55 protein-coding genes, 2 pseudogenes and 1 riboswitch (2 of these 58 running past the window's edge) are annotated in these 56,179 nt (G+C 59.4%); of the genes and pseudogenes, 33 read left to right on the plus strand and 24 right to left on the minus strand.

Annotated features, from left to right (window positions below; genetic code table 11):
• The 3 genes in view from EPK99_RS02065 to EPK99_RS02075 are tightly spaced (at most 24 nt apart) and all read left to right on the plus strand, a layout consistent with a single transcriptional unit that may run on beyond the window.
• Window positions 1–683, plus strand: the 3' portion of a protein-coding gene (locus EPK99_RS02065) for an amino acid ABC transporter ATP-binding protein (protein ID WP_128440967.1). The gene continues 106 nt to the left of window position 1, outside the view; the window shows 683 of its 789 coding nt (coding positions 107–789); the start codon falls outside the window, past its left edge; the stop codon is at window positions 681–683.
• On the plus strand, window positions 680–2,026 hold the full coding sequence (locus EPK99_RS02070; protein ID WP_128440968.1) for an MmgE/PrpD family protein: 1,347 nt from the start codon (window positions 680–682) through the stop codon (window positions 2,024–2,026). The genes EPK99_RS02065 and EPK99_RS02070 overlap by 4 nt, the downstream gene beginning before the upstream one ends.
• 24 nt (window positions 2,027–2,050) lie before the next feature.
• Window positions 2,051–3,367, plus strand: a complete 1,317-nt coding sequence (locus EPK99_RS02075) for an LLM class flavin-dependent oxidoreductase (protein ID WP_128442118.1) — start codon at window positions 2,051–2,053, stop codon at window positions 3,365–3,367.
• A gap of 2 nt (window positions 3,368–3,369) precedes the next feature.
• Here EPK99_RS02075 and EPK99_RS25200 read toward each other — a convergent pair whose 3' ends face one another.
• Window positions 3,370–3,534, minus strand: a complete 165-nt coding sequence (locus tag EPK99_RS25200) for a hypothetical protein (protein WP_164901671.1) — start codon at window positions 3,532–3,534, stop codon at window positions 3,370–3,372.
• Between the two features lie 363 nt (window positions 3,535–3,897).
• Between EPK99_RS25200 and EPK99_RS02080 the strand changes: the two genes are divergently transcribed.
• From EPK99_RS02080 to EPK99_RS02090, 3 genes are all read left to right on the plus strand, one after another.
• Window positions 3,898–4,107: a cold-shock protein gene (locus EPK99_RS02080; protein WP_128440969.1), complete on the plus strand. Its 210-nt coding sequence runs from the start codon at window positions 3,898–3,900 to the stop codon at window positions 4,105–4,107.
• Between the two features lie 181 nt (window positions 4,108–4,288).
• Window positions 4,289–4,669 (plus strand): DUF6481 family protein, encoded by a 381-nt coding sequence (locus EPK99_RS02085; RefSeq protein WP_128440970.1) that lies wholly within the window; start codon window positions 4,289–4,291, stop codon window positions 4,667–4,669.
• Window positions 4,670–4,742: 73 nt separating this feature from the next.
• Window positions 4,743–5,783 carry a fatty acid desaturase gene (locus EPK99_RS02090; protein WP_128440971.1) on the plus strand — a complete coding sequence of 347 codons (1,041 nt, stop codon included), beginning with the start codon at window positions 4,743–4,745 and terminating at the stop codon, window positions 5,781–5,783.
• Between the two features lie 33 nt (window positions 5,784–5,816).
• Here the strand turns inward: EPK99_RS02090 and EPK99_RS02095 are convergent, their stop codons facing one another.
• From EPK99_RS02095 to EPK99_RS02105, 3 genes are all read right to left on the minus strand, one after another.
• The gene (locus EPK99_RS02095; RefSeq protein WP_128442119.1) at window positions 5,817–6,716 is read right to left on the minus strand and encodes a glyoxalase; all 900 of its coding nucleotides are present in this window, start codon (window positions 6,714–6,716) and stop codon (window positions 5,817–5,819) included.
• Between the two features lie 98 nt (window positions 6,717–6,814).
• Complete coding sequence (locus tag EPK99_RS02100; protein WP_128442120.1) at window positions 6,815–7,078, minus strand: XapX domain-containing protein; 264 nt, start codon at window positions 7,076–7,078, stop codon at window positions 6,815–6,817.
• A 148-nt stretch (window positions 7,079–7,226) separates the two neighbouring features.
• Window positions 7,227–8,807, minus strand: coding sequence for a Na+/H+ antiporter (locus EPK99_RS02105; RefSeq protein WP_128440972.1), 1,581 nt, complete (start codon window positions 8,805–8,807; stop codon window positions 7,227–7,229).
• 223 nt (window positions 8,808–9,030) lie between these two features.
• Here EPK99_RS02105 and poxB point away from each other — a divergent pair, with 223 nt between their 5' ends.
• From poxB to EPK99_RS02130, 5 genes are all read left to right on the plus strand, one after another.
• A complete protein-coding gene (poxB, locus tag EPK99_RS02110; RefSeq protein ID WP_128440973.1) occupies window positions 9,031–10,767 on the plus strand; it encodes a ubiquinone-dependent pyruvate dehydrogenase in 1,737 nt (578 codons plus the stop codon).
• A gap of 587 nt (window positions 10,768–11,354) precedes the next feature.
• The gene (locus EPK99_RS02115) at window positions 11,355–14,870 is read left to right on the plus strand and encodes a chemotaxis protein CheB (RefSeq protein WP_128440974.1); all 3,516 of its coding nucleotides are present in this window, start codon (window positions 11,355–11,357) and stop codon (window positions 14,868–14,870) included.
• Window positions 14,870–15,253, plus strand: a complete 384-nt coding sequence (locus tag EPK99_RS02120; RefSeq protein WP_128440975.1) for a response regulator — start codon at window positions 14,870–14,872, stop codon at window positions 15,251–15,253. The genes EPK99_RS02115 and EPK99_RS02120 overlap by 1 nt, the downstream gene beginning before the upstream one ends.
• Before the next feature lie 29 nt (window positions 15,254–15,282).
• The gene (locus EPK99_RS02125) at window positions 15,283–16,251 is read left to right on the plus strand and encodes a chemotaxis protein CheB (protein ID WP_128440976.1); all 969 of its coding nucleotides are present in this window, start codon (window positions 15,283–15,285) and stop codon (window positions 16,249–16,251) included.
• Window positions 16,252–16,301: 50 nt separating this feature from the next.
• On the plus strand, window positions 16,302–16,673 hold the full coding sequence (locus EPK99_RS02130) for a response regulator (protein ID WP_245455597.1): 372 nt from the start codon (window positions 16,302–16,304) through the stop codon (window positions 16,671–16,673).
• Between the two features lie 307 nt (window positions 16,674–16,980).
• Here EPK99_RS02130 and EPK99_RS02135 read toward each other — a convergent pair whose 3' ends face one another.
• Window positions 16,981–17,709 (minus strand): GntR family transcriptional regulator, encoded by a 729-nt coding sequence (locus tag EPK99_RS02135; RefSeq protein ID WP_128440977.1) that lies wholly within the window; start codon window positions 17,707–17,709, stop codon window positions 16,981–16,983.
• 17 nt (window positions 17,710–17,726) lie between these two features.
• Between EPK99_RS02135 and EPK99_RS02140 the strand changes: the two genes are divergently transcribed.
• From EPK99_RS02140 to EPK99_RS02170, 7 genes are read left to right on the plus strand one after another with little or no spacing between them, the layout of a single operon-like run.
• Window positions 17,727–18,878: an ABC transporter substrate-binding protein gene (locus EPK99_RS02140; protein WP_245455717.1), complete on the plus strand. Its 1,152-nt coding sequence runs from the start codon at window positions 17,727–17,729 to the stop codon at window positions 18,876–18,878.
• Entirely contained in the window at window positions 18,875–20,314 is a 1,440-nt protein-coding gene (gene hydA / locus EPK99_RS02145) for a dihydropyrimidinase (RefSeq protein ID WP_128440979.1), read from the plus strand. Before EPK99_RS02140 ends, hydA begins: the two co-directional genes overlap by 4 nt.
• Entirely contained in the window at window positions 20,305–21,066 is a 762-nt protein-coding gene (locus EPK99_RS02150; RefSeq protein WP_128440980.1) for an SDR family oxidoreductase, read from the plus strand. Before hydA ends, EPK99_RS02150 begins: the two co-directional genes overlap by 10 nt.
• On the plus strand, window positions 21,059–21,838 hold the full coding sequence (locus tag EPK99_RS02155; RefSeq protein ID WP_164901673.1) for a D-glutamate cyclase family protein: 780 nt from the start codon (window positions 21,059–21,061) through the stop codon (window positions 21,836–21,838). Before EPK99_RS02150 ends, EPK99_RS02155 begins: the two co-directional genes overlap by 8 nt.
• Window positions 21,835–22,269, plus strand: a complete 435-nt coding sequence (locus EPK99_RS02160) for a GlcG/HbpS family heme-binding protein (protein WP_128440982.1) — start codon at window positions 21,835–21,837, stop codon at window positions 22,267–22,269. The genes EPK99_RS02155 and EPK99_RS02160 overlap by 4 nt, the downstream gene beginning before the upstream one ends.
• Entirely contained in the window at window positions 22,266–23,105 is an 840-nt protein-coding gene (locus EPK99_RS02165) for an ABC transporter ATP-binding protein (RefSeq protein ID WP_128440983.1), read from the plus strand. The genes EPK99_RS02160 and EPK99_RS02165 overlap by 4 nt, the downstream gene beginning before the upstream one ends.
• Window positions 23,102–23,881, plus strand: coding sequence for an ABC transporter permease (locus EPK99_RS02170; protein ID WP_128440984.1), 780 nt, complete (start codon window positions 23,102–23,104; stop codon window positions 23,879–23,881). Before EPK99_RS02165 ends, EPK99_RS02170 begins: the two co-directional genes overlap by 4 nt.
• 258 nt (window positions 23,882–24,139) lie before the next feature.
• Here the strand turns inward: EPK99_RS02170 and EPK99_RS02175 are convergent, their stop codons facing one another.
• The 3 genes from EPK99_RS02175 to EPK99_RS02185 form a co-directional block, all read right to left on the minus strand.
• Window positions 24,140–24,760, minus strand: a complete 621-nt coding sequence (locus EPK99_RS02175; RefSeq protein WP_128440985.1) for an NADPH-dependent F420 reductase — start codon at window positions 24,758–24,760, stop codon at window positions 24,140–24,142.
• A 105-nt stretch (window positions 24,761–24,865) separates the two neighbouring features.
• The gene (locus tag EPK99_RS02180) at window positions 24,866–25,807 is read right to left on the minus strand and encodes an SDR family oxidoreductase (protein WP_128440986.1); all 942 of its coding nucleotides are present in this window, start codon (window positions 25,805–25,807) and stop codon (window positions 24,866–24,868) included.
• Window positions 25,808–25,858: 51 nt separating this feature from the next.
• Window positions 25,859–26,536: an NADPH-dependent F420 reductase gene (locus EPK99_RS02185; protein ID WP_342633725.1), complete on the minus strand. Its 678-nt coding sequence runs from the start codon at window positions 26,534–26,536 to the stop codon at window positions 25,859–25,861.
• Window positions 26,537–26,635: 99 nt separating this feature from the next.
• Between EPK99_RS02185 and EPK99_RS02190 the strand changes: the two genes are divergently transcribed.
• The gene (locus EPK99_RS02190; RefSeq protein WP_128440988.1) at window positions 26,636–27,187 is read left to right on the plus strand and encodes a TetR/AcrR family transcriptional regulator; all 552 of its coding nucleotides are present in this window, start codon (window positions 26,636–26,638) and stop codon (window positions 27,185–27,187) included.
• An 82-nt stretch (window positions 27,188–27,269) separates the two neighbouring features.
• Here EPK99_RS02190 and EPK99_RS02195 read toward each other — a convergent pair whose 3' ends face one another.
• Window positions 27,270–28,172: a LysR family transcriptional regulator gene (locus EPK99_RS02195; RefSeq protein WP_128440989.1), complete on the minus strand. Its 903-nt coding sequence runs from the start codon at window positions 28,170–28,172 to the stop codon at window positions 27,270–27,272.
• Between the two features lie 130 nt (window positions 28,173–28,302).
• Here EPK99_RS02195 and EPK99_RS02200 point away from each other — a divergent pair, with 130 nt between their 5' ends.
• Window positions 28,303–28,704, plus strand: coding sequence for a YybH family protein (locus EPK99_RS02200; protein ID WP_128440990.1), 402 nt, complete (start codon window positions 28,303–28,305; stop codon window positions 28,702–28,704).
• Between the two features lie 341 nt (window positions 28,705–29,045).
• On the opposite strand, the gene EPK99_RS02205 is transcribed toward EPK99_RS02200, so the two are convergent.
• Window positions 29,046–29,603 (minus strand): carboxymuconolactone decarboxylase family protein, encoded by a 558-nt coding sequence (locus EPK99_RS02205; protein WP_128440991.1) that lies wholly within the window; start codon window positions 29,601–29,603, stop codon window positions 29,046–29,048.
• 80 nt (window positions 29,604–29,683) lie between these two features.
• Entirely contained in the window at window positions 29,684–30,442 is a 759-nt protein-coding gene (locus EPK99_RS02210) for an alpha/beta fold hydrolase (RefSeq protein ID WP_128442122.1), read from the minus strand.
• Window positions 30,443–30,594: 152 nt separating this feature from the next.
• Between EPK99_RS02210 and EPK99_RS02215 the strand changes: the two genes are divergently transcribed.
• Window positions 30,595–31,572, plus strand: a complete 978-nt coding sequence (locus tag EPK99_RS02215) for a LysR family transcriptional regulator (RefSeq protein WP_128440992.1) — start codon at window positions 30,595–30,597, stop codon at window positions 31,570–31,572.
• A 143-nt stretch (window positions 31,573–31,715) separates the two neighbouring features.
• Here the strand turns inward: EPK99_RS02215 and EPK99_RS02220 are convergent, their stop codons facing one another.
• Window positions 31,716–32,096: a nuclear transport factor 2 family protein gene (locus EPK99_RS02220; protein ID WP_128440993.1), complete on the minus strand. Its 381-nt coding sequence runs from the start codon at window positions 32,094–32,096 to the stop codon at window positions 31,716–31,718.
• Between the two features lie 121 nt (window positions 32,097–32,217).
• On the opposite strand from EPK99_RS02220, the pseudogene EPK99_RS02225 reads away from it, so the two are divergent.
• Window positions 32,218–32,667, plus strand: a pseudogene (locus EPK99_RS02225) (MarR family winged helix-turn-helix transcriptional regulator); the annotation flags it as partial.
• A gap of 70 nt (window positions 32,668–32,737) precedes the next feature.
• Here the strand turns inward: EPK99_RS02225 and EPK99_RS02230 are convergent.
• The gene (locus EPK99_RS02230) at window positions 32,738–33,085 is read right to left on the minus strand and encodes a winged helix-turn-helix transcriptional regulator (RefSeq protein WP_128442123.1); all 348 of its coding nucleotides are present in this window, start codon (window positions 33,083–33,085) and stop codon (window positions 32,738–32,740) included.
• Between the two features lie 79 nt (window positions 33,086–33,164).
• Here EPK99_RS02230 and EPK99_RS02235 point away from each other — a divergent pair, with 79 nt between their 5' ends.
• Window positions 33,165–33,974 carry an SDR family NAD(P)-dependent oxidoreductase gene (locus EPK99_RS02235; protein ID WP_128440995.1) on the plus strand — a complete coding sequence of 270 codons (810 nt, stop codon included), beginning with the start codon at window positions 33,165–33,167 and terminating at the stop codon, window positions 33,972–33,974.
• Window positions 33,975–34,014: 40 nt separating this feature from the next.
• Window positions 34,015–34,226: pseudogene (locus tag EPK99_RS25580) on the plus strand (hypothetical protein); the annotation flags it as partial.
• 232 nt (window positions 34,227–34,458) lie between these two features.
• On the opposite strand, the gene ribB reads toward EPK99_RS25580, so the two are convergent.
• The 7 genes from ribB to EPK99_RS02270 all read right to left on the minus strand — a co-directional run bounded on the left by ribB (window position 34,459) and on the right by EPK99_RS02270 (window position 41,453).
• Window positions 34,459–35,094, minus strand: a complete 636-nt coding sequence (ribB, locus tag EPK99_RS02240; RefSeq protein WP_128440996.1) for a 3,4-dihydroxy-2-butanone-4-phosphate synthase — start codon at window positions 35,092–35,094, stop codon at window positions 34,459–34,461.
• Between the two features lie 110 nt (window positions 35,095–35,204).
• Window positions 35,205–35,350: riboswitch (FMN riboswitch) on the minus strand.
• Between the two features lie 187 nt (window positions 35,351–35,537).
• Window positions 35,538–36,320, minus strand: coding sequence for an SDR family oxidoreductase (locus EPK99_RS02245; RefSeq protein ID WP_128440997.1), 783 nt, complete (start codon window positions 36,318–36,320; stop codon window positions 35,538–35,540).
• 61 nt (window positions 36,321–36,381) lie between these two features.
• A complete protein-coding gene (gene tpiA / locus EPK99_RS02250) occupies window positions 36,382–37,119 on the minus strand; it encodes a triose-phosphate isomerase (RefSeq protein WP_128440998.1) in 738 nt (245 codons plus the stop codon).
• A gap of 4 nt (window positions 37,120–37,123) precedes the next feature.
• A complete protein-coding gene (locus EPK99_RS02255) occupies window positions 37,124–37,912 on the minus strand; it encodes an SDR family oxidoreductase (protein WP_128440999.1) in 789 nt (262 codons plus the stop codon).
• A 21-nt stretch (window positions 37,913–37,933) separates the two neighbouring features.
• Complete coding sequence (locus EPK99_RS02260; protein ID WP_128441000.1) at window positions 37,934–39,412, minus strand: sugar ABC transporter ATP-binding protein; 1,479 nt, start codon at window positions 39,410–39,412, stop codon at window positions 37,934–37,936.
• Window positions 39,413–39,440: 28 nt separating this feature from the next.
• A complete protein-coding gene (locus tag EPK99_RS02265; RefSeq protein ID WP_128441001.1) occupies window positions 39,441–40,370 on the minus strand; it encodes a sugar ABC transporter substrate-binding protein in 930 nt (309 codons plus the stop codon).
• Window positions 40,371–40,472: 102 nt separating this feature from the next.
• Entirely contained in the window at window positions 40,473–41,453 is a 981-nt protein-coding gene (locus tag EPK99_RS02270) for an ABC transporter permease (protein WP_128441002.1), read from the minus strand.
• A 205-nt stretch (window positions 41,454–41,658) separates the two neighbouring features.
• Between EPK99_RS02270 and EPK99_RS02275 the strand changes: the two genes are divergently transcribed.
• From EPK99_RS02275 to EPK99_RS02290, 4 genes are read left to right on the plus strand one after another with little or no spacing between them, the layout of a single operon-like run.
• Window positions 41,659–42,471, plus strand: coding sequence for a transketolase (locus EPK99_RS02275; protein ID WP_128441003.1), 813 nt, complete (start codon window positions 41,659–41,661; stop codon window positions 42,469–42,471).
• A complete protein-coding gene (locus EPK99_RS02280) occupies window positions 42,468–43,430 on the plus strand; it encodes a transketolase family protein (protein WP_128441004.1) in 963 nt (320 codons plus the stop codon). Before EPK99_RS02275 ends, EPK99_RS02280 begins: the two co-directional genes overlap by 4 nt.
• A gap of 60 nt (window positions 43,431–43,490) precedes the next feature.
• Window positions 43,491–44,957, plus strand: coding sequence for an FGGY family carbohydrate kinase (locus EPK99_RS02285; RefSeq protein WP_128441005.1), 1,467 nt, complete (start codon window positions 43,491–43,493; stop codon window positions 44,955–44,957).
• 20 nt (window positions 44,958–44,977) lie between these two features.
• Window positions 44,978–45,931 (plus strand): sugar-binding transcriptional regulator, encoded by a 954-nt coding sequence (locus EPK99_RS02290; RefSeq protein WP_128441006.1) that lies wholly within the window; start codon window positions 44,978–44,980, stop codon window positions 45,929–45,931.
• A gap of 158 nt (window positions 45,932–46,089) precedes the next feature.
• Here the strand turns inward: EPK99_RS02290 and EPK99_RS02295 are convergent, their stop codons facing one another.
• Window positions 46,090–47,070 carry a sugar phosphate isomerase/epimerase family protein gene (locus EPK99_RS02295; RefSeq protein WP_128441007.1) on the minus strand — a complete coding sequence of 327 codons (981 nt, stop codon included), beginning with the start codon at window positions 47,068–47,070 and terminating at the stop codon, window positions 46,090–46,092.
• 420 nt (window positions 47,071–47,490) lie between these two features.
• Here EPK99_RS02295 and EPK99_RS02300 point away from each other — a divergent pair, with 420 nt between their 5' ends.
• The 5 genes from EPK99_RS02300 (at window position 47,491) to EPK99_RS02320 (ending at window position 52,642) form a co-directional block, all read left to right on the plus strand.
• Window positions 47,491–48,429, plus strand: a complete 939-nt coding sequence (locus tag EPK99_RS02300) for a D-ribose ABC transporter substrate-binding protein (protein WP_128441008.1) — start codon at window positions 47,491–47,493, stop codon at window positions 48,427–48,429.
• 68 nt (window positions 48,430–48,497) lie between these two features.
• Complete coding sequence (locus EPK99_RS02305; RefSeq protein WP_128441009.1) at window positions 48,498–49,139, plus strand: DUF2291 family protein; 642 nt, start codon at window positions 48,498–48,500, stop codon at window positions 49,137–49,139.
• A complete protein-coding gene (locus EPK99_RS02310) occupies window positions 49,136–50,680 on the plus strand; it encodes a sugar ABC transporter ATP-binding protein (protein ID WP_128441010.1) in 1,545 nt (514 codons plus the stop codon). Before EPK99_RS02305 ends, EPK99_RS02310 begins: the two co-directional genes overlap by 4 nt.
• The gene (locus EPK99_RS02315; protein WP_128441011.1) at window positions 50,677–51,735 is read left to right on the plus strand and encodes an ABC transporter permease; all 1,059 of its coding nucleotides are present in this window, start codon (window positions 50,677–50,679) and stop codon (window positions 51,733–51,735) included. Before EPK99_RS02310 ends, EPK99_RS02315 begins: the two co-directional genes overlap by 4 nt.
• Window positions 51,736–51,829: 94 nt before the next feature.
• The gene (locus tag EPK99_RS02320; RefSeq protein ID WP_205909034.1) at window positions 51,830–52,642 is read left to right on the plus strand and encodes a DeoR/GlpR family DNA-binding transcription regulator; all 813 of its coding nucleotides are present in this window, start codon (window positions 51,830–51,832) and stop codon (window positions 52,640–52,642) included.
• 591 nt (window positions 52,643–53,233) lie between these two features.
• Here the strand turns inward: EPK99_RS02320 and EPK99_RS02325 are convergent.
• The 3 genes from EPK99_RS02325 to EPK99_RS02335 form a co-directional block, all read right to left on the minus strand.
• Window positions 53,234–54,622, minus strand: a complete 1,389-nt coding sequence (locus tag EPK99_RS02325; RefSeq protein WP_128441012.1) for an MATE family efflux transporter — start codon at window positions 54,620–54,622, stop codon at window positions 53,234–53,236.
• A complete protein-coding gene (locus EPK99_RS02330; protein WP_128441013.1) occupies window positions 54,619–55,131 on the minus strand; it encodes a winged helix-turn-helix transcriptional regulator in 513 nt (170 codons plus the stop codon). The genes EPK99_RS02325 and EPK99_RS02330 overlap by 4 nt, the downstream gene beginning before the upstream one ends.
• Window positions 55,132–55,600: 469 nt before the next feature.
• On the minus strand, window positions 55,601–56,179 hold the 3' portion of the coding sequence (locus EPK99_RS02335; protein ID WP_205909035.1) for a cyclase family protein. Its footprint extends 234 nt past the window's final position; 579 of the gene's 813 nt are visible here — the last part of the coding sequence; its start codon lies off the right edge, out of view; the stop codon is at window positions 55,601–55,603.

A 56,179-nucleotide genomic window follows, 5' to 3' on the forward strand; every position in this document is an offset into this window, starting at 1 on the left:
ATGCCGTGTCGATCATCGGGCCGTCCGGCTCGGGGAAATCGACCATTCTGCGCTGCATCAACGCGCTTGTGCAGCCGCAGAGCGGCCGCATCACCGTCGGCGGGACCCGCGTCGATCAATTGAGCAAGGAGAGCGAAAGGATTGCGCTGCGCAAACGTGTCGGCATCGTCTTCCAGCAATACAATCTCTTTCCCCACCTTACCGTACTGGACAATATCGTGCTGGCGCCCACCCGCATCCTCGGCGCCGACCGGCGAGAGGCGGAAAAGCTTGCCCGCGAACTGCTCGACAAGGTGCGGCTTGCGGAAAAGGCGGATGCCTATCCAGGCCAACTGTCCGGTGGCCAGCAACAGCGGGTGGCAATCGCACGTGCGCTCGCCATGAAGCCGGAACTGGTGCTGTTCGATGAGGTGACCTCCGCGCTCGATCCGGAAACGGTGGGCGAAGTGCTCTGGGTGATCCGCGATCTCATCCGCGACGGCATGACCAGCATTCTGGTGACCCACGAAATGCGCTTTGCCGAGGAAATCAGCGATACGGTCGTGTTTACCGAAAACGGCCGCATCATCGACCACGGCTCGCCCGAGCAGATATTCCACACATCCGACAACCCCCGCATCCGCCAGTTCGTCGGCGGCCTTTCCGGCGGGCGCGGCGCAGTGCGCGACGGCGAAGGAATTTGACCATGGCCCCTGCGCCCCTGACCCAAGCCCTAGCGCAAGTGATCATCAGTTCCGATCCGACTGCCGATGCTGCCGCAATGGCTGCCGCCCGGACGGCGATCATCGATTTCCTCGCCTGCACGATTGCGGGCGCCGGTGACCGCACGACCGGCATCCTGGCCAAAGCCGTCGGCGCCGATTTGCCCGGCAACGCGATCCTGGTCGGAACCAGCCGACGCACGGATCCGCTGGTTGCAGCCGTGGTCAACGGCTATGCCGGTCATGTTCTCGATTATGACGACGTCCATTCCAGCGTGCGCGGCCATCCGACGACGGTCATCATTCCGGCCCTGCTGGCGCTTGCCGCCGAACGGGAATTCACGGCAGAGGAAATGGTGGCATCCTATGTCGTCGGCTTGGAGGCCATGGCGCGGCTGGGCCTGTCGATCGGCTCAAAGCACTACGAAAACGGCTTTCACGCAACGGCGACACTTGGGACCGTGGGTGCAGCGGCAGCGATTGCCCATCTGACGCGCTCCTCCGTCGAACGGACGGCCGTCGCGCTCGGGCTTGCGGCAACCCAGTCGTCGGGCCTGCGGCTGCAGTTCGGCTATGACGCAAAACCCTATCACGCGGGCATGGCGTCGAGGTCCGGCCTGCTCTCGGCGCGGCTGGCGGCAGCGGGTTTCGGCGGTGCGCCCGATTTCCTGGACAACCCTGTAGGGTTCCATTCGGCCTATGCTTTTGGCGCGGACAATCTTGCCGCGCTCACGCAGAACTGGGGGGTGCCATGGCAAATCGTGGCACCGGGACTGACGCTGAAAGCCTATCCGTGCTGCACTGCCAGCCATCCGGTCGCCTCGCTCGGCATCGACCTGCATAATGAGGGCCTGCGCGCCGACGCAATCGACAGCATTACCTTCACCTATCCGCCGGGCGCCGATGCAGCATTGGTGGTGAGCAAGCCGACCAATGGCATCGAGGCCCGCTTCAGCCCCGAATATGTGTTCTCCGCGGCCCTGATCGACGGTGCCTTGCGGCTCGACCACTTTGATGACCGACCCGTGCAGCCGCGCATCATGGGGCTTGCCGAGCGGGCGAGCCGCCGCCATGACGGAAGTGCGCCCCGCATGTCGAGCGATCCCACGACCCGGTTCGTCATTCTCGATATCGCACTGCGTGACGGCAGCACCATCACCCGCCGCTTCGATGGCCTGCCGGGTGTCACGGATCCCACGCAGAAATTTCGGGATGCGACCGCCGACAACCCCGCTTTTGCCGAGATCCCCTCGTTCGTCCGCTCCATGAGCAATGCCGCCGATCTGAACCAACTGCTGGCCTTGCTCAACCAGGACACCGTCTGAACCTGAATGACGAAAGACCTTGCCATGACCACCAAGCGACAAATCCATCTCGGCCTGTTTCTGCAGGGCGCCGGTCACCACGTCTCCGGCTGGCGGCATCCGCGTGCCGAGGCCGGCAGCGAGAATTTCGACCTTCTGCGCCGCGTATCTCAGATCGCGGAAGCGGCAAAATTCGATATGGTGTTTCTGGCCGACGGCCTGACCAGTAGCCTCGACGCACATCCTTCCACGATTGCCCGCTTCGAACCCTTGACGCTGCTGGCGGCGTTGGCCGTCGTCACCGATAGAATCGGTCTGGCGGCGACATCGTCGACCACCTATGGCGAACCCTATCACACGGCGCGCGCCTTCTCCTCTATCGATCATCTGAGCCATGGGCGCGCGGCGTGGAACATCGTCACCACCTCCTATGCCCGCACCGCCAACAATTTCTCGAAGTCGCATCCGGACCATGACGAGCGTTATGCCGTCGCGGAAGAATTCGTGGATGTGGTGCGCGGCCTCTGGGACAGCTGGGACGACGACGCCTTCATCAAGGACAAGCAGAGCGGCGTCTACGCCGATCCCGCCAAGCTTCATGTGCTAGATCACAACGGTAAATATTACTCGGTCAAAGGCCCGCTCAACATCCCGCGTTCGCCGCAGGGACATCCGATCCTGATCCAGGCCGGGTCTTCCGGCCCCGGCCAGGACCTCGCGGCGCGCACGGCCGACGTGGTGTTTACCGCCCAGCAAAGCCTTGAGGAGGCGCAGGCTTTTTACAAGAGCCTGAAGGAGCGGGTCGTTCGTGCCGGCCGCCAGCCCGACGACGTTGCGGTCATGCCCGGCTTCCTGCCGGTGATCGGGCGCACGGCCAAAGAGGCGGAGGAAAAGCTGGCCGAGCTTGACCAGTGGACGGACCTCAAGAGCGCCATGCCGCTGCTTGAGGAACGGATAGGCCACAGCCTAGCCGACTACGATCCCGACGGCCCGCTGCCGGACCTGCCGATCTCCGATCAGCTGCGCAGTCGGGCGGAACTGCTGACCGCGCTTGCACGACGCGAGAACCTGACGATCCGCCAGCTGGCGCTGCGCGTTGCAGCCGGTCGCGGTCATCATGTCGTGCTCGGCACCCCGGTCGAAATCGCCGACCGCATGCAGGAATGGTTCGAAGGCCGCGCCGCCGACGGCTTTAACGTCATGCCGCCCTTCTTCCCGGAAGGGCTCGAAGATTTCACCCAGCTCGTCGTGCCGATCCTGCAGGAGCGCGGACTGTTCCGCACCGAGTACGAGGGCACGACACTGCGCGACCATCTCGGACTGGCGCGGCCTCAGCTGCGGTCCGTTCAAAGCAACTGGTGAAGTCAGCGCGTGGGTGCTTCGGATCCGCTGAGATAGAAATATGCCCATACCGCTGCAAGCACTGCAACGAGGGCGAGGAGCGTCAGCAGGCGGCGCAGCCATAGTGGCATGTGCCGTAGCTGCTTCGGCGGCTTGGGACGCTGGAACTTTATGACATTATCGCTCATGCCTTGTCTTAACCGAGCATCGCAGCGGCGCCAATACGGAATTGGCGCGGACGCGGTTTCGCTCTGCGTCTGAAACCTGTCCTTGCTGTCTTTCTGCGGTGCGAGACCTGTTGAAACACGAGTTCTCCCCTCCTCGCGCCAACCTATGCCAATGCTCACATCCATGGCTAAATAGCCTTTGAACCGAACAAGCGGTTGACGCTCCGGCGCTTGCGGTGTATCAAGAACCCATCGATACTTTGTTTGCCGGTCTTTGTTTTTGCTGCGCCTTGTGCCTCTTGACGAACTTTCCCTCTCAAAAGTCGAAAAACCATCGTGCGTCGCCCGGTGGGATATTAATCTTTGCTATGAAAAGGGTTCGTTATGGCCACTGGCACAGTTAAATGGTTCAACGCCACCAAAGGCTTCGGCTTCATTCAGCCTGACGACGGCAGCGCCGACGTTTTCGTTCACATCTCTGCTGTCGAACGCGCCGGCATGAGCTCGATCGTTGAGGGCCAGAAGCTCTCCTTCCAGCTCGAGCAGGACCGCAAGTCGGGCAAGATGTCCGCAGGCCAGCTTCAGGCCGCTTAAGCTTTTAGCCACCCCATGACCACGGATGTACCGGCATGGCGGCAAAAAGATTTCAAAGGCCAGGCATATGTCTGGCCTTTTTCCATTTTGAGCAACTGGCTCCGTCCATGGATGACATGGTAATACGCCAGACACGATCGGCCTCTAAGAGGGGCTACCCACATCGGATAGGGACACTATATTGAGACATCCTAACGACAATAGCTTTGCCGAGCGCCGCAAAACTGCGGATAATGCCAAGCGCGAGCTTTTGACGAAATTTGCATCCGCGCCGAAGGCGACTGATCCTGGAATGCAGGAACGCCTGGCAGCTCGCGAGGCCGTCGCCGCAGCAAGAACCGCCCGCCGCGCAGAGCGCGAAGCCCTCAAGGCGGCTGAAAATGAACGCCTTCTCCGTGAGGCAGCTGAGGCCGCTGCTGCTGCCGAAGCGCAGGATCGGGCCGAGGCAGAGGCACGGCAGGCGGAAATCAACGACCGCGTTTCACGCGTCGTCGCTGATGAAGCTGAACGCAAGGCCGAACGCGATCGCCGTTATGCGGCACGCAAGGCCCGTAGAGCCTGACGGTCATATGTCTGGGAGTGGGGTCTAGCCTGCTTCGGTGCCGCTCATCGCGGCCGGAAAGGGATTGGATTTCATGAACGCCCATGCCCGCGCAATCGAGCCGCCTTTGCATGACGATGCCGGTGCTTGGCTTAAAATCCTGGCCAAATACCGGCAGCCGCGGCCAGCCCGTAGCGTCTTCGAGCTTCTCGTCACCGTGCTGCCCTTGGCCGCTTTCTGGGCGGGGGCGTATATCTCCATCGCATACGGATTCTGGCTAGGATTGATCCTGGTTCTCCCGGCCGCCGCATTCCTGCTCCGGCTGTTCATGATCCAGCACGACTGCGGGCACGGCTCCTTCTTCGCCCGGCGGCAGCTAGACACATGGACGGGGCGTACGCTCGGCGTCCTGACACTTACCCCTTATGATTACTGGCGCCGCGCACATGCGGCCCATCATGCCTCGGCCGGCAATCTCGATGAACGCGGCGTGGGCGACATCACGACACTCACGGTGGCTGAGTATCAAGCCCTCAATTGGTCCGGGCGTCTGGGCTACCGCCTTTACCGGCATCCGTTGGTAATGTTCGGCATCGGCCCGACCTGGCTCTTCCTTTTCAAGCACCGCCTGCCCTTCGGCATGATGACATCAGGCGCGCTGCCTTGGGTGTCCACCATGGCCACCAATCTGGCAATTGCCGTGCTTGCGGCTTTGTTGATCTGGGCTGTCGGCCTCGTTCCTTTCCTGGTCGTTCATCTGCCCGTCGTATTACTGGCCGCCGCCGCCGGCGTCTGGCTTTTCTACGTGCAGCACCAGTTCGAGGAGACGCACTGGTCGAAGACGGACGACTGGCAGTTTCCGGAAGCCGCCCTGCATGGCGCCTCCCATTATGACCTGCCCTTGGTGCTTCGCTGGCTCACCGGCAATATCGGCGTCCATCATGTGCACCACCTGTCGAGCAGAATACCTTACTACAGGCTCCCGGAGGTGCTGCGCGACCACCCGGAACTGGCGGGGATCGGCCGCATAACCCTCCTGCAGAGCTTGCATTGCGTCCGGCTCGTGCTGTGGGACGAGAAAATCGGCAAGCTCGTATCCTTCCGCGATGCCGCAAAGACAGCCACCCGCGGTTAGGACCAATCGACATTCCAGTTCGCGCGTGGCGCTTCAAGGGCGACGAAGGGAATGGATTTCGGCGATATAGCCTCCGGGAAAGCTCACCATGGCAGCGGCGCGTCCGTCCGAATCATAGGGACCCGCTAGGAGCTTCGCGCCGCTCTTTTCAGCACGCGCAAGCGTATCCGTCAGTTGGTCGGTCTCATACCCTGTGACCTCGTGGCCATAAGGGAACGGCAGGTGGCCATCGGTCACCAGCAGAACCATCTTGCCGAAGTTCGAATCGATACGGATGCGCCGGAATGTGTAGTCGGGCCGTCCGATCTCCACTCCCGCCGCATCCTTGTCGTCCGACACGACTTTCCCACCGGAGAACTTCAGGAAGGCTTCCGTGAAAGCTGAAGCGGCATCCGGTGAAAGATAGACACGGTTTTCCGGCACTGTCTTCAGCGGCTCATAATTCGGCTTTGTATTGTGCCAATAGAGCTGCATGTTGACGCCGCCCGGCCACTGAACCACCGCGTCGCGGCCGATCGGATCGGGAAATGGCGCGACCGTGAGGATCGCGCCTGCAGCACGCGCAGCCTCGACGGCCTTGTCGAAATCCGTCACCAGAAATCCGTTTCGCTCCTTCCCGAAAGGAGCGGGAATCGGCGTCTTGAAGCCGAAGAGCGAAACCGTGCCTGCTGGTGTCTGGACAAGCTGCGAACTCGTGCTGCTCGGCGTCGGAGTAACCGTAACAACCACCTGCTTTGTACTTGCTCCGCCGAACGTCTCGGTAAAGCTCTTGACGAACTGGTCGATGTCATCAGGCGCAACATAGACATGCGTCGTATCGTATTGCGGACCCACACTATATGCAGGATCGGCGAAGGCCGGCCGATCCGCCAGGAGCGCCGAGGAAAAAGAGACTGCAAGAACGGCGAAAGCCGATATGCGTTTGTTGGGCATATTGTTGTTCCGTTTTTCAAAAATTGCGGCGACATCGAACTTGGAAGCGCCCGCCACGTGCATGGCGAGGCTTGCGGGCATGAACATCCGCTCAGGCCTCAGTCCTTCCTTGATGAATCCGGGCTGTGCTTGGCGCCCGGAAGATGGCCGAACATATGCGGTTTGACGTGATTGAACCATGACACTGCAGCCGGTTCTCTGTTGATCATCCCCCTGGCGAACGGGACGATCTGCTCTCCGAACAGTATCCCGAGCAGACCGACGAGTGCCACCAGCGGCGGCGCGGGCGACTGCACGCCGAGAAGGCTGTAGATCACTCCGACCAGGAGGCCGGCAATCAGCGATATGACGTAGGTTTTCATGAGCGATGGCCCGATCGTGGAAAAGAAATGCAAAGACAGGATGGGCAAAAACATGCGCTTGTTCTTGTCTGTTTATCGGCCTTTTGCATTGTTCGACTGAACTTCACGCCGCACACGCTCCCCTATCAAGGCTTCGCTGGTCCATTCGTTACTGGCGGTTTTCCGCGGCGAGTTCCTGAAGATCCAGCTCCCGTTCCAGCCGCCGCATGACGCTGTCGTGGATTTCGCCGGTGCCGCGCATCTTCAGGATCTCCGCACGGCCCGCATGAATGGCCTGCAGCACAGCCTCGAAATGGGCCGACTTGATCACGTCATGCGTGACGCGATCCGCTTCGTAGTGGGAGGCAACTTCGGCCCGGTGCTTGTATTGCTCCAGCAATCTCGGATGAGCCTGCGTGCCATCCGTGTTGCGCGACAGCCGCTGAACCGCCTGGTATTGCGCCTGCGCGACCCGGCGCCAAGCATTAGCTTCGTTTTCTGCAATCGTTTGCTGTTCGTCCAGATTTCCGATCTTCAGGAGAGAGACCAGAGCTCCGAGCGTCGTCCCTTGTAGAAGCACGGTCACCACGATGACGGCGAAAGCTGCCACAAGAACGATATCGCGTCCCGGCATTTGCATCGGAAGCGAAAGCGCGCCGGCAAGCGTGACCACGCCTCGCATTCCGGCCCAACTGATGACAGTCGCAGTCGCGAGCGAAGATGCTTCGCCGGATAGGCGGGATAGCGGGACAAATCGGCGGACGACGCCTGAGCCCAGGAGCCACACAAAGCGGGCGACGATGACAACGACGACGATGCCGGCGATCGGCAGGGCAAGTTCCGCGATACCCTCCCGCAATCCCCCGATCCTGTCCAAGACACCGCGCAACGACAGCCCTATCAGGATGAAGAGCAGTGATTCAAGCAGGAAGGCGAGCGCACGCCAGAAGGCATGCGTGCGAATCCTGGTTGCCGCGCTGAAGGCTTCGTGCTGATGCCAGCCCAGCAGAAGGCCTGTCGTCACCGTAGATAGAACCCCCGAGCTGTGCAGTCGTTCTGCAGCGATGTAGGAAAGTGCCGTCAAGATAAGCGTGGCCGTGATGATCAGCTCGCTTTCTCGCAGCCTTCGGATCACGAACAATCCGAGCCAGCCGGCAAGGAGACCGACAAGCACGCCCCCTATCGTTTCCCATGCAAAGGAGCCGATGGCCTCCGACAGGCTGAAACTGCCGGTCAGGGCCGCGGCGACGGCAAAGCGAAAAAGGACGAGGCCGCTGGCGTCGTTGACCAGGCTCTCCCCTTCCAGAAGCGCCGTGATCCGGCTTGGCAAGTGCAGCCTCTCAAGAACCGCAGCTGCGGAGACAGCATCGGGTGGTGCGACAATGGCGCCGAGCGCGAACCCCACGGCCCAGGGAAACTGCGGGAACAGAAGATGGAAGACGACGCCGACGCTGAAAGTGGTAAACGCAACGGCCCCCAGAGCGAGCGAGGCTATGCCGACAAAATAACGCTTGAAGTCTCGCCAGACGGTGAAATAGGCGCTGTGCATCAGAAGAGGCGGCAGAAAGATCGTCAGGATCACTTCGGGCGCGATCTCGATGGTTGGCACGCCCGGGATCAGGGCAAGCACGATGCCGCCCACGATCAGGGCTGCTGCGGGAGGCAAATTCAGTCGCCGCGCCGCAAGCTCCAACACGATGGTAAGGCCAAGCAGGAAGATCACGAACTCGTAAGCGGATTGTGGCGACATGGGTTTTCCGGTGGGTCAAGGAACTTGTGATGGTCGCATAACAAGAACCCTTTTGCTTGGACAATATACCTGTCTTGGTGCCGGGGCTGGCACCGTCCGATGTGTCGCCTTCGGACACGATAACCATGTGAAGCTGAGGCCATCCAACTTCAGGATTTTGTGACAAGATTTCCCTTCATTCTCCATCTACCTTCGAGAGATAGAAAAGAGATGGAGCCTTTGCATGACCCAGACCGTCGCAGATCAATTTGCCGCTACGCTCGCCGCCGCGGGGGTAAAGCGCATATTCGGCGTTGTTGGCGATAGTCTCAACGGTATAACGGATGCCATCCGCCGGCAGGGGCTTATCGAATGGATCCATGTCCGGCATGAGGAAGCCGGTGCCTTTGCCGCAGCAGCCGAGGCACACCTGACAGGATCTCTTGCCGTTTGCGCCGGCAGTTGCGGTCCCGGCAATCTCCACCTCATCAACGGGCTCTTCGACGCACATCGGTCTCGTGTCCCGGTGCTTGCCATCGCCGCGCAGATCCCCTCCTCCGAGATCGGTTCCGGCTACTTCCAGGAGACCCATCCCCAAGATCTGTTTCGCGAATGCAGCCATTATTGCGAACTGATCGGCGATCCGGTGCAGATGCCGAGAACGCTCGAAATCGCCATCCGCGAAGCCGTCGGTCAGCGCGGTGTGTCGGTCGTCGTCATTCCGGGCGATATCGCGCTCAAGCCAGCACCCTTCCCCCACACGCCGAAACCGGAAGCCCTGCGGCCGAAGGCACCCCTCATCCAGCCGCAGCAAAGCGACATCATGGCGCTGGCCGAAATGCTGAACGGCACCGAGAGCCGCGTCACGCTCCTGTGCGGCTCCGGATGCGCTGGCGCCCATGACGAAGTGGTCGCCCTTGCCGCCAGGCTGAAGGCGCCGATCGTTCACGCTCTGAAGGGCAAGGAACACATAGAATACGACAATCCTTATGATGTTGGCATGACCGGCCTGATCGGCTTTTCTTCTGGCTATTATGCGATGAAGGATTGCGATGTTCTTCTGATGCTGGGCACCGACTTCCCCTATCGCCAGTTCTATCCCGAAGGATCGGGCGTACGCATTGCGCAGATCGATATCCGCCCCGGCCAGATCGGGCGGCGGGCATCGGTCGATCTGGGGCTTGTCGGCGACGTCAAGACGACGATCGCCGCGCTGCTGCCAGCTTTGCATGAGCGGACCGAAAGCATCCATCTGGACAAAGCGACGAAGCATTACCAGAAGGCACGCAAGGATCTGGATGCTCTGGCGGCCGGAGGTGGAAAGGGCATCATCCATCCCCAGCAGGTTGCCAAGGCGCTCAGCGATCTTGCGTCCGAGGACGCGGTCTTCACCTGCGATGTCGGGCTTCCCACAGTTTGGGCCGCGCGATATCTCGCGCTGAACGGCAAACGGCGCCTCGTCGGCTCATTCTGGCATGGGTCTATGGCAAACGCCATGCCACATGCGATCGGGGCACAGGTGGCGTTTCCGCAGCGGCAGGTGATCTCCATGTCGGGCGATGGCGGCTTTGCCATGTTAATGGGGGATTTTCTGACGCTTGCGCAATTGAACCTCCCGGTGAAAGTGGTCGTCTTCAACAATTCCGCCTTGGGCTTCATCGAAGTGGAGCAGAAATCGACGGGTTTCCTCCCGAACGGCACGGAACTGAAGAACCCGAACTTTGCCGCCATGGCTGAGGCCGTTGGGATCAAGGGGATACGGCTTGAGCATCCGGACGATGTGGAACGCGGCGTGCGAGAAGCACTGGCGCATGACGGCCCGGTCCTGATCGACGCGGTGGTAGCCCGGACCGAGCTACCCGTTCCGCCCTCGATCAATCTGGAAATGGCCAAGGGCTTCACCCTCTATATGGTCAAGGCGGTTTTCAGCGGGCATGGCGACGAAATCGTCGATCTCGCAAAAACCAATCTCTGGCACTGAGCCCGGGCAGCTATTGCAGCACGTCGCGCAAAAGTGTGTAGCGGTTTTTCGTCAACGGCATGCGATAAAACAAAGGCTTAAGGCGTGGAAGCGAATCTGAAAGATCGCGACATGCTTGTCTTATGATTATCCCCGCTTCTTATGAGAAAAAACAGCGCCGGCTCGGGTAGCCGCCCTTGCCGGCGATGGGGGAACGGATCGGTGACGCGCAGGCCGCCATTCTGACCGATGCCGGCCGAGCTAAAGTTTGATCGCCCCATCTTTTCCAATCGTCCTGAACGGATACCCGGAGTTGAAACTCCGGATGACAAGCATGGAAGACGGAAAAGATGCTCGATCAAAACGGATACTTTAGGGATGGCTGTGCGGTAGATTGGCCGGGATTGGAACCTCCGAAATTTCTCGACAGAAGCGAGCTGAAGAGGCTTCTGTTCGCTTATACATCTGGGAACGAAACGACCGCATAGGTACGCGTCTAAGGCTTTTGTCGATTGATGCGACTGCAGATGTTTCGTCTGGGTTCGCACAACTCATGTGATAGGGTCCCCGCGACGGAAACATAAAACGGGTACGAACGGTTAGATCGCATGAGGAACGAACAAGACGACTCCACGCGCCTCGGCCTGATTGTCGGGATCGGTGCTTCCGCAGGCGGCCTCGAAGCCTTCAAAGCGTTTTTTGCGAACTTGCCACCTGATAGCGGCATGGGATTCGTGCTCGTGCAGCATCTCTCTCCAGATCACGAAAGCATGCTGACCGACATCCTTGAACGGGAATCGCCGATTCCCGTTGTCGAAGCTCGTGATGGCATGCGCGTCGAGCCGAACCGCGTTCACGTGATCCCGCCCGACGCCACCTTGACGATCAGGGATGGGAAGCTCGTCGTCCTCCAGCCGGCACCGCCGCGCGCGGACCGTAGACCAATCGACTCCTTCTTCGTCTCGCTGGCAGAGGACCAGAGCGACAACGCGGTTTCGATCGTCCTATCGGGCGTCGGAAGTGACGGATCAGTCGGGATCGGGGCCGTAAAGGAACACGGCGGGCTCACAATGGCCCAGGCGGAGTTCGACCACCACGCAATGGCGGGTATGCCGCAAAGCGCTGCGGCCACCGGTCTTGTAGATTATGTCATGCAGGTCGAGGACATGCCTGCCAAGTTGATCGAATATCGGGATCACCTGGCGCTGGTTGCGGACCGCAAGGATGGCGACGGCACGCGGAAGGACGCCGCAGAGCACCTAGCGACCGTTGTTGCCGTCCTTCGCTCGAAGACGGGGCATGATTTCGCGAAATACAAGATCAAGACAGTCACCCGCCGCATTCAGCGACGTATGCAGGTCCTGCAGGCCGACACTGTCCTGGACTATATCAAGCATCTGCGCGAAGAGCCCGCCGAGCCTGAACTGCTGTTCAGGGACTTGCTCATCGGCGTCACCGAATTTTTCCGTGATCCGGAGGCGTTTCATGGCCTGTCGGCAGCGATCGACGAGATACTCGAACGCAGCAGCGGCCCTCGATCCCTGAGGGTTTGGGTAGCGGCCTGTTCAACGGGAGAAGAGGCCTACAGTCTCGCCATTGTCATCCGCGAGATCCTCGATATGCGTAATGCGGATCTCGAGGTCCAGATCTTTGCAACTGATATCGACGACCGTGCGATCGAATTCGCCAGGGCTGGCCGCTATCAGCGCACAACGGGGATCTCACCGGAACGCCTTCAGCGATGGTTTTTCGAAGAGGACGGTGCGTTCTGCCCGAACCGACAGATCCGGAGGATGTGCGTGTTCTCAGTCCACAACGTAACGAAGGACCCGCCGTTTTCCAGGCTCGACCTCATCTCGTGCCGCAACCTCATGATCTACATGGACGGTGATCTGCAGGATCGCATCTTGCGGACTTTTCATTACGCCTTGAAACCCGACGGTCTCCTGTTTCTCGGGCTGTCGGAAGGCGTGAGCCGCCATTCCGAGCTTTTCGCCGTCAAGGATAAGGCTGCTCATATCTTCCAACGATCCGATGGGGATGCGGCGTTTCCCGGTATGCCGATGCCCGCCCAGACGCCCGCAACCAATCGCCTCGCCGGGGAGCGGGGCGGAGGGGCCGGTGACCGGGTGGACCGAGCGGTGCGTGCGGCGTTGGCAAAGCACTCGCCGGCGTTTGTGGTCGTCGACCGTCAGAGCAACATCGTGCGGTATTCCGGCGGAGAGGTTGCCCGCTATCTAGAACCTTCGGCTGGCGTTGCGAGCCTCAGCCTCCTTTCCAACCTTCGGAAAAACCTGCGGATCACCGTGCGGACTGCGCTGCAGACGGTAGTCAAGACCGGCGAGGCGGTGGTCACCGACAACGTGTCGGTCCTCCTCGAAGGCCAGCAGCGCGTGTTGAGCGTTATTGTTGAGCCCGTGCCCGATACGGGCGGTGAGGGGCTTTGTGTCGTCGCGTTTCAAGAAATGCGCATGTTGGCGACAGAGCCGTCAGTTGGCGCCGACGGAAGCGCACGCAGCCCGGAAGCCGTGGCCGCGGAGCAGGAGCTTCGCACCGTCCGCGTACAGTTGCAGGCGATGATCGGCGATCTCGAAACGGCGAACGAGGAGATGAAATCCTCGGCGGAAGAGTATCAATCGGTCAACGAGGAGTTGCAGTCGACGAATGAGGAGCTGCAGACTTCGAAGGAGGAAATGCAGTCGATCAACGAGGAGCTGCAGACCGTCAATGCCGAGATGATGGCGAAGAACGACCTACTCTCCAACCTCAACAGCGATTTGCAGAACCTGCTCGACAGCACCCAGATTGCGACGATCTTCCTGGACGAAGACCTCCGTATCAAAAACTTCACGCCCGGGATGGCGGACATCTTTAGCCTCCGAGAGAGCGACCGGGGTCGGCCACTGACGGATATCGTCAGTCTCCTTGCCTACGACGACCTGCGACGCGACGTCGCCAAGGTATTGCGCGAGCTGACGGTGATGGAGCGCGAGCTCGAGCTTCAGGACCGCGGCGCATCGTTCGTCATGCGCATCCGACCATATCGCAGCATCGAGCGGGTGATCGAGGGGGTCGTCGTTACCTTTGTCGATGTCACGGCACGGAAGGAGGCAGAGCGGGCGAAAGACGTTAGCGAGCGACGCTTTACCGCGATCGTCAATCAGGCTGCCGTGGGCGTTACCGAGACAGATCTCGAAGGCCGCTTCCTGCTCGCCAACGCTGCGTTCGAGACCATGGCTGGTCAATCCGCTGAAGATCTGCGCCAGATACATCGGCATGACGTTATCAATCCAGAGGATGTCGATGCGGTCAGCGCGCAGTTCGAGCAAGCGACCCGCGATGGCAAGCCGTTCGAGGTTGAATATCGTCTTCTAAGCGCAGAAGGAACATCTATATGGGTCCACGACAGCGTCTCCGTGCTGGGTGACAGCGACGGTCGCATAAGCAGCGTCATCTCGGTGACGCTGGAAATCGAGGAACGCAAGCGGGCCGAAGAACATGCGGCATTGCTCTTAGGCGAGCTTGATCACCGGGTGAAGAATATTCTGGCCATTGTTTCCTCGATCGTCGCCCAAACACTGAAGACAAATTCTTCACCCGAAGAGTTTGCGGAGACGATTTCAGGCCGCATCACCGCGATCACACGTGCTCATAGTCTCTTGACCAGCCGTCGTGCGGGCGGCACCGGTACTTTGCGCGATCTCATAGAGACCGAACTCAAGCCGTATGGCGATCGGGCGTTGCGGATCGAAGGTCCTGAGGTAGCGCTTACACCCAAGGCCGGGCTGTCAGTGGCGATGGCCATCCACGAACTGGCCAGCAACGCCGCAAAATACGGCTCATTATCAGTAACCGAAGGCCAGCTCACGATTTCTTGGTCTGTGACGGAGGGCCTCGATCGGCGGTTGCAGTTGAGCTGGACGGAAGCCAATGGGCCAACAGTTTCCGGACCGCCCGCGCGACGCGGCTTCGGCACGACTGTGATCGATCGCTCATTGAGTTATGAATTCGACGGGGAGGTGACGCGTAGCTTCGAACCGAGCGGCGTCGTTTGTATGATCGAACTTCCCTTCACCCCAGAAGTTGGAGAACTTCGAACATCGGATAGAGGAGGAGGCGGCTGATGACTTTCCACCGCAATGCAGAAGGCCGCCAGGTGCTTGTCGTTGAAGACGAGATGACGATCGTACTGGCAATTGAAGAAGCCCTGCTTGCCCTCGGTGCGCAGGTTGTCGGTCCTGCATCGCGTGTTGACGTAGCCATCCAACTGGCAAGCGAGGTGTCGCTCGATGCTGCGATTCTTGACGTCAACATCCGGGGAGGAAATTCGTACGCGGTCGCGGACATTCTCGCCGAACGGGGAATACCGTTCGTCTTCTGCAGTGGCTACAGCGACTGGGCAATCGAAGAACGGCATCGTGATCGGCCCCGTTTGACGAAGCCTTACAGCTTGAACGAACTGACGGAGCGGGTGCTGCAAATGCTGGAACCGCTACCTAACGCATAGAGCATCGAACCGGACGAGGTGAATGAGCCATGAGGAAGATCATCGCAATCGGCGGATCGGCAGGCTCGATCCAGGTCATCCGGCAAATCTCCAGTATGTTGCCACCGGACCTGCAGGCCTCCGTCCTCATCGCAGTTCATGTCGGAGCCGGCAATCAGGATCTCCTCGCCGGCATATTGGACGGCGGAGGGCCGCTTCCGGCGTCCACCGCGGTTGATGGCGAGCCGGTAGAGGAAGCGCGTATCTACGTGGCTCCCGCAGACCATCATCTAGTGATCGAAGGCAACTTCATCCGCCTGGGACGAGGGCCGCGCGAGAACATGGCGCGACCGGCGATAGATCCGCTGTTTCGATCCGCAGGGCTCAGCGTCGGACCGAGAGCAATTGGCCTCCTGCTTTCCGGGATGCTCAACGATGGGGCCTCTGGCTTGGCCGACCTCAAACGCTGTGGGGGCGTAACGGTCGTCCAGAACCCGCTTGACGCCTTTGAAAGCGAGATGCCACGAACGGCATTGCTGGCAAGCGACATCGACTACCGTGCGCCCGCCAGGGATCTGGCCGCTCTTCTGATCCGCCTCGTGCAGGAAGAGCCGGGCTTGGCGGTGCCCTCACCTTCCAGCGTCGAGCTTGAGGTGGCGATCGCGTTGGGACGGCCTTCGGATACGCCCACTATCGCCGAAATCGCTGATCCGGTCCCATTGAGCTGTCCCGGATGCGGGGGGACGATGTCGCAGATCAGGCGCTCACCACTGCGCTTTCGTTGCCAGGTGGGGCACGGCTATACTGCCGAAGCCCTGGCTCACGAGCAGGAGGGCTCTGTCGATGAGGCAGTTCGCATGGCGGTCAGGGTCATCGGCGAACGCGCCGTTCTGATGGAGAAGATGACACTAGACGCGCTGCAGGCCGGCCGAACAGCCGCTGCTGCAACTTTCGAAGAACGCGCCCAGGAGTACAGACGTTCCGCCGACGTGCTTATGGATGCGGCGCTTAGCGGCTAGTTGGTAATTAGCCTATCACAATGTGCAATTACGCTGCCGAAAACGGGACAATGAACATGATGACGGGAAACCAATATTCGGGGAAAAGGATTCTCGTCGTTGAAGACGATTACTTAATCGCCCAGCAATTGGTGGACTGGCTCGAAGAAAACGGTGCTCAGGTCGTCGGTCCCGCACCAAATGTCGTTCGGGCTTTGGCATTGGCTCAAGGCAATAGCCAGCTTGATGCCGCTATACTCGATATCAACCTGAACGGCGAGATGGTGTTTCCAGTAGCGGACCTGCTACTTTCCCGATCCGTGCCGTTCGTCTTCGCGACCGGCTATGACGGCAAGGATATTCCAGACCTATACCACACCGTGCCGCGCTTTTCCAAACCTATCGAAGGCGGCGATCTGCAGGACACATTGTTCCGGCGCTAAGCTGATCCTGCCAATCGCTGTCGAGGTAGCCTGAAGAAAGGTGAGTTCCTGCCCGCCGAAGCTATTGTCCGCGTCGAGATGGTTTGCTTTTGTGGCGTCTGAGTATTGCTGATTGGCGGAATTATAATCCAGTATTTTACCATCGGTAGATTACGAATGGAGACTGGGTGGGAGTGTCCTCGGAGAGTAGAGCCGGCAACTGAGGTCGTGCCGCCCAGTTTGTCGCAAAAATCAGGCCGCGATTTTGATGCGAAAGTTAGGAGATCTACCCGTCGTCTCCCGGAGCGAAAGCTGGGCGCAAGCGCAGTCAATTCCTTCCTGTGCCGAACACGCCAAACATATCGAACGCAACAGGACGTCGACGATCAAGTGCTAGGCCGTCCTGGATTTCGATGATGTGTTCGCGCATGAGAGAAACCGCTTTTTCGACTTCACCGGAAGCACAATGATCAAGGAGGTCGTCGTGATGGTCATGCCATCCCGCAAGCCCGACCTGATTGTCGAACAGATGCACGATGAGGCTTGTCCGGGCCACCAGCAGTCGAACTTGTTCAGCCAGAATGCGGTTCCCAGACAGTTCAGCCATAAGCACGTGGAAACCACCGGAGAGGTGGATCGCCTCGCGTATATAGCCCTGCTGTCTCAGTTTGTGCTCTTGCTCGATATTGTCGCGAAGTCTGGCGATCGCTGCCGGATCAGAGGCCCGTGCCACGGCTTCCGTGGTTCCAGACTCAATTGCTACACGGGCGGCAAACACTTCGACCGCCTCAACAGCATCCGGAGCCGCCACAAACGCTCCGCGCTTGGGAAAGAACACGACGAGCTTCTCCCAGGTCAACCGCTGCAAGGCTGTTCCGATAGTCCGCCGTCCAACACCGAATGCCTCCATCAGCGCGAGTTCGGTCAGCTTGGTCCCAGGGGGAAGCCGTTGATCGACAATCGCGGCGAATAGATGCGTATAGGCTTCATCGGCATCCTCAACTTTCGGCCGATTGCGGTCGTTCATCACGCCCACCAACCGTTTGTTCTGCTTCATTGTTATTCTCTTTGGCGATGTTTGTCGCGGCGGATTGTGCGCAATCGTGTGCGCTGCGTTGTTTTCGTTCAAGTTCGCAGACTGGCACGTGCCTTGCAATACTATCCATAGGCAATACCAAACAGGGGAATGACATGCACAATTTCACCTCTACGCGTCGGACCATCCTTCAGCTCGGCCTCGCGGCGCCCTTTGTCCTCAAAGCACGACGGAGTTTTGCAACGACGCCGGTCAAATTCTCGTTCTCCGCACCTTTCGACGGCTCGAACTCTCCATTTCTCTTGGCCGAGAAAAATGGCTGGTACAAAGAGGCCGGACTGGAATGCCAGTTTGATGCCGGTGGAGGGTCTGGTGAAGCTGCTTCTCGCACAGGATCGGGTGTTTACGACGGGGGGACCGTCGATATCAACAACGTGGCCGAATTCAATTTCAAGAACCCAACTGCAGAAATCAAAGCTGTCTACATGCTCTATTTCAAGAGCCCGCTCTGCGTCGCAACGCTGTCGAAATCCGGCATCACCAAGCCGTCCGACCTCGCCGGCAAGACGGTCGGTGCGGCGGCACCCGATGGTGCCTACCGGTTGTTTTCGACCTACGCCAAGACGACATCGGTCGATCCATCGACCATCAAGTGGAACATGGTGGGCCTGCAACTGCGTGAAGCAGTGCTTGCCGGTGGCAGCGCGGATGCCATCCTAGGATTTGATTCAACCATGTATTTCGGGCTGGTCAAAGCTGGCATCGCACCCGCCGACATCAGGTTTCTCTACTACGCGGATGCAGGTCTTGACCTCTACGGCAACGCAATCGTCCTGTCGAAGAAGTTTCGTACCACCAATCCTGAAGCCGCCAAGGCATTCGTTGCTGCCAGCGCCCGCGGTTACCAGGCAGCTGCGGCCGACCCAAAAGCCGCTATTGCCGCCCTCAAGGATCACTCTCCGCTGATCAATGCGGGGTTGGAAGAAGAAAAACTGCGCTGGCTGGTGAAGAACCAGTTCACCACCGAAGAAACCAAGAAAAACGGGCTCGGCGGCATCGACACCGAGCGTCTGTCAAAGTCGATGATCGCGGTCGCCGAGGGTTTCGGACTGCCATCCGTGCCCAAGTCGGAAGATCTGTTCGACGCCTCGCTCCTGCCCTCCGCTGACATCCGGAAGCTGCCGGCATGAGCTTCGACCTGGTGATCCGCGGCGGGACGATCGTCACAGCCTCCGATGTGACGAAAGCCGATCTCGGCATCCGAGATGGCATCATTGTAACGATTGCGGATCACATTTCCGGCGGAGACGCCGTCATCGATGCCGGCGGGCTGCTGGTCCTGCCCGGTGGCATCGACGCGCATTGTCACCTGGATCAGCCCCAGGCGCCAGGGCTCGCATCCAAGGGTGCTAAGATGGCAGACGGATTCCGATCCGGAAGCATCAGTGCGGCCTATGGCGGCACGACAACGATTGTGCCCTTTTGCGTGCAGCATCGTGGCACATCCCTGACGGCAGCCGTCGCAGACTATCACGGCCGGGCCGAGGGCCAGTCGGTGATCGACTACGCGTTCCATCTGATCGTCAGCGATCCGACACCCGCAGTTCTCGGACAGGAGCTACCGGCACTGATCCGCAGAGGCCATACCAGCATCAAGGTCTACATGACCTATGACGCGATGGTACTCAGCGATCGGCAGATTCTTGACGTCTTTGAAACCGCACGTCGCGAAAAAGCGGTGATGCTGATCCACGCGGAAAACCACGAGATCATCGGCTGGCTGGCCGAGCGGCTGGAACAGAATGGCCACACAAGGCCGCTCGGTCATGCCCATTCGCGACCGCTTCCTCTGGAACGCGAAGCGACGCATCGCGCGATGACACTTGCCGAGATTGCGGGCGTGCCGCTGGTTATCGTGCATGTCTCAGGCGGCGATCCGCTGGACGAAATCCGTCGCGCCCGCGCCCGCGGTCATGTCGTCATCGCCGAAACCTGCCCGCAATATCTCATGTTGACGGAAGACGACCTCGATATGCCCGACATGCTGGGCGCCAAGGCTATGTGCAGCCCTCCGCCGAGAGATACCCAGGCGCAGGCAGCGTTGTGGCGGGGGATCGAAGACGGCACGATCGATATCTTCAATTCCGATCATGCACCTTATCGGTTCGACGGTGAGGGTAAGCTGAAGGCTGGACCCAGTCCGACGTTTCGAGCGGTCGCGAACGGCATTCCGGGTCTCGAAACCCGGCTACCCATTCTGTTCAGCGAAGGCGTTGTCAAAGGAAGGATAGACCTCCAGCGTTTCGTCGCACTCACCTCGACGAACAATGCCAGGCTCTACGGACTTCATCCACGCAAGGGAACGATCGCAGTCGGCTCAGACGCCGACCTTGCGCTGTGGGACCCAGAGCGGCGGATGACCATCACCAACGACCTGCTGCATCACAATGTCGACTACACCCCATTCGAAGGTCTGGAGGTGCAGGGCTGGCCACAGACGGTGATCAGTCGAGGCGAGATCATTGTCGATAAAAATGAATTGAAAGCCATGCCGGGTCGGGGTCGCTACCTCACCCAGGAGACGTCATCTGCCTGGAAGACACGGGAGATCAAGGCATGGATCTGAAGATTGCAGACAGACGCGCGCTGGTTCTCGGCGGCAACCGCGGCATGGGGCTCGCGATTGCCAAAGCGCTGGCCGCCGAGGGAGTGGCTGTCACGATCGCCGCACGCGACGAAGAGGCACTTGCCCATGCGGCAAAGGAGATCGGCGCCGCCGATACGATCACGGTCGACCTTTCCAATACCACAGCGCTTGCCGCATTTGCAGCCAAGGTCGGAGACATCGACATCCTCGTCAACAACACCGGCGGTCCGCCCTATGGCAGCGCTATTGGCCGCGATCCGTTGGATTGGCAGGAAAGCTTTCAGAGCATGTGCCTTTCCGTCATCCGGTTAACCGACCTGTTCCTTCCTGCGATGCGCGCCAAAGGCTGGGGCCGCGTCGTTACGGTCGTCAGCACCGGCGCGATACAGCCGATCCCCGTGCTCGGTATATCCAACACGCTTCGGGCTGGGCTGATCGCCTGGTCGAAATCACTTGCCCCGGAAGTGGCCAAGGATGGCGTAACCGTCAATATCCTGATGCCGGGCCGGGTCGCAACCGACCGTGTCGCCTTGACCGATGACGCCACGGCCGCGCGGGAAAACATCCCCGTTGAGACCGTGCGACAGCGATCCTTCGTGCAAATTCCGATGGGCCGCTACGCCGAACCGGAGGAAGTTGCGGCAGCCGCCGCGTTCCTCTGTAGTGGTGTCGCATCCTACGTCACAGGATCCGTTCTCAGGGTCGACGGAGGTTATGTTCGCCATGTCTAAGAAGAGCCCGGTCGAAACCGGATCCGACGTACGTGTGGCGGCCCGCTCCGGCTACACTGGTTTTACCGTCGGCCGTGCTCCAAGTTACGTGCAGGCGAACATCTACATCGTGCCCAACCCCTTTGCCCGAGACTTTCTGGCATTCTGTCACGCCAACTCCGTAGCGTGCCCAATTCTGGGCAGAGGCGAGACAGGCTCATACTGCATGCCTGCTCTCGGACGAGACATCGATATCCGCACCGATCTGCCCTCCTTTCTCGTACATGAGAACGGTCTCGAGCGATCCGTGGGAGGCATAGTCGATCTGTGGCAGGACGATCTCGTCGTTTTTGCCGTGGGATGCTGGCTCGGAGCAGAGGGAGCGCTCACAAAGGCTGGCATCCGTATGCGTCACCGCGAACTTGGCCTGCAGGGCGGGCTTTATCGTACGTGCCTTGCCACCACCCCTGCCGGCCCTTTTCACGGACCCCTGGTCGTCTCTATGCGCCCGTTTCACAAGGAAGACATTGACCGGGTGACGTTAATAACGGCCGGCATGCCGCTCAGCCATGGGGCTCCTTTATACGTCGGCGATCCGGCCGAGCTTGGAATCAAGGCTCTCGACCACGCCGATTGGGGAGATGTCGTTCTTCCCAACGAGGATGAGACTGCTGTCTTCTGGCCCTGCGGGCTGACCGCTCTACAAGCTCTGAAGAACGCACACATACCCTTTTTTATCAGCCATGCACCGGGCGCCATGCTCGTGACCGATCTCAAGGAGGTGTTTGCATGACCCTTGTTCGTCCGGCATTCAAACTGACGCATCGCGGTGCCATGCTTATCCTTAACGCCGCGATCGATGCCGCTGAGGACATGGGTGTTCCGCAATGCATCGCCATCGTTGATGAAGGCTGCAATCTTTTGTCGTTCATCCGGATGGATGGCGCGCGCGTCCTGTCCATCGAGAGCGCTACCCGCAAGGCGATGACCGCTGCGACAACAGGGCAGCCTACTGGTGGCATTGCCGCCGACAAGGCGCTTCTGCTTGCGGAAGCGACGTCCGGCCGGATGACCAACCTGTTCGGAGGCCTGCCACTGATTGCCGACGGTCATATTGTCGGCGGCATAGGAGTCGGCTCCGGCACGGGCGAACGGGACCTTCAGATTGCCGAGGCGGCAGTCGCGGCCTTCAACCGTCATATGAACGGAGGGACGTCGGCATGACAGCCACGAACGATCTCGCGACACACCAGACAAAAAGAATCGCACAGCTCGAAGACGTCCAGGTCCGGTTCGGCCAGGGAGACGATACTTTCCTCGCCCTCGATCGAACGAACCTTGTCGTTAATTCCGGCGACTTCGTAGCCATGGTCGGTCCATCCGGCTGCGGCAAGTCAACAATCCTGAAACTTGTCGCCGGTCTGCTCCGTCCGACCGAAGGCGTCGTTTTCGTGGCAGGACGGGAAGTGGGCGCCGAGCACGTCGGGATCGGCATGGCCTTCCAGAACCCCACCATGCTGCCCTGGCTGACAATCAGGCAGAATATCATGCTGCCGCTTAAGATCGTGAAACCCTATGCCGACACCTTCCGGCGAGACAAGCATACAGCTTTTAGAGATCGCGCCGACGCGCTACTCGCCAAGGTCGGCCTCACCGGTTTTGGGGATCGCCGGCCCTGGGAGCTTTCGGGTGGGATGCTGCAGCGTGCCAATCTGTGCCGAGCACTTATTCACTCGCCCCAGTTACTGATGCTGGACGAACCGTTCGGTGCGCTCGACCAGTTCACACGTGAGGAACTCTGGGCCGTACTGCAGGATCTATGGATCGAGACCAAACCCACCGTCTTCCTGGTAACCCATGATCTCAGAGAAGCGGCATTTCTTGCCAGTCGAATTCTCGTCATGAGCGCGCGCCCCGGCCGCGTCACCGAAGACCGACAGGTGGAATTCGCCCGGCCGCGCACGCTCGAAACCACATTCGAAGCCGAGTTTACGGACCTGACCAACGATTTACGGCGCATGATCTTTGCAGCCCGCCAGAGCAAGGAGATGACGACATGAGGGTCTCTAGAAAATCACAGGAAAACCTGAAGGCCGCGGGCTTTATCGTGGCTCTGTTTGCGATCTGGGAGATTGCCTGCGTTTTGTTCGAGGTCAGTCCAATCGTGCTGCCACGACCGAGCGCAATCTTCTCGACGCTCTTCGTGCAGATGCCGGCTTTGTGGCCACACATCGTCCAGACGCTGGGCACCACTATGATCGGTTTCCTGCTCGGAACCGTCATCGGCCTGGCGCTTGGTGCCTTTGTCGGGATCTCACGAACAGCCTACAACACAGCCTATCCGCTGCTGGTCGGGTTTTCATCAATCCCGAAGGTGGCAGTGGTGCCTATATTTGTTCTCTGGTTCGGCTCGGGGACGGTTCCGGCAGTTCTGACCGCGCTGACGACCTGCATTTTCCCCATTGTCGTGAACGTCGCAACAGGTTTGGCGACAACCGAACCTGAGATGGAGGACGTGTTGAAAGCACTCGGCGCAAACCGTCTCCAGGTGTTGTGGAATGTCGGGCTGCCACGGGCCATGCCTTATTTCTTTGCTTCCTTGAAGGTTGCCATCACGCTTGCCTTCGTCGGAACGGTTCTTTCTGAAACTGTTGCCGCCAACAGGGGCATTGGCACGGTGATGATGATGGCGACTTCGAGCTTCGACGTGCCGCTTGCCTTTGCAGGGCTATTCGCGCTCGCGATCCTCGGGGTTGCGCTTTACGCAGTCTTCGCCGTCATCGAGCGCCGCGTTTGTGGCTGGGCCAATCGCAAACAGGAATTCGCTCTGAACTGAGTTCCAGACCGAATCACATCTTTGACCACGCTGGCGCGACAGTTCCCGTGAACCAAAGGGTGTGCCTTCAACTCTGACATATGAGGTTTAAAATGGCATTGGATCCATCACAAGGCTATCCGCTTCTTTATGTCGAATCCACCTTCGATGGCGGGCGCTACATATTTCTCCCCGACAAGAATACTCGATACGTCCATCAGAACGTCGGGCAGATATATGACGTGATAAAGGCGATTTCTCACATGTAGAGTCAGCTGCTCATCCGATGTCCACGTTCAGGGCAAGTTCCCAGGTGCCCGCACCGTTTTTGGCGAGACCGATCATCATGAGGCCCAGGGACTCTAGGGTCTGGGCCATGTGCAGACCGCCGACGTCGAGTGGACGCAGGCCGAGGCTATCGAGAAAGGTCGAGACGCGTGCCTTCGCTTGCCGATCGTCACCCGCGATGAACGCGTCGAGGCGTCCGCCTTTCGCCAGGACATGGCCGAAGATCGTGTTAAAGGCCTTCACGACATGCGAACTTGCGGGAAGGGCCTTGGCCGTCTCCTGCGCGCTTGAGCTTCCGCTGGGTGTCACAAGGCTGGAGAGGTCGGCAGCGACCGGGTTCGTGATATCGATGATTATCTTCCCGCTGAGCGCGTCACCGTAATTGGTCAGCGCAGCCGCGGCATGCTTGTAAGGCACCGCAAGGATGACAATGTCACCGGCAGGGACGGAGCCGTAGGCCCCTGTGGTCGCTCCGGAGCCGAGCTGGTCGGCCAGCGCGCGTGCATTGGCGAGATTGCGGCTCGCCACCTCGACGGTATGTCCAGCCTTGACGATGCGGCCGGCTATAGCCGCTGCCATTTTTCCAGAGCCGATGATGCTGATAGTGCTCATGCTCAGTCTCCTATGATCTGCGGGGTGATGGTCTCGACCCAGGGGCCATCCCCGGTCGGCGCTTGATGCGCGCCGAACCCGTCAGGCTCGGCGCATCGGATCGTCTCAGTTCGTCGGGAAGTACGTGCCGTTGTCGATGTCTTCGAGCAGGCCCGCCTGCGTGGGCTGCCAGCCAAGGGCCTGGCGGGTGATGTGGCTGGTTGCCGGAAGGTCCAGCGTGACCAGGTTCGCGAGGAACCCGAAGTATCCAGGCAGCATCAGGACGTCTGCGGGAATGCTCACGGCCGGCAGGCCGAGACGGCTGCCGATGGCCTCAGCAATCTGACGGAACGGAATGCCTTCGTCGGCGATCCCGTGCCAGGATTTGCCCGCAGGTCCCTTCTCCAGTGCCAGGCGAAACAGGGTGGCGAGATCTTGAGCGTGAATGGCTGGCCACACGTTCATCCCGTCTCCGGGATAACCCATGACGCCCTTCTCCTTCGCGAGCCCGCTCAGCAGCGGGAAAAAGCCGGCACCATCGGTCGTGCTGTGCACGATGGTCGGAATCCGCACGACCGAGGAGCGCACGCCTCGTTCCGCGAGACCGATGACCGTAGTTTCCACAATGTTGCGAACCCGCAGTGTGCCCTTGTACGCATCGCCACTAGGGAGAGCGGGGTCTTCCTCAGTTGCCGGACGGCCCAGTTTGTCCCAACCGGGCGAGCCGATGCTCCCGGATACGACCAGCGGCTTATCCGTGCCCGCTAGCGCATCACCATAGGCGAACATGATCTGGACTTCCGCGGCGGCCACGGCGTCGATCCCGCCGGACGGCAGCAGGTCCTGTCGGTGCGCGACATGGATGACACCGTCGGCCTCAGCCGCCGCCGCCCGAAGCCCGTCGAGGTCTTCGAGGTCGCCGCGCCGGGCCTTCGCGCCGAGCGCGGATAGTTCCGATGCGGCCTTGTCAGATCGGGCCAGCGCCGTGACCTCGTGTCCGGCGGCGATGAGGTCGGATATGATATACGGACCGATATGGCCGGTCCCGCCCGTTACGAAAACATGCATGTCATTGTTCCTTATGATTGATATGATGAGAGGAAGTTCTTGCGTGCGTGCTCAGCCGGGAAGGTTGACGCCGATCGCGAAGTTGGTGTGTCTGATGGAGTGGGCGATAAGGCCCAGCGACAACAGGCAGGCGTGCTCAAGCGTCCGCGCCATCGCCAAAGGCCCGATATCCATCGGGCGAAGTCCAAGGCCCTCGACGAATGCCGAGACCTGAGCCTTCGCCTGCGCGTCATCGCCGGCGATGAACACGTCTAAGGGGCGGCCCTCGATCGAACCGGCGGCTAGGACATGGGAGAAGTGGGTGTTGAATGCTTTGACGACATGGGCATCGGCGGGAGCGGCGCTGGCTATTTCCTGCGCGCCGAAACTGTCTTTCGGGGTCACGAAGCTCTTGCGGTCGGATGCGACGGGATTGGTGATGTCGACAATGAGCCTGCCTGCCAGCGCTCCCCCGTAAATCTTCACGACGTCGAGAACGACCGCGTAGGGGACCGCCAGGATAACGATGTCTCCGGCAGGGGTGGCACCAAACGTCCCGGTCGACGCGCCGTCGCCGATCTTGTCCGCCAACGCCTTCGCATTGTCGGGATTGCGGCTCATCACCTCAACGGTGTGTCCGGCCCAGGCCGCAAGGCCGCCGATCGCAGCGGCCATTCCGCCCGATCCTATGATGCTAATTCTACTCAAGTTCGTGTTCCTTGCAGGCATGCGCAGTGCCTCCATTGCCATGTCGGCGGAAGCGCATTACATATGGATCACCGATCCGTATCTATAAATGGATCAATGATCCGTATATACGGTTCACCGATCCATTTATCAAGGTGGCTTATGCGAGCAGACGCAAAAAAGAATTATGACCACATTCTCGAGGTCGCGCGTGGCGTCATCACCGAGCACGGCTCCGATGCTTCGATGCGCGATATCGCCCGCCGGGCCGACGTCGGGTTGGCAACACTGCTCCGTCATTTCCCGACGCGAGAGACACTGTTCGAGGCATTGCTGTGCACGAACCTCGACGCACTGACGCGGACATCGGCCGAATTCGAGACATCGAATTCACCGGGAGAGGCACTGGTGTCGTGGGTAAGGGATTGGGTGGCGTTCGCGCAAAGCTACAAGGGTGTGGTCGGAATGATGGCGGCCGCGCACACGAACCCGGATTCCGCCCTTTACGCTTCCTGCGCGGCGGTGCATTCAGCAAGCGCACGGCTTCTAGCTCGTGCTCAGGCCACAGGCGCGGCGCGCGAAGATATGAATGGGGACGACCTGTTTGCTCTGATGACGGCGCTGGGGTGGGCCGTGGACCAACCTTCATTCGCGCCACGGGCTGATCATCTCGTTCGCCTTATTACCAGCGCTGTTCTGACCCAGCCACGCTAGCCGTGACGTCAATGGTACCCCCAATGGGGCAGAGCACCTAACTTTCCGCAATCGGAAAGCCACGCAAAATATGAACATCGGACTACTTGATAAGGCTGCGGATACGGGGTTCGAGGAGAGGAATCATCTCCTTGACCTTCGGTGACGAGTTTTTGTAAGCCGTGTGCACGAGATAGCTAGGCCACGGAGCCGTTGACCAATCCGGAAGGACTTGAACCAATCGGCCCCTTAAAATGTCGCTGTGAACCAAAGTTGGCGGCATGAGGGCAATGCCTTTGCCCATCAAGGCAAGGTGCTGGATCGCTCCAACGGAGTTCGATGAAATGCGGGCCTGTGGAACAACCCTGGCTTTCTCGTCGTCGGCGGAAACCAGGTTCCAGGTGGCAAGACTGCTGGCATCCTGTTCGGGCGAGATGACAAGACATTGATGGAACGCCAGATCGCTCGGGTGACCGATCGCGGTTGATCGTTCTATATATTGGGGAGCGGCGACTAGGATCAGTCCGGCTATCCCCAATCGCTTCGCTGTGAAACCAGAATCTTTGATGGCACTTGCCCGGATGGCGATATCGAACCCCTCACCGACCAAGTCCACGACGCGATCCGTCAAAAGCAATTCGACCGTCACCTCTGGAAATCTCTCAACGTATTCCGTCACCGCTTCGCAGATCGGCGTGTAGTCAAACTCGGCCGGCGCCGTGATCTTCAACGTTCCCGTGGGGAACTTCTGGAATAACGAAGCTTCTTCGCCAGCGCTCGTCAGGGCAGCCACGGCCAGCTCGGCTTTCCTGAAAAATATCGCTCCTGCGTCCGTGAGACGCAGCTTTCTCGTCGTGCGCACAAGAAGGGTTACCCCGAGCGCTTTTTCAAGGTCCGACACCTTGTCGCTCACCGTTGAGTTGGGGAGGCCCATCTCCAGCGCGGCCTTTGTGAAGCTCCCCATCCGCACCACCCGTACGAATATCATCGCACCATTCAGATCCACAAATCATCCTCGAAAACTATCCGATGAGGCGGATAATATAATCGAAATATACGAGCTAATCCATCGTGCCGTCACGGCCTATCTTCAGCACTCAAGCCGAAAAACAAGGCTGAAGACAAAGGAGAATTAAATGTCACAGATTCTGACAGACAAAAATCAGATCGAGCAGCTTATCGAAAAGTATATCTATGCACTCAATCACTCGAAAACCGATATGGTGGTTCCGTTGTTTACCCAGGACGGCGTGCTGATGGGAGTGGACGCTCCGACGATGGAAGGAGCGGAGCAGCTCAAGGCCTTCTTCGATCACGGCTTCAGTATAATCAGGATCGAGCCCAAGATCTATATCGACGAGATCGTCATCACCGAAGACTATGCGTTTGCAAGATCGCATTCGCAGGTGCAGGTCACCGTATTGCAGACCAATGTTTCACATTCCGAACCGAACCGCGAACTGTTCATATTCAAAAAGGACGGCGGTGAGTGGAAGATCGCGCGATACATGTTTAATAAGGCGCCAAGCTCTCAATAATTCGGCGACGAAGGACGCCCGTAATCTGAACAGCGAACTTATTTTGCGGGCGCTCGGCACAGGTGTGCGTAGAAGCGCCCGCCTGATTCGTGCGCGCCCAAGATGCAGTAGATGCCTCTGTTTCCGAACACAAGGCCGTTTACCAGGAACCATGTAGTGGCGCAACGACGCCATTTCACGGACCTTTGTCATATCTGAACTGCTGCCTTGCAAGGAATGGACCCGCGACCGCCTGCATCACGGTTGTGGTCCTGAGGACAGTGGGCTCACCCAATTCCACCCCGCGTAGTCGGCGGACTGGGATCAGGATCGCCTTTCAACAGCGACTTATCAGCGCCCGGTCAACGCCCAGGCGCCTGCCAGGCATGCGGTTGAAACGTTACTTCCAACGGCGGGTGCGTGATGTTGGCCGTGTAGTTCGTGATCGTGGATGCCGCAAGAACAGCGACCACTTCCAGCAGGCGGCTCTCATCAAAGCCCAAGTCGAGAAATTCACGTTTTTCGGTTTCGCTGACGGCACCACGCTTTTCGATCAGCGAACGCGTTAGTTTCGATAGACCGGCATGCTTAGCATCTCCAGGCAAAGCGCCGTTCCTGATGGCGGCGACGTCGTCAGGGCCGATCCCTTCGGCATTTGCCAGATATGAATGGAATGCTACGGCCCACTCCGCACCATTGGTGACAGCATTGGTCAAAAGCAGGATCTGGATCTCGGCCTCGCTGAAACTGCCGCTGTGGACGCGACCGAACAGATCGGTCAGGCTGCCGATAAGCACGGGCGACGTTGCCATAGCCCCGGCGATGTTCGGTATGAAACCGAAGGCGGAGTCCAACGCCCCAAGCGCCGGCTTGGACGCTTCAGGCGCGGTCTCGATGGAATGAACGGGAAAGTTCGTCATGTGATGGTCCTTTGATGTTTGCAATCGCGCTAAACCGCAACGCCTTGAAGAAAAGGCCGGGGACAAGCGCTGGGGTGTGTTCAATCGGTCTGCGCCGCCTCTTCGATCACCTCGGCGACTTGTTGCGGGTGCGAGAGCATGACGACATGCGATGCGCCGGGCACGACCACGACATCGCGTGCTTGCGCCCGCTTCGCCATGAAGTCATGCAGCGCCGGGGGGATGCTCTTGTCGGCAGCACCATAGACGAAATAGGAGGGAATGGTTTTCCAGCCGGCCGGACCTGACGCCTCCTTCAACGCGGCCTCTGTCACTGGCCTTTGTGTTATAGCCATCAATGTCACTTGATCATCCGGTAGGTCGGCTGCGAATGGCCCGGCAAATTTTGCGGGATCAACGCTCAACTCAATACCACCATCGGAAAGCGTCACTGGCTTTGCCAAGGCAGCACCCAGTTCACTGCCTGGAAACTTACCGATCAAAGCAAAGGCGCTCTCGCCCTTTTCTGGCGCGAAGGCCGCAGCGTAAACCAGCGCTCTGACATTGTTGTTGCCATTGGCTGCGTTGGTGATGACCGCACCGCCATAGGAATGGCCGACCAACACCACCGGCCCGTCGATGGATTTTATGACGCTGGCGACCGATGCGGCATCGCCAGCGACGCTGCGAAGCGGATCGGCGACAGCGACGATATTGTAGCCATCCTTTGAAAGGATCGGGATCACGCCATTCCAGGACGAGGAGTCAGCCATCGCACCGTGAACCAGAACGATGGTGGGTTTGATCGATGCGGCTTCGGACGCAATTGGGGCGACCAGTAGTAGAGTAAGGGCCGCCATAGTTCGCGGTAAGCCGCGACCGGCCCATTTCGTTTCCGGATTCATTATTTTCTCCTAGGCAAGCTTGGCGCCTGTATCTGGGACGATATAAACCATGCGATTTTTTGGATAAGACTTGCAGGTGGAACGATATTCGTGCGTACTATGCATGAATGGATTTTGCCGATCTCAAAACATTCTGCCGGGTTGCCCAACTGAGCAGTATCGCGGCTGCAGCGCGGGCCGAGGCAACCGAGGCATCAACGGTATCGCGCAGGATCGCCGCACTTGAGGCGCAGCTTGGGACACGTCTGTTCCAGCGCACAACGCGCAAGCTATCACTGACGGAGGCCGGCGCGATTTTCCTGTCTCGCATTCTGCCGATCCTGGATGACGTCTCGGCGGCGCGCGAAGCGGCCGTTGCAGCGGTGGAACAGCCGGCCGGCCTGTTGCGCGTGACAGCTTCCAACGCCTACGGCGAAGCTGTCGTTGCCCCACTTCTGGTCGCGTTCTGCGCCCAATACCCTAAAATTGAGATAGACCTGCTGCTCTCGGATGCTCTGGTCGATCTCGTTGCCCAACAGGTTGACGTCGCCTTGCGTCTGGGGCCGCGTCCCGCGGGCGATCTCATCGTCTCCAAGCTGAAGTCGATCGAGCGTCGTCTGGTGGCATCGAAGGAATATCTGTCTTCAGTGCCGCCGGTCGAGCAGCCCGGTGATATTGTCGCGCATGTCTGTCTGCCGACGACGAATTCACCACAGCCGCCTCTGTGGCTGTTCAGGCGCGATCTCGAAAGTATCGAATTGGTCGTGCCGACGAAGATAAGGACCAGCAATACGCTGGCACTCCGCCAGCTCGTCCGCGACGGTGTCGGGATCTCGCTCCTTCCAGAGTGGTCGGTGGATGAGGACATTAAAAGTGGGAGGCTCGTCCAGCTCCTACCGAGTTGGAAGATCAGCGTTGGGGCGCAGGAGAGTGCCGTGTGGGTCGCCTATCCCTCGCGTGCCTACCTCCCCTTGAAGACGCGGAAATTCATCGATTTCTTTAGAGAGCAGGTTTCGTCTGAGGCTCCCGAATTTAACACGCGCAGTATGCAAGAAGATTTACAGATAACGTCTAGTGGAACGGAACGTTATCCCAAGATTTCTTGACGGACAATGCCCGTTATACCCGGAGGTGACCGATCGAGGTCGGTAAGATCTCCGAGGGAGGAAGGCTGATCCAGGCCGCAACGCACTTGTGTTTCAGAACCTGATCAAGTTCGATAGCTGATGCCGATGGGGCTGGCGGATGATTAAGCCGCATCCGAAATATCGAAGCGCACGATCTTGTCGCCCTCCATGCGAAAGATATGCATGACGGTCTTGTCCTTCAGGTCGTGGGTTTGCTGTCCCTGCAGTGGCTGACCATCGAGGTCGAAGACCGACTGGATCACCTCGACAGCGACGATACCGTCTTGCGTGGTGGTAAACGCCACCGGCTCGACATGCGGGCTGACGACAGCCCATTGACGCGTCCAATAATCGCGCACCGCCTCGCGCCCATACTCATGGCCTCCGTCCATGCCGTTTGCCCAGGCGACATCATCGGCAAGCGCGTTCAGAACCCCGTCGATATCTCTCGCGTTGAAGCGATCATACAGTTGCTTGATCAGTTGGATGTGATCGTTCGACATGTCATTTTCCTCGATGTGAGAGGTATTGAACCGCTGCAGTAGCGACCAGGCCTTGCCTCCGGTCGTCGATTTATATATTTACGTATGTATATTGTAGTCAAGCGTGATCGAGGCAATCGCAATGGATGAAGACGTGCTTTCAACACCAGGGCATCTGATCACACTCGCCGCCCGGGGGTTCGCCCGCCTGAGCGAGGCGCGACTCGGGCCGCTCGGCTTCGGTGTCGGACAGTTGCCGGTTCTTGTCGCGCTGCAGAATGGCAAAGCCGCAACGCAACGGGACCTCGCTCGTTTCGCCAAGGTCGAGCAGCCGCCAATGGCGCAAATGCTGGCGCGCATGGAGCGGGACGGCTTGATCAAGAAGACACCCGATCCGGCCGATGGTCGCAGCAGCAGCATCGGGCTCACGGACACCGCACTGGAGCGCATTCCCTCGGCGGTCGAGACCTTGTTCCAAGGCAACAGAGAAGCCCTGGCAGGCTTCACCGACGCAGAAGCAGTACAATTCGTCGATCTCCTGACACGGCTGATTGAAAATCTGGATCAGATCGCGGGCTCTGCACCGGCATCGCGCAAAACGGATGGACTGCGTAAAGGCTTGCACGCCCGAACGGAACTATCTCCAGCAAGGCGGACCGCAGCTACCGACCAATGACATGTCGTTCGGAAAACCGCCTTGCGGCTATCAGCACGGGCATGAAATCGCGCCCGGCATCGGTGAGTGCATATTCGACACGCAGCGGCAGTTCGCCGAAGTCTGTCCGGGTGACAAGCCCGTCACTTTCCAGCTCCCGCAGGTGCTGGGTCAACACTTTCTGCGAAATGCCGGGCATGTCCCGTTTCAACCGAGACGTTCGCATCGAAGGCTCCGCATAAAGGCGGAAGAGGATCGGCAGCTTCCAGCGTCCGCTGATCATATTCAGTACCCGTGTGATATGCGCGACGGCGCCATCCGGGCCAAGGCAAACTGAGCGTTCATCCTTTTCCATGAGCACTTTTAAGTGCGTACTTGTCTCCATCACCGTCCCGGCTCCTTATCGCGCAGATATTTCAGATAGGGGCTCCTCGATGGATTTGAAACTGGACGGAAAGATCGCGCTCGTGACCGGAAGCAGCAAGGGCATCGGCGAAGCGATCGCCAGAGGCCTCGCACGCGAGATGGCGATCGTAGTAGTGCATGGGCGCAATCGCGGCGAGGCGGAGCGTGTCGCTCGAGACATTCGCGCGCTGGGCGGACAGGCGCATGCCGTGGTCGGCGACCTCACTATTGACGATGAGGTCAAACGTCTTGTCGAAGAGGCTCAGGCGCTCGCCGGCCCGATAGACATCCTGATCAACAATGCTGGCGGTTCGGGCGATGCGGAAGACTGGACGAATACCCGCGCCTCGTCCTGGATCTCGACTTTTGACCGCAACGTTCTGGCCGCTGTCAGGGTCACCACGCGGCTTCTTCCGCACATGCGCGCCGCCAGGTGGCGCCGGATCGTCAACATTTCCAGTCTGGCCGGTTTAATGCCGCCCGCCGCCCGGCCTGACTATTCCGCAGCCAAGGCCGCGATGAACGCCATGACGGCATCAATGGCCAAAGCGGTCGCGGCCGACGGGGTGACAGTCAACACCGTATCGCCCGGCACAATCCATAGCGAACGGCTGGATGCACGGCTCCGCGACGTCGCCGGCGAGCAAGGAATAGCCGGGGATGCGCCATGGGAATTGATTGAGCGCGCAGTCTTGCCCATGTTTGCTGCGGTTCCTGTCGGCCGTGTCGGAACTTTGGAAGAAATCGCCGACACCATCTCGTTTCTCGTCAGTCCTCGAGCGGGCTACATCACCGGTACCAATCTCAGGCTCGACGGCGGGGTGCTGCCCACGATCTGACCGCATCATCTGGTTCTATCCGGAATCGCAGCCCGCGTCGTCAATCAAAGGCTTGCTACTGCACGGTCGCATAATCTGCGAGACATCCTGGCAACTCACATTTTGAAGCAGACCGGCTCCTACGAGCAGGCAAGCTATGCCATCCAAGATACGCCTGATGTGGTGCAGCGACACTATGGTCGCTTCCTGCCGCAGGACAAGGCGGCGTTAGCGGCCAAGATTCTCAACAAGTCTGGGACATGGCATAGGGCTGACCGAGCCGCCCAGCTCGGAAGTTATGAGTATATCGCGTCCGAGCTGCCCCGTCGTCTTTGCGTTGATGGGATATGAACCATCGACCCTCAGTTGAACGAAAAAATGAAGACGGAAGGTCCACCGCTTGGCGCTGATAGCTGGACCTGATCAATATCTAGATGGTCGCTACGCCTGTGGCCTTCTAGTTGGCAATGCGCCGCCAAGGTGACGGCGCATTGCAGACGATCAACTAGGCGGCAACCGCCCTTGTACCAATTGAGGAATTCCCGATGTAAGAGATCAGGTCGGCGATCGTGACCAGCGGCATCTCGTGCTGTCTTGCGAACTCGATGAGGTCCGGCAGCCTTGCCATGTTGCCGTCCTCCTTGGCAACTTCACAGATGACGCCGGAGGCGCTGAGCCCTGCAAGCTTACACAAATCGACTGCAGCCTCCGTATGCCCCGCTCGCGACAGAACGCCGTTCGGATGCGCGCGAAGAGGAAAAATGTGTCCCGGCCGGGCGAAGTCGTCTGCCTGTGCCGAAGGATCGACCAGTGCCCTGACCGTGGCAGCGCGGTCGCTGGAAGAGATTCCCGTGGTCGTGCCCGGGATATAGTCGACCGACACAGTGAAGGCGGTCTTATGGGATTCCGTATTGCGCGGAACCATCAGCGGGATGTCCAACTCGTCGAGCCTGCCGCCCTCCATCGCCACGCAGATGAGTCCGCGTGCATGATTCATCATGAATGCTATGGTTTCAGGTGTCGCAGTTTCAGAAGCTGCGATGATGTCGCCTTCGTTCTCGCGATCCTCATCGTCGACCACGACGATCATCCGGCCAAGGGCCAGAGCGTCGAGAGCATCTTCGATCTTTGCAATTGTCATTTCATTGCCTTTCAAGGGTTACCCGCGTTAGCGGCAAACTGCGGCCATTCGAGCCGCCATTTATCCCTTGGGCGAACAAGCTCAATCGCTCCCGAGCGGAAGCGATCCTAGCGTGCCCTCTTCCATCCGGACTATGACCGTCGGCTCCGGCATCTCACCGGATCTGCTGACCTTCCACTTTCGCGGAAGCGCTCGCGGGCTCCGGGAAGATCCCGATACCGCCGGTGGGGAGTTTCACCCCGCCCTGAGAACAACATGAAGTTAATAAAACTAACCGAGTAAATGCAAGAGGTTAATGGCGAATGAGGTGTTCAATTTTCGACGAATTGGAGAAATTCATTCCTATTTTAGCGAGCGCCAGCCTCACGTGCAAGACCCGCAGCACGATCGCGTTGCGGCCCATCTGGTCCTGGCCCTGTCAGCTGACCACAGTCATCGGATCGTCAGGACATAATCAGCCCGCCGTCGACATTGATAGTCTGGCCCGTGATATAGGCAGCGTCCTCGCTGGCCAGGAAAGTGACCAGACCAGCGACGTCCTCGCCTGATCCTGCCCTCTTCATAGGAATTCCCCTCACCCATTCCTTCATCAGCTCTCCCGGCGCGTAATTTCCAAGTAGCTTGCCCCAAACCTCGTCGTTATAGGCCCACATGTCCGTTTCGATAATGCCGGGGCAGAAGGCATTTACTGTGATGCCGTCCGTCGCGACTTCCTTGGCGAGGCTCTGAGTGATGCCGACGACGCCCATCTTCGATGCGGCATAGTGAGGCGTGTAGATGAAACCGTCTCGTGCCTGGCCGGAGGCGGTGTTGATGATGCGACCTCCACGGCCATGCTTGCGGATCCGCGCAATCGCCTCCTGAGCGCACAGGAAGACGCCCTTCGTGTTCACCGCCATCACCTTGTCCCATTCTCCCTCCGTCATGTCCTCGATGCGGGAGATGGTGATGACGCCCGCGTTCTGGATCGAAACGTCGACGGCGTCGAAGGCGTTCTCGGCGGCATCGAACAAGGCTTTCACGCTGGCCCTGTCGGTGACATCGCCGACGAAAGAGATCGCCTTGCCCCCGTCGGTTCTGATCTGCTCGGCGATTGCATGCACAGCGTCCTCGTTGGCGGAAACCACAAGGTTCGCCCCCTCCCGCGCGAAGCGTTTGGCGATGGCAGCGCCGATGCCCCGGCTTGCGCCTGTGATCACAACGGTTTTGTTTTCAAAGCGTCTCATGAATTTTCCTTTCGGTGGAGCATTACTGAGCTCTTTCAGCTCTGCCCCCAGTATTGATTGTTCACGCGGCGGCCGAGATGATCTCGGCAAAGTCAGAGGCTTTCAGCGAGGCTCCGCCGACAAGGGCACCGTTGACGTCCGCCACATCGAAGATGGAGGCTGCATTGGACGACTTGACCGAGCCGCCGTATAGAATCCTGACCGCCCTTCCCTCTTCGCCGAGTTCCTGGACGAGGATGTGCCGGAGGGACTGATGGATTTCGTCGATCTGCTCCAGGGTTGGCACGAGGCCTGTGCCGATTGCCCAGACAGGCTCGTAGGCCAAGGCCGTGTTGCAGCCTGTCGCGGTGGCCGGAAGCGATCCCCGCAATTGTCTGCGCACGACATCCAGCGCCACCCCGTCGTCGCGTTCTGCGCGGGTCTCCCCGACGCAGATGATGCTGGTGAGCCCGGCTCCGTGAGCCGCAGCTGCCTTGCGTGCAACCGTCAAGTTGGATTCATGATAAACGGCGCGCCGTTCGGAATGCCCTAGGATGACAAATCTCGCGCCAACGTCACAGAGCATCGAGGCGGAGATGTCGCTCGTGAAGGCGCCTGACGGTTTCGAGTGGCAATCCTGGGCGCCGATGGCGATGTGCGATCCGCGGACCTGCTCTGCAGCCTTCTCGATCAAGGTGAAGGGCGGGCAAACGACAATGTCGCATGTCGCGCTGCCCGTCAGTTCCTTGAGCATGTCGATCTCGGCGAGAGACGACGCCAGACCGTTCATCTTCCAGTTCCCTGCCAACAGATTGCGCATCGCGTCACCAGCAGCAGAAGCCGCCATCGACCAGCAGGTCGACGCCGGTCACGAAACTTGCCGCACCTGACAGCAGGAATACGGCCGGGCCCACCATCTCGTCGACAGTCGCCATGCGCTGCATCGGCGTCTGCTCCTCGAAAAGCTTGGTCTGATGGATCATTTCCGGTCGGGTATTCATAGGGGTTGCCGTGTATCCGGGGGAGATCGTGTTGACGCGCACGCCACGGTCCACCCATTCCATGGCCAGGGATTTCGACATGTGAATCACGCCGGCCTTGGAGGCGTTGTAATGGGCTTGGCTGAGACCGCGGTTGACGATTACGCCCGACATCGATGCGATGTTCACGATCGCCCCGCGGCCGTGTCTCAGCATGGCGCGGGCTTCGGCCTGGCAGGAGAGGAAGACGCCCTTGAGGTTGATGTCCATCAGCGTCTGATACTGGTCTTCCTCCATGTCCTCGGCTGGATTGGCGTTGGCGATCCCGGCCGCGTTGACGGCAAGAGAAAGGGCGCCGAGTTCCGCTTCCGTCCGCGCGACGGCGTCGGCCAGCGAATCCTTGCTGGTGACGTCGGCGGCGATCTTGATCGATCGACGGCCTGCCGCCTCGATGTGCTTTGCGGTATGAGCCAATCCGTCATCGGTGCGGCGGTCAAGAAGTGCCACGTCGGCGCCACACTGAGCAAGGCCGATAGCGATGCGCTGACCTATGCCGCTACCTGCACCCGTGACGATGGCAATATGGCCGTCGAGGTCGAACAGCTTTGGAGCGTTCAGATTTATATCGGACACCGCGCTTCCTTTCGAGTTGGATTAGATTGTTGCAAGCTCCATGATCGAGACGTCGTTCGCCTCATCACGGTTCAGGATTCCTGCCTGGTTGCCCTGGGCGAGCACCATGATGCGGTTCGAGACCCCGAGGACTTCTTCGAGGTCCGAGCTGACGACGATGACGGCGACGCCCTGCTTTGCCAGATTGACGATGATGTCATAGATGCCGGCGCGGGCGCCCACGTCGATGCCGCGGGTTGGTTCGTCGAGTACCACGACCTTGGGATCGCGCATCAGCCATTTGGCGATGACAACCTTTTGCTGGTTGCCGCCGGACAGGTCCGATGCGTGCTGCTCGGCACGGCCTTTCACCCCGAACTTTGCAACGGCCTTCTCGGCGAACCTCTGCTTGGCGCGGGACGTGATCCATTTGCCGGGCAGCTTGTCGAGATTGGCATAGACGATGTTCTCGCCGATGCGGTGCTCCACGACCAGCCCCTGGTCCTTGCGGTCCTCGGGAACCATCACGATGCCCTTGGCGATGGCGTCTTTGGGGCTGCGCAGCCTAAGCTCCTCGCCCTCAAGCTTGATCGAGCCCGCACTGATCGGATCGGCGCCGGAGATCGCCCTAACGAGTTCGGTGCGACCCGCCCCGATAAGTCCCGCGATGCCGAGGATCTCGCCCGCATGGACGTCGAAAGTGACGTTACGGAACGAGTTCTCCGGAGACGTCAGGCCGGAGACCTGAAGTACGGGGCGGGCGGTCGGTTGCGGGAGAACCGGGAACATGCGATCGAGCGAGCGCCCTACCATGCTCTCGACAATGGTGCGGACGGGAGTAGCGCTGTCTGCAAATTCCTGGACGCGCTCCCCGTCTCGGAGCACGACGATGCGGTCGGTAATTCGCTTGATCTCGTCCATGCGGTGGGAGATATAAATAATGCCCACTCCCTCGGCGCGCAACTTCCTAACCTGTTCGAACAGTGCCTCGGTCTCTGCACCTCCCAGAGCCGCCGTCGGCTCATCGAGGATCAGCAGCTTGGCGTTCAGCGCAAGGGCCTTGGCGATCTCGATGAGCTGTTGGCTTGCCGTCGAAAGACCGCTGACCTTGCGGGTCGCGGGTATATGCAGGTTCAACCGCGAGAGCTGCTGTTGCGCACGGCGGACCATCTGCTGACGATCGACCACGCCGTTCTTCATCGGCCATCTTCCGATAAAGACGTTTTCCGCGATTGAGAGCTGCGGCAGGAGTTGAAGCTCCTGGTGGATCAGGACCACCCCCTTGTCGATCGCTTCTCTTGGAGTGGCCGGGGCATAAGGCTGCCCCAGCCACGTCATCTTACCTTCGGAAGGCGTCCGCGATCCGGCGATGATGCCCGACAGCGTCGACTTGCCGGCGCCGTTTTCGCCAAGGAGAGCAACCACTTCGCCTGGGTACACCTCGAGGCTCACGTTCTTGAGAACCTCAAGCGGCCCATAGCGTTTCGAAATGCCTCTCAGCGACAGAACGGGTTCGGTCACGGCACGTCTCCTTGAAGTCGTCGGAGGATTACGGGTGGTTGGCGATGAAGCCGGCGACGTTATCCTTGGTCGTCAACGTGGCGTCCATCAGTTGAACCGGCGGCACTTTTTCACCGGCGGCCAGCTTGATGGCGTTGGCGACAGCATCACGGCCCATCTTCTGGGTCTGCTGCGTGGCCGTGACGTCGAAGACGCCCTTGCCGAGCGCTTCAAGCGCTGCGGTATCGCCATCAAAGCCGCCGAGAATGATCTTCTGCGAAGGGTTGCCGACTTTGATTGCCTGGGCGGCGCCGAGCGCCAGGGCGTCCGCCTGGGCAAATACGATCGAAACATCCGGGTTGGCCTGCAGCATGTTCTGCATGATCTGGAAACCTTCGTCCTGGCCCCAGATGTTGGAATACTGTTCGGCAACAACCTTGACGTCCGGATTGGCCTTGAGGCTCTCGGCGCAACCCTTGGAGCGGTCTACTTCCGGGGTCGTCCCCTTCTGGCCGTGAATGATCACCATCTTGCCCTTGCCGCCGGCCTGCTTCAGAATGTAGTCGCAAACGTTCTTGGCCGAGGTGACGGAATCGGTGGCGAGGAAGGTATCGCCAGGTGCGCCTTCCGCATTGCGGTCGACGTTGACAACGGGAACGCCGGCGCTCTTGGCAAGCTTGACCGGCACCGTAGCGGCTGCAGCGCCGGCCGGGATGTAGATAAGGGCACCGATGTTCTGGGTGAGAAGGTCCTGAATCTGATTCACTTGCGTCGGGCCGTCGCCCTTGGCGTCGACCGTCACGACTTCGATACCCCGTTTCTTAGCCTCGGCTTCCACGGACTGCTTGATCTGGTTGAAGAAGTTTGCCTGAAGGTTGGCGACGGCCAAGCCGAGCTTCTTGAGCTCGGCGGCCTGGACCGAACCGAGAGAGAGGCCGAGAATTGCGGCCGAGGCAAGCATAGTGCGAGCGATGTTCATTCTATTTCCTCCGTGTTGTTAACTGAAACCCGCAGGATAAATCCTCCACCCGCGGGCTATTGATCCGCCCCGAACTCTTCGGAGGGAATTGCTGGGCGATTGTCAGGCCCGCCGGCGACGGATGGTCTCCGCTCCAACTGCAAGCACGATGACGACGCCGATGATGACCTGCTGAAGAAACGGCGACACGTTCAGCAGGTTGAGCCCGTTGCGCAAGACGCCAATGATCAAAACCCCAATGAGAGTTCCGCCGATACCGCCCGAGCCGCCCGAGAGAGAAGTACCTCCAATGACGACCGCAGCGATCGTATCGAGCTCGTAGCCGAAGCCGCTGGAGGGCTGGACGGAGTCTAGTCGAGCAGCAAGGACAATGCCGGCTAGACCTGCCAGGACTGCGCTGACGACGTAGACGCCGATGGTGACGATCTGCGTATTGATGCCTGCCAGACGGGCGACCTCCGGATTTCCGCCGACAGCGTAGAGCATGCGGCCTTCGGCGCGGAAATGCAGGAAGATCCATGCCGCCAGAAGCACTGCGAGCATCAGGAAGACCGTCGCGGTCAGAACTCCGAAATGGCGGTCGATCGCCAACATCGTAAACCAGTCTGGAAAGCCGACGATCTGCTGTCCATCCGTAATCATATTGGCCACACCGCGCGCCGCGGACATCATCGCGAGAGTGGCGATAAATGCAGGCACCCGGAACAGCGTCACCAAGAGCCCGACGAGAAGGCCACTGACTGCGGAGGCTGCCAGCGCGAAGACGATCGCAAGCGGCATTGGCATTCCAGCAATATTAGCGGTCCAACCCATGACCATCATCGACAGCGCAAGAACCGATCCGACCGACAGGTCTATGCCACCGATGAGAATAACGAAGGTCATTCCGACCGCCATAATCCCAAGCACGGTGATCTGGTCGAGGATGTTGAGGCCGTTGCGAAGCGAAAGGAATGCGTCCGTGCTGATGCTCAAAAACAGGCAAAGGGCGAGCAGGCCAACCAGCGGCCCCGTAGCGCCCGTGAGCTTCTTGAGCCATGTCCCTGACGGACGGCTCTGTTCATTAATATCGAGCGCCACCATCACTCCTCCCTTGAAGCAAGTCCGGTTATAACCAGTCAATTACGCATAATTATTCACGTCTGCCGGAAAATTCATTAACAATTCGGCGCTGCTGTGTCAATACCCACTTGGCTGCCCCACTGGTATATGCGGTATAACTTTCACTTGACTAATCGGCAGTCTCTGCAAAAATATCGGTCTATGCATATTTATTCAGGAGTGGACTATGGAGATTAGCGAACTCGAGCGAATGGCTCGCCAGATCCGCCTGCGCGATCTTCGGGCCGTCTATGAAGCAGGGGCCGGCCATATCGGCGGGGAGATGTCGGTCATCGACGTGCTGACGGCGCTCTACTTCCGCGTTCTGCGCCTGTGGCCGGACCAGCCGAAGAACCCGGAGCGCGACCGGTTCGTGCTCTCGAAGGGCCATACCGCCTGCGCACTCTATGTCACGTTGGCGAAGCGCGGCTTCATTCCGGAAGAAGAAATTTCGACTTTCCTGAAGCCGCATTCACGGCTGAACGGTCATCCGAACTGCAACAAGGTTCCGGGTGTCGAGACCAATACAGGACCTCTCGGCCATGGATTGCCCGTTGCAGTTGGAATGGCAAAGGCGGCGAAGCTGTCCGGCGCCGGATACCACACCTATGTGGTCACCGGCGATGGCGAGATGCAGGAAGGGTCGAACTGGGAAGCCATCATGGCTGCGGCGCAGTTCAAACTCGACAACCTGACGCTGATCATCGACCACAACCGTTTCCAGCAGGGTGCCTCTCTCTCCGAGACCAATGACCTCGCCCCTTTGCGGCCGAAGCTTGAAGCTTTTGCATGGGACGTGACCGAGATCGACGGCAACAACATGCACGAGGTTGTCCCCGCGCTTGAGCATCGCGGCGATCGGCCACACTGCATCGTTGCCCACACGAACAAGGGTCACGGCATCTCTTTCATGCAGGATACCGTCGATTGGCATCACAAGGTTCCCAACAAGGAACAGTACGAAATTGCAGTGGCAGAACTGTCGGAGGCTCTCCAATGAACGCGCCCGTAAACTCACCCAAGCTCTACGATTGCCGGGATGCCTTTGCAGCCACGCTGGAACGGCTGGCAACCGAGGATGACACCATCGTCGCCGTCTGCAACGACTCGGTCGGCTCCTCGAAGCTCGGCGGCTTCAAGACGAAGTTTCCAGACCGGCTGGTCAATGTCGGCATCGCAGAACAGAATATGGTCGGCGTCGGCGCTGGATTAGCAAACGGCGGTCGTCTTCCATACGTGTGTGGCGCCGCGCCGTTTCTGACGGGAAGATCGCTCGAGCAGATCAAAGCCGATATCTGCTATTCGAATGCCAATGTGAAGCTCGTCGGGATCTCCTCCGGCATGGCCTATGGCGAGCTCGGGCCGACCCATCACTCGATCGAGGACTTTGCCTGGACCCGTGTCCTGCCCAACCTGCCGGTGATTGCCCCTTGCGACCGGATCGAGACGGCGGCCGCGGTCGAATGGGCGGCAAGCTATAGCGGTCCGTGCTTTCTGCGCCTCTCCCGCGTCGGCGTGCCGGACCTTCTTCCCGAAGGACACAAATTTGTACTCGGGAAGGCCAATCTTCTTCGAGAGGGTTCGGATGTCACGCTGATCGCTAACGGCACATTGACCCATCGCATGATGAAGGCTGCATCAATCCTCGCCGAGCGTGGAATCAATGCAAGGGTCCTCAATCTCGCAACCGTTCGCCCCATCGACGAGGAAGCCATCATCGCTGCCGCCAATGAAACGGGAGCGATCGTGACGGCGGAGGAGCACTCCGTGTTCGGCGGACTCGGCTCTGCGGTCGCAGAGGTCGTTGTCGATCACTCACCCGTGCCGATGAGGAGGCTTGGGGTTCCGGGGATCTTCGCTCCGACCGGTTCCGCCGAGTTCCTTCTCGACGAGTTCGGCATGGCGCCGTCGGCGATCGCCGATGCCGCGCAGGAACTCATCAGGCGCAAGAAGGCCTGACATGCACGAATAACCCGGGACATACCACCGCCCGGGCCATCATGATTTGGGAGGATCAATATGAAGGCCATTCTGGCGATCGACCAGGGAACCACCAACTCGAAAGCAGTTCTGGTGTGTGAACAGGGGGAGATACTTGCCAGGGGCTCTGCCTCGGTCGGGATTTCCTATCCGAAACCCGGTTGGGTCGAGCAGGATCCGCGCCGCCTTTACGCTTCCGTCTGCGAAGCGGTGGAAGCATGCCTGAAGACCGTTTCCGGGGTCGTCGTCGAAGCGGTCGCGATTTCCAATCAGCGCGAGTCGGTGACCGCATGGGACGCCGAGACAGGCGAGCCTCTGGGGCCTGTAATCAGTTGGCAGTGCCGGCGAACGGCATCCGACTGCGAGCGGCTGATGGCAGACGGACACCTCGATCGCATCCAAGCGCTGACGGGCCTTCCGCTTGACCCGATGTTTCCAGGGTCAAAGTTCCGATGGCTGCTGGACCGGATCCCGGCTGGCCGCCCCGTCCGCCTCGGCACGATCGACAGTTGGCTCGTGCACTGCCTGACGGCCGGCCGGCAGCACGTCTGCGATGCTTCGAACGCAGCCAGAAGCCAGCTCTTTGATCTCCGGGCTCAGGTCTGGAGCGACGAGCTCGGCGAAATCTTTGGCGTCGATACTTCCCTGCTTCCGAAAGTTCTGGATAGTTCCGACGACTTCGGCACCACCCGCGGGCTGCCCGGCGTGGCGGACGGCACGCCGATCAGAGCCGCCATAGGGGACAGCCACGCCGCCCTCTTCGGTCACGGAGCCTTCAAGCCGGGCGATGGTAAAGTAACGTTTGGAACCGGATCCTCGGTGATGACAACTTTGCCGGTCTTCATTGCCCCTCGCAACGGCATAACGACCACCGTCGCCTGGCGCATCGGCGGCACTCCGACTTTCGCCTTCGAAGGCAATATTCTTGTTTCCGCTGCCAGCCTGCCATGGATGGCTGGCATTCTCGGCCTCGCGGATGTTGCCGCGCTGATCGATCTTGCGGAAACTGCGGAGCCTGGCGGGCCCGGCTTCGTACCGGCCTTTGTCGGGCTGGGCGCACCCTACTGGAACTCTGACGCGCGCGCCCTTTTCTCTCAAATTGGCTTCAGCACGACTCGTGCCCAGATGGCGCGGGCCGTGACCGACTCCATTGCATTCCAGGTCCACGATGTCATCGCAGCCATGAAGGCGCAGAGCGGCGGCGAACTCGGCGCTCTTTATGTCGATGGGGGACCCAGTCAGAACCGCTTCCTGATGCAAGGCGTAGCGGATCTCATCGAACACGCGGTCATTCAACGCGATGCCCCGGAAGCCTCTGCTCTGGGTGCCGCCTATCTGGCAGGCCTTTCTCTGGGCATGTGGCGGGACTTCGACCAGATCGTAGCACTTCCCCGCAGCGCGCAGGTCATCAATCCCCGACCTCTTGAACGTAGGTCTCTGCTCGATACCTGGAATGACGCCCTCAACCGCTCGACGTGGCGTTCGCCACCGGATACACGTGAATAAAATTCATATCGGGATGGACGATGGCCAGACTCAACGAACTTCGCCTGATTTCGCGCGTAGCCCAAATGTATCACATTGAGGGACGGCGGCAGGCGGAGATCGCGCAGCATTTGCGCCTGTCCCAGGCGACGGTTTCGCGCATGCTGAAGCGCGCCGAGGCCGAGGACATCGTGCGGACCACGGTCATCCCCCCTGCGGGTACCTATAACGAGCTCGAGGCCGCGCTGCGTGCCAAATACGAGCTGCCTGAAGCGATTGTCGTGGAATGCACGGAGGACCGGGACGGCGCCATCATGGTGCGCATCGGAGAAGCGGCGGCTCATCTCCTGGAGGTGACGCTCGCACCGGGTGAGATCATCGGCGTGTCGAGCTGGAGCCAGACGATCTTCAAGATGGTCGAAAACATTCATCCCCAGAAGAGCGCTCAAGCAAAATACGTGGTGCAGACCCTGGGCGGCATGGGTGATCCCTCCGTGCAGACCCATGCGACACAGCTCACGACGCGTCTTGCACGGCTGACCGGTGCGGAACCGAAACTCCTGCCCGTCCAAGGCGTGACAACGTCGCGCGAGGCGAAACTCCTCATGCAGGCGGACCCTTTCGTGCGCGAGACGATGGATCTGTTCGGCAGCATTACGCTTGCCATCGTTGGTATCGGTGCTGTTGAACCGTCGGAACTGCTGGCGCGATCGGGCAACATATTTTCGTCGCGGGAGCTGGCGGACCTCGCCGAGGCGGGAGCGGTCGGCGATATCTCGCTGCGTTTTTTCGACAAGAATGGCAAAGGTGTGAAGACCCCTTTGGACGAGCGGGTTCTCGGTCTTCCGCTGGAAGACCTTGCACGGGTGGAGCGAGTGATCGCCCTTGCCGGAGGCGCTAAGAAGACAGCGGCGATCGCCGGCGCGCTACGCGTCGGGGTCATAGACATGCTGGTGACCGACAAGTTCACGGCGCAGAGATTGATTGACCTCTAGACAGACCAAATCTTCTCCCTTCTGGCAAGCCACGAGCAGGGGAAGCACGGTGCGGAGAGCATATCGAACGCCACTCCCGTTCGGGCACGACGAAGCGTTGCCGCTTCCTCATGCCCGGCTGCAGAGATCTTCAATAATCGACCTGCCAACGGTCGACCCTACATAGCACCGAACAACGCCTTCTGAGCGATCTTCAGAGCACCGATCGCATCGTGCCGGCTTTGTGCTTCCTTCAAAGCATCGACGTCGAGGGCATCCAGCCCCTTCCCGGCAGCCTTCAGGAAGTCGATTGCGTGATTGGCCGTGGCGACGCTGTCTTCGCGGAAGGGGAACTGGTCGAGCTGCCAGACGCCTTCCCAATTGTTCTTCCTGAGCACGTAGAAGAACTCGAAAAGCTCGATCGGGTGCAGGCTGCCGGCGACCAGATCGTCGTCCCATGAACGATAGTTGTCGTTGACATCCATCCCGAACAGACGGCCATAGTCGATTGCCAGTTGAGCGCTGTCGGCCGCGGATTCGCCGCCCATGATCGCGTGGCCGAAGTCAAGCAGGATGCCGACGTTCGGCAGGCCGATCTTCTCGATGCCGAGCAGGGTACGCGCCACAGATCCGAAGCTCATGCGCACCCGTGGCTCACGGGGCTTGTACTCGATCACGAACTTGAGATCCGGATTATCGCTCGCAAGCTGCCCAACGCCATCCAGCGAATGCTTCCAGAGCGTGCCGTAGTCGACCTGGAACGGATAGTCCCAGCCGTCCTGGCCAGGCCACAGCTTGACATAATCGGCACCGAAATAGCGCACCTGGTCACAGGCTTCCGTTACCAGCTCATGAGTTTTGCGGCGGATGCCAGCGTCAGGGTTGGTAAAGGACCCCTTGACGAACTCGCGCGTGTAGATCTCCGGCGTGATGCCGATGACGCCGAGCCGGTTGCGATCAAGCGCCTCCTTGACCTGCGCATTGGAAAATTCCCCGCCGAAAAACGGGTAGTTCATGTCGACTACCGATAGATCCCTGACCTGACCGGCCAGGTCTATGGCTTCTAAAATGGTGCGCGGGACGCCGTAGCCATCGGTGGCATAACGGTCGAGATAGGTCGCGAAGTGCCAGATCCCGGCGCCGAAACGTTGTGCAGTCATGGGTTCCTCCGTCTGCTTGTTCTGCTCATTTAATGGGGTGTAACCGCGGTCGGGAATTGCGCTCGACCATGCGCCGAGCTGGCGGCGATGCGCCCCGAGATGTCCGCCAAACGAACGGTAACTCCACTCCTCCCAGGTGGATCAACGCATCGGGTGCCGACGTACTCCTTTCGAATGCTTTCGAATACATCCGTTTGGCATGATATGCACCACAGAACATGGCGCCGTTCAAGCAGAAATTCGATGGCCGTTTAGAGTAATAGCAGCTCTGCCGGGTTTCTTCAGCTGAGGCAGCCTGAACTTCGCGCTGTTCTTCCCTCGCCCGCAACTGCGTTTAAAAACATATTGACAGTAAACGAAAGCAATCGATAGGCTTCGAGCTGGCCACGGGAGGGTGGCTTCATCAAAGGGAGGAATATCATGAAGCTTACAAAACGCCTGTTCATGTCCGCTGTGGCGATCGGCATTGTCGGCACCATGTCGGGCGCAGCTCTTGCTGCGGACACCATCGCGATCATTACGCCCAGCCACGACAACCCGTTCTTCAAGGCAGAAGCCGATGGCGCAGCCGCGAAAGCAAAGGAACTGGGCTACAGTGCCATGGTGCTCGTGCATAACGACGATGCCAACAAGCAGAACGAGCTTTTCGATTCCGCCATCGCCGCCGGCGTCAAGGCTATTATCCTCGACAATGCCGGCGCAGACGCATCGGTCGCAGCCGTCAAGAAGGCCAAGGACAAGGGTATACCCTCATTCTTGATCGACCGCGAGATCACAACGGCCGGCGTTGCCGTGTCGCAGATCGTTTCGAACAACTATCAAGGTGCCCAGCTGGGCGCGGATGAATTCGTCAAACTGATGGGCGAAAAGGGCAATTTTGCCGAGCTCGTCGGCAAGGAGTCCGACACCAATGCCGGCATCCGTTCCAAGGGCTATCACGACGTGATCGACCAGTACACGGACTTGAAAATGGTTGCTCGGCAGACCGCAAACTGGTCGCAGACCGAAGCCTTCAACGTCATGGAATCGATATTGCAGGCTCACCCCGATATCAAGGGCGTCATTTCTGGTAATGACACTATGGCCATGGGTGCCTACGCCGCCCTCGACGCTGCAGGACGCAAGGACGTAATCGTCGTCGGTTTCGACGGGTCCAACGACGTGCGGGACTCAATCAAGAAGGGTGGCATCAAAGCGACTGTTCTGCAGCCTGCTTACGATCAGGCGCAGCTCGCCGTTACGCAGGCCGACAAGTTCATAAAAAGCGGCAAGACGGGAGCAGACGAGAAGCAGCTGATGGACTGCGTGTTGATCAATGCGGACAACGCTGCAAAGCTAGAGACCTTCGCTCTGAAGTAAGCACGACATGCTGCGGCCCGGGCGCGACCGCCCTGGCCTCTCTTCCTTTCAAGTGTTCGGTGCGCATCATGAGAATGAAGCTGTTGATGGCCGTCAGCATGACGGCATTGGTAAGTCTATCCAGCTGCAAGCTGGTAAAGACCGGCAGCGCCGAGGGGCAGACGGCGGCGGGCGAAGCAGGCGACGATGCCCGGATCGTATCGCTGCTGCAAGAAACCTATGATGCAAAGCTTGTTCCGCTGTTGCGCAGCAAAGCGGTAGACCTCATGGTTCTTAAGGCGCAGCCGAGCAAGAATATCGACGACGCCGGCCAAACCTTCGGAGTGCGTGCCGGCGGCGCCGGCGGTTCGTGGAATTTCCCGGTCAAGGCGACGGGAAAGGTTCTAGAGGAAAACCGCCAGTCAAAGGCCGGCACCGCCACGGTCGATATCGACGGCGACGGCCAGCCGGATGCGACGCTTCAGCTTGGCACGGTCGTGAAGGGGACTGCCCTGCGCGACGTCGCGCCGAGCGTTTACGACTTTTCCAAATTCCGCGATCAGATCGAGTTTGCCAAGCTTGGCCGTGCCCTCAACGACAAGGCCGTCTCTGCCTTGCCGGCTGCGGGCAGCCTTCAAGGCAAGACCGTTTCCTTCATCGGCGCCACCTCTCTTCGTTCGGCGGGCGAAAAACCACTGATCGTCCCGGTGGTCGTAGAGGTCGCACCATGAGCGGCGACGCAGGGAACGTCAATCACCCGGTCGGCCTCAGTATCCGCAACGGCTCGAAATTCTATCCCGGCACGCAGGCCCTGAAGAATGTCGATTTCGATCTGCGCATGGGCGCGGTCAACGTTCTCGTCGGCGAGAACGGCGCCGGAAAATCCACCCTCATGAAGGTCATAGCGGGGGTGGAGAAGCTCAACGGCGGCATCATCGAAATGAATGGAGAGCAGGTCGTATTCTCCGACAAGGCGGATGCGGTCCACCACGGTATCGGCATCGTGTTTCAGGAACTCAATCTGTTTCCCAATCTGACGGTCACCGAAAACATTTTCATAGGCCACGAGAAGACCAAGGCGGGCATCCACATCGACCGAGCCGCCCAGACGGACGCCGCACGCGTCCTGATGAAGCGGCTGGAGCAGAACATCGATCCCGAAACCCCTCTCGGCAACCTGCGCATCGGGCAACAGCAGATCGTCGAGATCGCAAAGGCTCTGGCGGGCAATGCCAATATTCTGATCCTAGACGAACCAACATCGGCTCTTTCAGCTGCAGAAGTCGACGTGCTGTTCCGGGTCATCGAAGATCTGAAGGGACAGGGGGTCGGCATCGTTTATATCTCGCACCGGCTGGAAGAACTCATTCGGATCGGCGATTACATCACCGTCCTCAGAGATGGCGTCATCACTGGGGCACGGCCGATGAAGGGCGTCGATATTGCCTGGATCGTCAGCAACATGATCGGCAGCGTATCGAAGGACTTTCCGCGGGCGGTGGACCATCCGCTTGGGGACGAAGTGTTCCGGGTCGAAGATATATGCCTGCAGGGGCCGGCCGGGGCTCTTGCCGTCAACCATGTTTCCCTCTCTGTCCGCGCCGGTGAAATCGTTGGCCTTTACGGCCTGATGGGCGCTGGCCGCTCCGAGCTCCTCGAGTGCATCATGGCCCAGCACCCGCAATCGACCGGTGAGCTTTTTATCGAGGGAAAGCCGGTCAGGGAGCGGAACGTCTCGGGCCGGATCCGCCGCGGCCTAGCGCTCATTCCGGAGGATCGCAAGCGCGATGGTCTGGTGCAGATCATGGCGATCCGCGAAAATCTCACATTGTCATCGCTGCGTGATTTCACGCGCGGCATCTATCTGAGCCTGGCTGACGAGGCCGGCAAGGCGGGCGAGTTCGTCAAGCGATTGGCCATCAAAATCTCGGATATGGAGCATCCTGTTTCGAGCCTTTCCGGCGGAAACCAGCAAAAGGTGGTGATCGGCAAGGCGCTGATGACGCGACCCAAGATCCTGCTGATGGACGAGCCTTCACGAGGGATAGATATCGGAGCCAAGGCAGAGATCTTTCGCACCATGCGCCGCCTGGCGGCCGATGGCCTCGGCATTCTTTTCGTCACTTCCGATCTCGAGGAAGTGCTCGCTCTTTCGGACCGGGTTCTCGTCATGGCCAGTGGTCGGCTGACGGGCAGCTTCCCTTCAGGCGCCGACCCGGCAGATGTCATATCCGCCGCCACTCCCAACCAGCGTAAGGTTGCCGTATCATGAGCAGCATCACCACGAACACAAAAGCTCCGGCGTCCGGCAGATCGTCCACTCTCCTTCTCCTTTTGAAGATGCGCACGCTGCTGGCGCTTTTCCTGGTGTTCCTCTTCTTTGCTGTCATGGCGCCGAACTTTCTGTCGGCTGCGAACGTGCTGATCATATCCAAGCACGTTGCACTGAACGCATTTCTCGCCATCGGCATGACCTTCGTCATCATCGCCGGGGGCATTGATCTGTCAGTCGGCTCAATCGTGGGTCTCTGCGCCATGGTCGCCGGCTATCTGGTCCTCTACGGCATCGATCTCGGTATCGGTTGGAGCATCCAGTTCAATACGATCGAGATCTGCCTCATCGTTCTGGTGGTCGGCGCCCTGATCGGCGTCCTGAACGGGCTACTGATCACCAAGCTCAATGTCGCGCCATTCATTGCCACCCTTGGCACGCTCTATGTCGCCCGCGGCGCCGCGTTGCTGTTTTCCGATGGCCGGACCTTTCCGAACCTCAACGGCAACCCGGAATACGGCTCGGCGAGCTTCCCATGGATCGGCGTCGGCAGCCTGCTTGGTATTCCGGTGGCCATCTGGATATTGGCGGCGGTTGCTGTTATCGCGGCCTATATCGCAACACGCACGCCGCTTGGCCGGCACATCTACGCCGTCGGCGGCAACGAGCGGGGGGCAGCCCTCTCCGGCGTCAATGTCGGTCGCGTGAAAATCTTCGTCTATATGTTCTCTGGTCTTTGCGCAGCACTCGTCGGCCTGATCATCGCATCGCAGCTGCAAGCAAGCCATCCTGCAACGGGTGAGACATTCGAGCTGAATGCAATTGCCGCAGCCGTACTCGGCGGCACCTCGATGTCGGGCGGACGTGGCCGCATCGGCGGAACCTTGATCGGCGCGTTCGTGATCGGCATCCTGGCCGACGGCTTGATCATGATGGGCGTTTCGGCTTTTTGGCAGACCGTCATCAAAGGGATGGTAATCATTGCGGCAGTCGTCATCGACCAGTTCCAGCAAAAGATCCAGGCGCGCGTTATCCTTCACCAACAGACTTCCTAACCCGCTCGGCATCAGCTATTGCCGTTGAATCCGGCTCAGGTAGAATTAAATCATTCGATTGGTCGCGAATGTTTAGGTTTAGGTAGGATTACTAATGGACGCTAAGTCCGAGAATGCGGCGAGCGATCAGATTGTAGGTTTGCTGTCGGAGCCCCGCCGCAGGCGCATCCTTGAGTGGATACAGGAAGAGGGCTCGGCGCGGGTGCGAGAACTGGCCGAAGCCTTCAAGGTTTCTGACGCCACCATTCGGCAGGATCTGGAAAGGCTCGAAAGCGAGGGAGCCATCACACGCGAGCATGGGGGCGCCTATCTGAACCAATCACCGCCGGCGCAGGCGAGCCCCCTGATGCTGCACCACCAAGAAAACATGGACAAGAAGCGCCGGATCGGCGCCTTGGCCGCAAGTCTTGTCGTCGATGGCGAGACGCTGATCCTTGATGCGGGCACAACGACCACCGAGATTGCCCTGAGGCTCGTCTCGCGGCGCCACCTGACGCTCATAACCAACGCGCTCAACATTGCGATTCACCTGGGTTCGGTGCCGACCTTTGCCGTCCACCTGCCTGGCGGCCAATTCAAGTCGCCGACACTGTCCATTTCCGGCGACAAGTCGGTCGAATATTTCAGCAACATCTTCGCCGCTAAGCTTTTCCTGGCGACTGCGGGCGTCGATCTAGAAGCCGGCCTCACCTACCCAAGCTTTGCGGATCTTCAGCTCAAAGAAGCAATGATCAAGGCAGCCGCCCATGTCTATCTAGTGGCCGATTCAACCAAAATCGGCAAATCGTCCTTCACCCGCCTCGGATCACTGGACGTCGTACACTCACTCATCACCGACAGCGGCATATCCGACCGCCATGCGCGCGAGTTCGAAAAGCGCGGTATCGTCGTGCTCGTGGCGGAATAAGCCGATGCCGCCGCTGACGGACCGGGTTTAGGGGCGCTGGAGCTATTGCTCTGTGGGCCAGACCGGGCAGCCTACGCCTTGATGAGGATCGAACCTTCGAAGCGAGTTGACACCTGAAATCCTCGAAACGGACAGCTTACCTAGCGTCTATTTAATCTCCACAGATGGCTTTTGGGCCGAACTTTCAGCACACGAGCCGCTTGCCGTGATCAATGGCCGGGAAGTCAGAGCGAATGGAGAGTACGACGACTGCAGCGTTCTGGAGCTCGCAATCACGGATAATGCCGACCCGCAGCTTATCATTCACGTTGGCGGGGCTTCCCCCAATTTTTACAGGGCTCACATATATAGCGGCTGCGAGATTTTCATCGTCTCGCAGCCTCCAATGCCAAAGGGGCTGGGCTCTTATCTAACCTCTGCCCGATCGCATCAATTTCAAGACGGTAGCCGTAGATGGCGGCAATGAGAATTGTAGCAACGATTGCAACAGGAGTTGCGACTGCAAGCAACGTCGCGGGTGGAACGGCAACGACCGTCTTCCCCCATGAGGTCGGCTTGGTAATGTGCGAGCGCAGCATGATCAAAGAAAGATCATTGCGGTTCGTTCCGAAACCACACTCCAGACCGTATCGCCAAAGCCAGAACGGTTGAGTAGACCACCAGAGCGGCGGCCATGGCAAAGTAAAGGCCGTGAAGGGTCCCGGATATCGTCAGCGCCAGCCAGCCACCAAGCGCGGCTATCGCAAGGCGAAGGAAGCCGCAGGCAAGTGGCCAGAGCAGTTTGCCTGCCCCTTGCGACGCGAAGTAAAGGGACAGGCCCAGTCCGAAGAAGCCGTAGACGGGGCCGACGATCCGAAGGTAGGCGACGCCAGCATCGATCGCGCCATGCTCCTCGCTGAACAGGGACATCCATTCAACCGGAAAGACTGCAGCTGTGATGCCAATGATCTCGGTGATCACGAACGATAGAGCCGCACCCGTGAAGGCAATCCGGATGGCTCGATCCTTCTGGCCGGCACCTATGTTGGTTCCCACCAACGCGACCATCGGCGCGCCTATCCCGAAAATCACCGGGATCAGCAGATATTCGAGCCTTGCGGCCGTGCCAAACCCGGCCACTGCCCCTACCCCCGATTTGGCAGCAACGAGAGCCGTGGCGATGCCGATCGTAACGTTGGTGAGGATCGAATTGATGGATGATATCGCGCCAAGTTTGGCGATATCGCGGAAACCCAACCAGCGCAGAGGTCCGCGCCCGAAACGAACTGCATTCCTTCCTGAAAGAATGTACCACCCGAGAACGACAGTTCCACCCAAGCTGTAGAGCAGCAGCGCCAGTCCTCCGCCCGCAATTCCCATGGCGGGAATTGGCCCGAAGCCAAAAATCAGCAACGGCGACACGGGAACCAGCAGCACTGCGCCGAGGCAGGTCACGACAGCCGGGAAAAGCATATTCCCGGTGCCGCGCACGATACTGGCAAGGCCATTCATCAACCAGACGAAGATCATTCCGCTGAAGACAACATTGGAATAAACGAGAGCGGCTTCAAGCTCGGCACCCTCGCCGCCGAGAGCCTGATAGATCGGACGTCCGAAGAGCAACATAACCGCAGTGAAGAACAATCCCAAAACCACGTTAAGGATGACGGCGTGGGTTGCAAGCTGGTCGGCATCCGCGTTTCGGCCTCCCCCGAGTGCTCGGGAGATGGCGGAGGAGATACCTCCTCCGAAGGCACCCCCAGCCATCATCTGCATGAGCATGACCGCTGGAAACACAAGTGCCATTCCGGCGAGCGCGTCCGTCCCGAGATGCGCGACCCACCATGTCTCGATGAGGCCTGTCGAGGCCTGAGCGAGCATGATCAGCACGTTTGGCCAAGCCAGACGCACCAGCATCGGCAGGATGGGATCGGTCAGCATGCGCCGGATGCGTGGATTGACAAACGGAACCGCAGTATCGACGGGGATCGCAGGGGTCATTGGATCTCGTTGTCCTTCTGCGGAAAATCCGCGATCAAGGGATAGCGGCGGCGAATGCGGTCGCTGGCCGCAGGCCCGGAAGCATGGGCGAATATCGGGTCGCTCAACGGGCGGCCCGTATTGCCATCCACCATGATCGGATCGGCAGGCTCACCAGTTTCGGTATTGACGATCAAAACGCTAGGTCCTTCGGGGGCAAGATGCCGATTGCCCCAAGCGAGCATGGCTTGAACGACCTGTCTGAAGTCACTGCCACGCTCCGTCAGATGATACTCGTCTCGTGGCGGTCGCTCGGAGTAGCGACGGCGTTCCATCAGCCCGCCATCGACCAACGCCTTCAATCGTGCCGTTAGGATGTTCGGAGCAATGTTCAGGTTCTTTTGAAATTCGTCAAACCGGGTAGCTCCGGCCAAAGCGTCACGAATTATCAGGATGGTCCAGGGTTCACCAGCGTATTTCAGGCTGCGAAGTATCGGGCAACCCGTATCAGCTGGGCCTGTGCGTTTCATCGGCATCTCCATTCGATACAGACTTCGTCGCACAAGTCACTAGCAATTTGCAAGTCACATATCGAAGCAGTTGAGGCGGCCGATTACCGCCAGTATCAGGCAATCGCAGCGGCTTCCTTTGGCAACGAGCAAAGACCGCCGGTATTGCCGAACGCGATCGGTATACCAGTGCCCGAGAAGGCGGGCTCGATGAGGGCGTAATTTATGAAAATCTCTGGCGGGCCTTTCAGGAAAGCTTAGTTCGCTTAGCCTCCTGCGGCCCAAGGAACAACCGCGGAAGGCTATTGCTCTTGATGGGAAGACCGCACGACGCCGCAAAAATCCCGGCATGCGGCGCTAGTGACCTTCTTGACGATCCTGCGCCAACCTTGTTCATTCGGGCAATGTTCAAAGCCGCAAATGCTACCGGGACACGGATACAACAGTTGAGCCTTCCAATATTTCTCCTAAGGAAAAATCATTCCTCATCTTAGATGAGCGCGATGGCTCGGGTCGGCCCTCCAGTTGCGCCTCTGACTTTCGGCGTTCCGAGAAGAAGATGAGCTCCCACTTCGGGAATGGCATCAAGATTGGCTAAGCACTCAACTCCCCAACGACCGCTACCGAGCCATTCGTAATGCACAGGGAACGCGCCTCCGGAATTGAGTCCTGTGTCGAGTGACAAAGTATCGACGCCAATTCCTTTCACCTTTCTCTCGGTGATCAAGAAATGGGCGGCTTCGGCATGGAATCCCGGTGTGTGGTTGCGCTTCTGGTCATCGTTACCGGTAAACTTCGGATTTCCGAGCAGTTTATGCCAGCCGGAATTCATCACGACGCAACATCCTTCAGGGAGAACACCGTTCTTAGCCTCCCACCTTGTAATGTCGTCAGGAGTCAACGAGGTGTCCGGATTATCGGCGGCCCGGGCTCGTATGTCGATGACCACAAGCGGTACTATCATGTCGGAGATCGGGATCATATCCGCGGTCATTCCGTCTGCGGAAAAATGTATCGGAGCATCGACATGGGTGCCGCTATGCTCGACGATTGTCCAGCGGTTCAGGTT

It is taken from the genome of Neorhizobium lilium, from assembly GCF_004053875.1.
Classification (GTDB): Bacteria; Pseudomonadota; Alphaproteobacteria; order Rhizobiales; family Rhizobiaceae; genus Neorhizobium; species Neorhizobium lilii.

Excerpts from the sequence above, each read along its gene's own strand:
- EPK99_RS02295 (WP_128441007.1), bottom strand. The coding sequence starts at position 47,070 with ATGACTGCACAACGTTTCGGCGCCGGGATCTGGCACTTCGCGACCTAT.
- EPK99_RS02280 (WP_128441004.1), top strand. The coding sequence starts at position 42,468 with ATGAACGCGCCCGTAAACTCACCCAAGCTCTACGATTGCCGGGATGCC.
- EPK99_RS02100 (WP_128442120.1), bottom strand. The coding sequence starts at position 7,078 with ATGAAAACCTACGTCATATCGCTGATTGCCGGCCTCCTGGTCGGAGTG.
- EPK99_RS02220 (WP_128440993.1), bottom strand. The coding sequence starts at position 32,096 with ATGTCGAACGATCACATCCAACTGATCAAGCAACTGTATGATCGCTTC.
- hydA (WP_128440979.1), top strand. The coding sequence starts at position 18,875 with ATGAGCTTCGACCTGGTGATCCGCGGCGGGACGATCGTCACAGCCTCC.
- EPK99_RS25200 (WP_164901671.1), bottom strand. The coding sequence starts at position 3,534 with ATGAGCGATAATGTCATAAAGTTCCAGCGTCCCAAGCCGCCGAAGCAG.
- EPK99_RS02095 (WP_128442119.1), bottom strand. The coding sequence starts at position 6,716 with ATGCCCAACAAACGCATATCGGCTTTCGCCGTTCTTGCAGTCTCTTTT.
- EPK99_RS02275 (WP_128441003.1), top strand. The coding sequence starts at position 41,659 with ATGGAGATTAGCGAACTCGAGCGAATGGCTCGCCAGATCCGCCTGCGC.
- EPK99_RS02310 (WP_128441010.1), top strand. The coding sequence starts at position 49,136 with ATGAGCGGCGACGCAGGGAACGTCAATCACCCGGTCGGCCTCAGTATC.
- EPK99_RS02160 (WP_128440982.1), top strand. The coding sequence starts at position 21,835 with ATGACCCTTGTTCGTCCGGCATTCAAACTGACGCATCGCGGTGCCATG.
- EPK99_RS02245 (WP_128440997.1), bottom strand. The coding sequence starts at position 36,320 with ATGAGACGCTTTGAAAACAAAACCGTTGTGATCACAGGCGCAAGCCGG.
- EPK99_RS02190 (WP_128440988.1), top strand. The coding sequence starts at position 26,636 with ATGCGAGCAGACGCAAAAAAGAATTATGACCACATTCTCGAGGTCGCG.
- EPK99_RS02205 (WP_128440991.1), bottom strand. The coding sequence starts at position 29,603 with ATGACGAACTTTCCCGTTCATTCCATCGAGACCGCGCCTGAAGCGTCC.
- EPK99_RS02185 (WP_342633725.1), bottom strand. The coding sequence starts at position 26,536 with ATGGCAATGGAGGCACTGCGCATGCCTGCAAGGAACACGAACTTGAGT.
- EPK99_RS02215 (WP_128440992.1), top strand. The coding sequence starts at position 30,595 with ATGGATTTTGCCGATCTCAAAACATTCTGCCGGGTTGCCCAACTGAGC.
- EPK99_RS02135 (WP_128440977.1), bottom strand. The coding sequence starts at position 17,709 with ATGAAGCAGAACAAACGGTTGGTGGGCGTGATGAACGACCGCAATCGG.
- EPK99_RS02125 (WP_128440976.1), top strand. The coding sequence starts at position 15,283 with ATGAGGAAGATCATCGCAATCGGCGGATCGGCAGGCTCGATCCAGGTC.
- EPK99_RS02155 (WP_164901673.1), top strand. The coding sequence starts at position 21,059 with ATGTCTAAGAAGAGCCCGGTCGAAACCGGATCCGACGTACGTGTGGCG.
- EPK99_RS02325 (WP_128441012.1), bottom strand. The coding sequence starts at position 54,622 with ATGACCCCTGCGATCCCCGTCGATACTGCGGTTCCGTTTGTCAATCCA.
- EPK99_RS02080 (WP_128440969.1), top strand. The coding sequence starts at position 3,898 with ATGGCCACTGGCACAGTTAAATGGTTCAACGCCACCAAAGGCTTCGGC.
- EPK99_RS02305 (WP_128441009.1), top strand. The coding sequence starts at position 48,498 with ATGAGAATGAAGCTGTTGATGGCCGTCAGCATGACGGCATTGGTAAGT.
- EPK99_RS02140 (WP_245455717.1), top strand. The coding sequence starts at position 17,727 with ATGTTTGTCGCGGCGGATTGTGCGCAATCGTGTGCGCTGCGTTGTTTT.
- EPK99_RS02165 (WP_128440983.1), top strand. The coding sequence starts at position 22,266 with ATGACAGCCACGAACGATCTCGCGACACACCAGACAAAAAGAATCGCA.
- EPK99_RS02105 (WP_128440972.1), bottom strand. The coding sequence starts at position 8,807 with ATGTCGCCACAATCCGCTTACGAGTTCGTGATCTTCCTGCTTGGCCTT.
- EPK99_RS02300 (WP_128441008.1), top strand. The coding sequence starts at position 47,491 with ATGAAGCTTACAAAACGCCTGTTCATGTCCGCTGTGGCGATCGGCATT.
- EPK99_RS02230 (WP_128442123.1), bottom strand. The coding sequence starts at position 33,085 with ATGGAAAAGGATGAACGCTCAGTTTGCCTTGGCCCGGATGGCGCCGTC.
- EPK99_RS02285 (WP_128441005.1), top strand. The coding sequence starts at position 43,491 with ATGAAGGCCATTCTGGCGATCGACCAGGGAACCACCAACTCGAAAGCA.
- EPK99_RS02210 (WP_128442122.1), bottom strand. The coding sequence starts at position 30,442 with ATGGCGGCCCTTACTCTACTACTGGTCGCCCCAATTGCGTCCGAAGCC.
- EPK99_RS02175 (WP_128440985.1), bottom strand. The coding sequence starts at position 24,760 with ATGAGCACTATCAGCATCATCGGCTCTGGAAAAATGGCAGCGGCTATA.
- EPK99_RS02315 (WP_128441011.1), top strand. The coding sequence starts at position 50,677 with ATGAGCAGCATCACCACGAACACAAAAGCTCCGGCGTCCGGCAGATCG.
- EPK99_RS02075 (WP_128442118.1), top strand. The coding sequence starts at position 2,051 with ATGACCACCAAGCGACAAATCCATCTCGGCCTGTTTCTGCAGGGCGCC.
- EPK99_RS02130 (WP_245455597.1), top strand. The coding sequence starts at position 16,302 with ATGAACATGATGACGGGAAACCAATATTCGGGGAAAAGGATTCTCGTC.
- EPK99_RS02170 (WP_128440984.1), top strand. The coding sequence starts at position 23,102 with ATGAGGGTCTCTAGAAAATCACAGGAAAACCTGAAGGCCGCGGGCTTT.
- EPK99_RS02290 (WP_128441006.1), top strand. The coding sequence starts at position 44,978 with ATGGCCAGACTCAACGAACTTCGCCTGATTTCGCGCGTAGCCCAAATG.
- EPK99_RS02265 (WP_128441001.1), bottom strand. The coding sequence starts at position 40,370 with ATGAACATCGCTCGCACTATGCTTGCCTCGGCCGCAATTCTCGGCCTC.
- poxB (WP_128440973.1), top strand. The coding sequence starts at position 9,031 with ATGACCCAGACCGTCGCAGATCAATTTGCCGCTACGCTCGCCGCCGCG.
- ribB (WP_128440996.1), bottom strand. The coding sequence starts at position 35,094 with ATGACAATTGCAAAGATCGAAGATGCTCTCGACGCTCTGGCCCTTGGC.
- tpiA (WP_128440998.1), bottom strand. The coding sequence starts at position 37,119 with ATGCGCAATCTGTTGGCAGGGAACTGGAAGATGAACGGTCTGGCGTCG.
- EPK99_RS02180 (WP_128440986.1), bottom strand. The coding sequence starts at position 25,807 with ATGCATGTTTTCGTAACGGGCGGGACCGGCCATATCGGTCCGTATATC.
- EPK99_RS02235 (WP_128440995.1), top strand. The coding sequence starts at position 33,165 with ATGGATTTGAAACTGGACGGAAAGATCGCGCTCGTGACCGGAAGCAGC.
- EPK99_RS02115 (WP_128440974.1), top strand. The coding sequence starts at position 11,355 with ATGAGGAACGAACAAGACGACTCCACGCGCCTCGGCCTGATTGTCGGG.
- EPK99_RS02270 (WP_128441002.1), bottom strand. The coding sequence starts at position 41,453 with ATGGTGGCGCTCGATATTAATGAACAGAGCCGTCCGTCAGGGACATGG.
- EPK99_RS02320 (WP_205909034.1), top strand. The coding sequence starts at position 51,830 with ATGGACGCTAAGTCCGAGAATGCGGCGAGCGATCAGATTGTAGGTTTG.
- EPK99_RS02090 (WP_128440971.1), top strand. The coding sequence starts at position 4,743 with ATGAACGCCCATGCCCGCGCAATCGAGCCGCCTTTGCATGACGATGCC.
- EPK99_RS02330 (WP_128441013.1), bottom strand. The coding sequence starts at position 55,131 with ATGAAACGCACAGGCCCAGCTGATACGGGTTGCCCGATACTTCGCAGC.
- EPK99_RS02200 (WP_128440990.1), top strand. The coding sequence starts at position 28,303 with ATGTCACAGATTCTGACAGACAAAAATCAGATCGAGCAGCTTATCGAA.
- EPK99_RS02150 (WP_128440980.1), top strand. The coding sequence starts at position 20,305 with ATGGATCTGAAGATTGCAGACAGACGCGCGCTGGTTCTCGGCGGCAAC.
- EPK99_RS02120 (WP_128440975.1), top strand. The coding sequence starts at position 14,870 with ATGACTTTCCACCGCAATGCAGAAGGCCGCCAGGTGCTTGTCGTTGAA.